The sequence below is a fragment of the Pseudoalteromonas xiamenensis genome (genome assembly GCF_030994125.1).
In the GTDB taxonomy this organism is placed as follows: Bacteria; Pseudomonadota; Gammaproteobacteria; order Enterobacterales; family Alteromonadaceae; genus Pseudoalteromonas; species Pseudoalteromonas xiamenensis_B.
The window spans coordinates 115,343-173,013 of sequence record NZ_CP099917.1 but is presented as its reverse complement, the minus strand read 5'-3'; the positions used below and the strand labels follow the sequence as shown (position 1 = coordinate 173,013).

Here is a 57,671-nt window from a genome sequence, read left to right as displayed (position 1 = left end):
AACCCGAAAGAACGTGTAAGCATCCAATCATATCGATTCGTGTTTGGGATGCTTGGTGGTTTAATTGTGGCGGGGTTAACATTACCACTCACAGAATGGCTAGGCAAAGGCGACTTAGCTAAAGGTTATCAGCTCGCCATGTTGGCTATGAGCACGCTCGGTTTTGTGCTTTTCATTTTGTGTTTTTTTGGTACGAAGGAGCGTGTGCCAAGTACAGAACAACACGGTTTCTCTAAAAAGTTGTTCGTTGCACTTCTTAAAAACGACCAATGGCGGGTATTATGCGGGGCAGCTCTGTCTCTGTTAACTGGCCAAGTTTTACGCTTAACGCTCGCGGTATATTACGTTAAGTACTTTCTCCAGCGCGAAGATCTCGTCAGTCTTTTTATTACGTTGGGCGTCCTTGGCAGTATGATTGGTTGTGCCGTCGCAGAACCGTTGTCACGTTATTTTTGCAAAGTGAAACTGTATATTGGTTTGCAATTCACGGCCGCTGTTATCTGTGCCCTGTCCTACTTTATCGGACCCCATGATGTCTATTTGGCATTTGCGGCATTTATTGTTTGGAAATTTTTAACCGATACAGCGACGCCCCTACTTTGGGCAAAAATGGCGGATACTATTGATTATGGCGAAGTAAAGTCAGGGATCCGAACAACCGGTCTTGTTTATTCCAGCATCATCTTCTTTATCAAACTCGGTATTGCGCTAGGTGGCGCTCTCGCAGGTTGGTTTCTCGCCTACTTTAATTATCAAAATGGCGTACCGCAAACTGAAGAGACGTTACATGGTATAGTCGTAACCTTTACGCTCGTATCGTCGCTTGGTTCTTTTGGCGTGGCATTAATTATGCTCAAGTATCGATTAAATAATGAAAAATTGGATGAAATACACCAGCACTTAACTTTAAATAAAGATACGCACGCGCTACCATAGAGTCGAATTTGTTAGGAGCGGTTATTCGATGGCAACGATTTACGATGTTTCAGTTTTGGCAGGCGTTTCACTCGCGACGGTATCAAGAGTCATCAATAAAAATGGCAACGTGAGCGAAAAGACGACGAAAAAGGTCATGGAAGCAATGGATAGCCTCGGTTATCGCCCTAACGCGATAGCTCAATCTCTCGCCTCAAACCGCTCTAACAGCATTGGTATCCTAATCCCTGAACTGTGCGGTCCGTTTTTTGGAAACTTAATGGCGGGCGCAGAAAAGCGTCTCCGTGATGCGAACAAACACGTCATCATTACGGCAGGCCACAGTAATGAAGAAAGTGAAAAAGCGGGTATTGAGTTTCTACTTAGCCGCAACTGCGATGCGCTTATTTTACACCTCGATGCCTTGTCTGATGACTACCTTGAAGCATTGTGCGAAAAAGGGATCCCGCTGGTCATTATTAACCGCTACATAAAACCACTTCACGATCGCTGTATCTACTTAGACAATAAAACTGGTGGCTATTTAGCAACGAAAGAATTGCTTGATTTAGGTCATCGTAAAATAGCCTACATTGCAGGGCCAAATTGGAAAGAAGACGCAAAAGCGCGTTTTGAAGGGCATATACAAGCGCTTCGCGAAACAGGTATAAAACTTGAAGATGAATTGGTTTACATGGGAGACTTTAAACAAGAAAGTGGTACAGAAGGACTCAAAACGCTATTGAATGGTAATCACCAGTTTACAGCGCTAGTATGTGCAAACGATGAAATGGCGTCTGGTGCAATGGCCTATGCGCGTGAGCAAGGCATGCAATTGCCCGAAGAACTTTCTATCATTGGTTTCGACAACATTGTGTACTCAAGCTACTTGTTCCCTGCGCTCACGACGATTAATTACCCCGTTGAAGAAATGGCAAAGATGGCTGCTGCGCTCATTTTGAAAGAGGTTTATCAAGTGAAAGGATTAAAAATCAGCAACGAATTCTATCCATCACTGGTTAGAAGACATTCCGTTTTGCCTGATAAGGGATAATCGAATGGAAACCCGTCGCTCAAGACACATATTGGCAAGCTTGAGTTGATTTCGTTCCATCGGAGCAAGTGATATTCAAGCTTCTGGGTCAATGCGTTCCACGCAACCGCAATTAACGCTGAACGTATCAAGGTCGACTGACACATCGTGATATGGATAGCTTCCGCATGTCTTACCGAAATGAAGTATCCTCTCAAGATCTACTCAACTATTTGTTTGGACATTATCGTCTGCTGCAACTTGAGCAAGTACGTTGCAACACGTGTATATTGAACTCGCCTTCGTATGATTTGTTTTGGTTACATCGATGAATGTTTGCAGCGTATAACGTCTCAGCTCTATTCACCTTTTTATATTAAAAGGCCGAATAATTAACCTTATCCGGCCACAAGTCAAAAATTTACCCATGTCTTTGGTAACAATATCGATGAGTTACTTCATGACGCATCCACAGACAGAGCCAGCACTGCTATTGCTATTCGTCCACTGCCCATTCCATTTGAGAAAACTTGCTGTGCTTGGACACACACCTAGGTTTTCATCGGTTCCCTGACAAACGCCCTGCGCCATGCTGTTATCCACAATGACTTTTTGCGCCGAAACATCCGCCGCCTTTCCTTGACCGACAACAATATCTAAAAATATATGACTCAAAGACTGGCTTGTAATGTTGTTATTGATACGGTTTTCAGTTCCGATGAAATTGTGGCAACCAAAGCAATTACTCGCAAAATTACTATTTAGATTTACGTGCTGATAGGTTGTTTCTGCTACCGTGTTTGCCAATCTTAGTGAGCCACGTTCATTTGGCACCCCTTTTCCACCCGTATTTTTCCCAATATCACTCACCCACAGCGCCCCTACTTGAAAATAGTTTTTTAGCACCGCATAAGTTGAGGGCGATTTTAGGGCATCAATTTGTGTATCTAAATCGCTATTTTGATCCAAAATAGCGGTAAGATTATCGGTTGCGAATAAATCGCCAGCACCTGTTCCATAAGGGTAAACACGACAGATATTTGTCGGAGTTCCCGTCGCTGCGGTTTGCTCTTCCGACGGATTATTAAAATTGCATACATTACCAGCCGTTGCCGAGTTACTCAGACCACTAGCACAACTGTGGCTGGCAAACGTCCAGCTTTCTTTGGCAGTAACTGCAGTTGGCGCACAATCGGGGGCATTAACTTTGTGTTCAAACGTTGCCCAAACAAATTCAGGGTGGTTTTCGGTTGCAACAGCAATATGCATCCCGACAAGGCCTAGTGTTTGCTTTTTACCAGCGATTTTTTGTTGCTGAACGACGAATTGATTACTTTTTGCTTCATCGTTGGACAACACTTTCCATGCAGTTTTAATTTCAGTCGTGCCTGCTAAAAAGTTGGTTTGGTTCTGTTTTGCAAGCTCAACTGCACTGCCTGTTTGATCACAAAGGGATTTATTAAACCGAACTTCATAGTAAATCACATTGCCATCTTGGGCGTATATCGTAGCCCCATCGCCAGCTTGAGCGGTAGAGAAAGCGGTTCTTTTCGCTTTTTGGAGTCGATTACGTATCGTCGATCCCGTGATTTTGTTGTCACAAGAGTTTAGTGGTTTTCCTTCACTGTCAAATTCGAGTACCGCATATTGTTTCGGGTCAAGAAAGTTCAAGTCTTTACCATTGCTTTTGCTCATCAGATATACATAAGCTTGAGTAGAAAACTGGTAGAAATCACAAAACGTTGATGAATTACCATCACTTTTTTCACTTCCGTTGGCATACTTGGATTTACCAACCAATCTTGGCTAACCGGACAGCTAACCGCAGCCATCACCTTTGAACTTAGACTTGCAAGGGCAAATCCAATTATTACTAACTTTGTAAAACGCTTCATTGTAACCATCCCTTTAACATTACGTTAATTAAATTGCACCGCTAACTATAGTTAGGGCTTTGGTAGGTATCAATTACAGGATGTTACATTTCTCACAGTCTTGGACCGATAGCTGGTCTGCTCGATTCAGCTTTAATAGTTTATAAATGAGTTGCAGAGGTACCTTAAAACCCAGAACCGCGATCAACATCGTAGAGCATGTGATGAAAAGACCGGATGAGCAAACTCGAACAGGCCTATTTACTGCACGTTACTATATTGGTATTTGAACCATCAAACGCGAGCCCATCTAATGCATTTCTCAAAACCTCGTGGTTGGCAAAAACATCTGTTGATAGAATCATCCATAAAAAACAGGGTTACAAAGCCTGAAGTAAATGCTTGTAAGACGATAAGGTAATGCCTTGAAAAAAGCATTCCAAAAAAAGACCACCAAGATTACATCTTTCAGTTTAATGGCGATTGATTTTCTGATTATTTGTCCGCGAATGAATAATGGCAAAGTAGGACCACTCCGTTGACATACTCCCTTATCCAACAAGCAGGCAACACGAGCTATCTCGTGAAACCAGCCGAAAATGATCAATTTCTTGCGTAGGTATTGTTCAATAAGGACGATAAATTACATTCTAGTTTTTTGCTTTTGAGCGAAAGCGTATTGTTGTTACTCTTCTTACTCGTTGTCACGTTGCCTGTGTTAAAAATCAATTGACTGTTCGTCGCATACGTTCCATTCAAACACGTTAACGCCACTTTGCTGTTGTCTGTCTGAGCACGTTTTAATGAATAACGAGTTACACTTATATTGTGCTCATTCCTAACATCTAAGCTTATCTGATTTAATTCGTCGTGCTTAGTCCCCTTATCATCGCTTAACGAGATAAGCAGCATACTCATTTGTGCGCCACACATCGTATTTGCTGGGCGTAGTTCAATTTTCTCAACTAATCGACTTAACTCACTTTCATTACAAGTATTGGCGATTACTGGACCACTCAACGCGATTGCAGAGCACAACATTATTTTAGTGAATGTACGGTTTATTCTCACACCTAACTCCTTGGAACTGATAAAGACAAGCCCTATGGTACAGAAACGACGTTGCTTTGCTTGACATTAGTGACACGAAGCAAAATGATTTCTAGCTTGTAGTACCACAAGTTTATGCTTTCTGGCGACAAACATCTTCGGTTTATCGCAGATAAAAAGCCTCATATAGTGCTTTTTTAGACATAAAAAAAGCCGCGGCACAAGGCACAACGGCTTTAACAACCAGAATCGTTTCTTATAAAGCTTTTTCTAGCTCTGGTAGTACCTCAAACAAGTCTGCGACTAAACCATAATCAGCAACTTGGAAAATTGGCGCGTCTGGGTCTTTGTTGATTGCAACAATGACTTTGGAGTCTTTCATACCGGCAAGGTGCTGGATAGCGCCACTAATACCAACGGCGATGTAAAGATTCGGTGCTACGATTTTACCCGTTTGACCCACTTGCATGTCGTTTGGTACAAATCCAGCGTCTACAGCAGCACGCGATGCACCAATAGCGGCACCCAGTTTGTCTGCAATCCCTTCCAGAAGGGCGAAGTTTTCACCATTTTGCATCCCGCGACCACCAGAAATCACAACGGGTGCTGCAGTTAGCTCAGGGCGTTCTGATTCAGTTTGTTCGATACTCACAAACTGCGTCATCGTATTATCCACGACAGTACCAACTGCAGAAATCACAGCAGGTGCTTGTGCGCCTTGTAAATCAAATGCACTAGCACGTACGGTGAGTAACTTAACGGACTCATTGCTTTGCACTGTCGCAATCGCATTACCAGCATAAATAGGACGCTTGAAGGTGTTTTCGTCAACAACGGCGATGATTTCCGAAATTTGCGATTTATCAAGCAGTGCAGCAACACGCGGAAGCATATTTTTGCCCGTAGTTGATGCGCTTGCCAAAATATGTGTATAGCCTTCCGCAATACTGAGCACTAACTCTGAAATATTTTCGGCCAGTTGAGCTTCATAAACAGCGTTGTCTGCCACTAAAACGTTTGTTACGCCGGCAATACTCGCTGCGGCTTCAACAATGCTCCCCACATTGTGACCTGCAACCAACACGCTAATATCTGAACCAATTTTACTCGCTGCATTGATTACTTTTGACGTTTCCGCTTTAAGCGCGCCGTTATCATGATCTGCAATAACTAAAATCTTCATGAGATCACCTTCGCTTCATTTTTTAATTTTTCAACCAGTTCAGAAACACTCTCAACCACAATGCCGCCTTGGCGTTTTGCTGGTTCTTCAACTCGTACAAGCGTCACGCGAGGACTTAGGTCAACACCCAATGTATCAGCAGTAATGACGTCCAACGGCTTGCGTTTCGCCTTCATGATATTTGGCAAAGACGCGTAGCGAGGCTCATTTAAGCGTAAATCTGTCGTAACGATCGCAGGCAAGTTCACGGCAACCGTTTGCAGTCCACCATCCACTTCACGAGTGACGACCGCTTTACCACCTTCAACAACAACCTTAGAAGCGAACGTCGCTTGACCTCGTTTGGTCAAAGCTGCCAACATTTGTCCAGTTTGATTATTATCGGCATCGATGGTTTGCTTGCCTAAGATGACCAATTCAGGTGATTCTTGCTCGACTAATTTCGCTAGTAATTTTGCAACATGTAGCGATTCAAGTTTTTGGTCTGTCTCTATTTGAATAGCGCGGTCTGCACCCAAAGCAAGAGCCGTTCTTAGCTGCTCTTGACAGGCTTTATCACCGATAGACACGACCACTACTTCCGTTGCGGTTCCTGCTTCTTTTAAACGTACGGCTTCTTCAACAGCGATTTCACAAAAAGGGTTAATCGCCATTTTTACGTTGCTTAAGTCGACATCACTGTTGTCTGATTTAACGCGCGCCTTGACGTTGTAGTCAATCACTCTTTTGATTGGTACAAGGACTTTCATAGCTGCTCCATTTTCTGGTTATTCTGTTAGATGACAATTACGTTACGTATGCGTCAACCTACTTTATTGATGTTTTCAATCTACTTCCTGTTGACGTAAACGTCAACCTAAAATAACCTTAGCTTAACTTAAATCAAGTAAACTTAGATTTACTAAGATACAATTATGTTACATTTGCACTCAATGCAGATGAAAACAAGAGAATCTGTATCTCCGTCACAGAATTATACGAGGTAGCAATGGTCGAACGTGAAACCATGGAATTTGATGTCGTAATTGTCGGCGCGGGCCCTGCGGGTCTTTCGTGTGCCATTCGACTCGCCCAGCAAGCGCAAGAAAAACAACAAGAACTCATGATTTGCGTCGTCGAAAAAGGTTCTGAGGTCGGTGCTCACATTCTATCAGGCGCGGTGTTTGAAACAACCGCATTAAATGAGCTCATACCAGATTGGCAAACCAAAGGGGCACCAATCACAACCAAAGTCTCTCACGATGAGATCTACCTATTTAAAAACGAAACTAGTGCCAAATTGTTACCAAACTTCGTTGTTCCAAAAACATTTATGAACGAAGGCAACTACATCGTTTCGATGGGGAATGTCTGTCGGTGGCTTGCTGAACAAGCAGAATCGCTCGGCATTGAAATTTTTCCAGGATTCAGCGCACATAGCTTAATCGTCGAAAATAACGAAGTTAAAGGTATCGTGACCGGTGACATGGGCGTAGATAAAGACGGCCAACCAAAAGACAGTTACATGCCAGGAATGGAACTTCGCGCAAAATACACGGTATTTGCAGAGGGCTGCCGCGGTCATTTAGGTAAACAACTGATCAAGACATTTGGATTAGACAAAGATGCCACACCTCAGCACTATGGCATCGGTTTTAAAGAAATATGGCAAATAAGTCCTGAAAAACACCAAGAAGGTTTAGTCGTGCATGGTGCGGGGTGGCCGTTGAGTGAAGGTGCGAGTGGAGGCTCTTTCCTCTACCATGCTGAAAACAATCAAGTCGTAATCGGTCTCATCATTGATTTAAACTATGACAATCCTTATTTAAGCCCATTTGATGAGTTCCAGCGCATGAAACATCACCCTGTTTTTGCAAAGGTGCTTGAGGGCGGCGAACGCGTGTCTTATGGTGCGAGAGCAATCGCTAAAGGCGGTTTTCACTCGCTGCCAAAAATGCACTTCCCTGGTGGTCTCCTTATCGGCTGTGACGCTGGCACACTAAACTTCTCGAAAATTAAGGGCAACCATACAGCGATGAAATCGGGCATGATAGCGGCGGACGCTATCATTGAAGCGCTAAGTTCAGATGCGCCTGCAAGCGACTTGGTTACTTACGCTGAAAAATTCAAATCAAGTTGGGTTTACGATGAGTTGTACAAGTCACGTAACTTCGGTCCAGCACTACACAAATTCGGAAAAATTTTGGGCGGTGCGTACAATATGATCGACCAAAACATCTTTTCTGGAAGCTTGCCATTTACTATCAAGGATGAAGTCCCTGATCATGCGCAAATGAAGCTAAAGTCTGAATGCACACCGATTGATTACCCTAAACCGGATGGCAAACTCAGCTTTGACAAGTTGTCATCTGTATTTCTTTCAAATACTAACCACGAAGAATCGCAACCATGTCACTTACAGTTGGCTGATTCGTCTATACCAATTAGTGTAAACCTAGCGAAATACGCTGAACCTGCCCAGCGATACTGCCCTGCTGGAGTTTATGAAGTCGCGAAAAGTGAAGATGGTCAGGATACGTTTGTGATTAATGCGCAAAATTGTATTCACTGTAAAACGTGTGATATCAAAGACCCAAGTCAGAACATCACCTGGATTACTCCAGAGGGTGCTGGTGGTCCTAATTATCCGAATATGTAATGTGTTCAACGAATTAATGCGTTCAAATATGCAATTCATACGCGCTATTTAACAACGTAATTCGATAAAAGTATCCAAACCCAAATTGCAAGGGGCCCATCCGGCCCCTTTTTAATTTCAATCGCGCTGATTCATCAAAGTGACCGACTGCATTAAGAGGTATTCTCTTGCCATTTAATCTATTTAGCACTCACTCCATTCAGCCACTAATAAATATCAACGCATTGAGAATTAACAAAAATTAGTCAAAATCCTGCGGTCATGATACAAATTGTGTCTATACTAGTACTAATTAGCCGTGCAGGAGGCTTTTATGCCGCAACATCAACTCACTTTCCGATTTCTAGCAGAACCTACGGACGTCAATTTTGGCGGCAAAGTCCACGGTGGTGTGGTAATGAAATGGATAGATCAAGCAGGATACGCCTGCGCTGCAGGTTGGAGCGGAAGCTATTGCGTTACCGTGTCCGTGGCGGGAGTACGATTTCATCGTCCTATTCTTGTCGGTCAGATTGTAGAAGTCAGCGCACAAATCGCGCATACCGGAAAAACCAGTATGCAAATCTTCATACGCGTCCGTTGTGGCGATCCCAAAAAGCAACAACTCGTTGAGACAAATCATTGTGTTATCAGTTTTATTGCAATGGATCAGGCTGGTTATCCCGTTGAAGTACCTAAGTTTGTCCCAAAGACAGAAGAAGAAAAACGTTTAGAATTGTACGCTATCAAAATGAAAGACATCGCGATTGAAACAGAAACACTTCTGCAAAATACCGTTGTCCCCAATTCTGAGGAAGAGTAGCACAATGAATAGCCCACGTTTTAAGCTAGGCTGTTCACATTTGTAATAGCAATACAACGTTAAAAATTTGCAACTTTTTAAAATTCCCTTAACGTTAATATTTCAGGCGTGTTTAGGAGAAGTTCGGTGAAGTTTAAACACAAGATTGTATTACTGTCCTCTATCGTACTTGTGATAGCGCTCGGTACACTTTCGATCAAACAATATTTTCTGCTTGAAGATAACCTAAAAAGACAAGTTGATCACAGTGTCGATGAAATCATCCAAGGCATTAGCAACACGGTCACCGCTCAAATGCAAGGCAGTTTGGATTTGGCGGAACTGACGACCGGTCTCGTTGCGAATACGAATTCGTTGGAAGAAGCCTTCCCTATTTTGTCACAGCCAAAGCTGACGTCGACTTTCCTGCTTATTGGATACGGCCAAGAGAGCACAGGGAAATACGTAGCCAGTGATCCGTCTTGGGATCCAGGACCAACATGGGATCCTCGAAAGCGCCCTTGGTACACCGATGCAAAAAACGCAAACAAATCGATTGTAACGGCACCTTACGCTGATGCCGTCACGAAAGAGATTTTGGTGTCTATAGGCGTTCCTGTTAAAAAGTCAGGCTCTTTTGGTGGCGCAATTTTCTTTGACGTAAGTTTGGCCAAATTGAGCGAAATGATTAATGCATTCCGCCTGTTTAACGCAGGCTATGCGTTTATGGTAAGCAACAACGGCAGCATTATTTCTCACCCCGACGCCAAACTAAACGGCAAAGACATGAAGTCATTTTTGCCTGCGGTATCAACACAAAACGGCGCTCAAACAATTCAAATTGATGGAAAAGACAAAATATTGGTGTTCCAGTCTGTGAAAGGCATGGATTGGAAAATCGGTGTATTGCTCGACAAAGACATTGTCTTTTCAGCCGTTGCCGAAATGCGTAACGATTCGATTATTCTTACGCTCATCGCATTGGCTGCGAGTATCGGTATTTTGCTTTTCTTTGTGAATTCCTTACTTCGCCCGCTCGAAGAAATAAACTTTGCCATGGCAAACATCGCCAAAGGTAATGCCGATCTTACGGTCCGTTTAACAGCACCTGACGAGCCTGAATTCAAAGCAATGGCCGAGAACTTCAATGCATTTACCGAGCGTTTGCAAAACTTAATCGGTGAAATTCAGCGCCTTGGTCGTGATATTTTAAAAGACGCAAAACAGACATCCCGTGAAGCGCGAAAATCACGTGAAGCGATAGACAAACAGCTCCAGGCACTTGATACGCTGACCAATGCGACGGAGCATCTCTCCGAAACGGAGAAACAGGTCGCAGCCACGGCACAAGACGCAGCAAAGGCAATTCAAGAAACAGACGCCACTGCGGTTAGTGGGCAACGCGTCGTCGCAGAGACCACCAGCACGGTAGCGCACTTATCAACGCAAATTGCTGAGGCGGTTAACGTCGTGACAGAATTGGAAGTCTCCTCAAGTGGAATAGAACAAATCTTGTCTGTAATTAATGGTATTGCGGAACAAACCAACTTACTTGCGCTCAACGCTGCTATTGAAGCCGCTCGGGCAGGTGAATCTGGGCGAGGTTTCGCGGTTGTTGCCGACGAAGTTAGAACGCTTGCGCAGCGTACTCAGGAAGCCACCACTGAAATCAAAGCTATGATAGATCAGCTACAAGCTGGAGCCGTGAGTGCCGTTCAGGTGATGAAATTAAGTCAACAAGTTGTAGAGAAAACCGTGGGCAAGGCAGATGAAACCAAAGGCGTACTTGAACAGATGCGCGCTGCTATCGCAAATATTGTTCATTTAAACGTTGAAATTGCGAATATGCTTAACCAACAGGGCCACATTGTTGAAAACGTCAATGCGAATGCCGCCGATATTCGTGGTATATCAGAGACAGTCTATCGTGACTCACAAACAGTCGATAGTACGATGCATTCACAAGTTGACAAAATTGCCCATCAAGAAGACATGCTTGAGCAATTCAAAGTATAGTCTACTGCAGAAGGTGAAGGGTCAGCAGCGTCTTATGACGAAACGAACTGGCTTTTCACCTCTTTCAAACGTTTTTTAAATTTGCGCCAATTACTATTTGTTGGTACTTTTCCTGTCGCCCACGTAACTTTGCCACGACTATGTTTTTTAACGAATTTGACCGAGAAAAACTTGAGCAGCAACAACGCTGTATAGAAGACCTTGAAGCCCTCACCTTACTGCAAATTGTGGTTTTAGTTGTTGAACCGATAAAGCAGACCCAGCTAGTTAAGTTAATTGAGTATTTTATTGAGGCTGGCTTCACGAGCTGCTCAACTGCAGAACCGTTAATCCAAAAAAAATCAACGTTGATTGAATACGCGTGTATCCGTGTGACTGAAAATGGCATTGAAGCGCAAGCTCACGCGGCGAATCTGGCTGTAAATCAGTTAAGCGACGTACAATTGCGAAGACTTAAACTCGTCATAGAGGATGCTGAACAGGATTACGTGATAAGCAAAAGCGACAAACGACAGGCTTATTTCGCACTTTTACTCGAAGATACGACCCAATACGGCGCTTATTTTCCAACGTCAAAAGATCCCCAGCTCATCCCTTCAGCGTACCTTTGTACATTACATGCTCGGTATTTTGCCCCTTTTTCTGTCGACACATTTTTAACACTCCCCAACTATTTGCAATATCAAGCATTTGCTGCTGCTTTTAAGGTTCGCGTTCAAAATGGGTTATCGATACACCCAACCTGTAAACAACTCGGTCTTGCACTCCAAAAAAATGCCAATAATACCCCGCTACGCTTGTTACACGCTGAATTAAGTTTGTACCAAGCACAAATCGAACAGTTCAAATGCGTGCAAGATACGTTGGGAAAGACTTCATGGTCACATCAGCTCCAAGGCATGTATCGTTTCATCATTGGCGATTTTGAAAGTGCATTTTTGCAATTTGAACAAGCTCTTACGGCAAAGCAAAAGTACAGTCGGAAGAAATATTCATTTTTTGATGAAATCCCTGCGCTTTGTTACTTGCTAACCCTTATCGCGCTTAAAGATAAGCCCGAGTACGACAGTTTGTCTCTACTCTTTGCATTTGTGGAAAGTCTTCGCCAAAACCGTACTCAATGCTCCAATTTTTTATACACTGGACTTCTCCTTGAAGCCATAGCTAAATACATACAAAATGACGCCGTTTTTGACGCCACGAAAATCGACATTCAACATTTAAGCAAGCAAGACCCTTTTTACAGTTTGCTGTTGAAATGGGCTGCACAACTTGGTGTCGCTTGGACTGATTCAACAGCAAATCTTAATTTTGTTACGTTAAAGCAACTCGCGGCACAATTTGATTCTCTGGGGTTTCCTTTATTAGCCAATTGGTGTCAAACGCACGTAAAAAACCCCTCAACGGTAACACCACTCAATCTCGTGGCAGTAAAACCCAGCTGGGAACAAGCGCTAGACAAATTAGTCGCGCTCAATACCAATCCAGTTGAATTCACTCCAGTATCCCAGGCTGATAAACGCGTCCTGTGGAAACTCCATAAAACACGCTACGCTGTACGTATTACAGCACATGAACAGATTCAGCAGGAGAGCAGTTGGATAACGGGCAACGAAATTCCCCTCTCGAAGCTAAAAGACGCACCGCATGCCTTTCGTTATTTGTCACCTCGAGATAAACAAGTATGCGCTAAGATACAGCGTGTAGCGGCATCTCGTTACACAGAGCCGTACCTCCTTGAAGGTTTAAAAGCGCTCAAACAACTCGTTGGGGCACAAAACGTGCTGCTTGTAGAGCATCAACAAGAGTATTTCTCGTTAGTCGAGAAAGCCCCCGTCCTTGTCGTTAACGAACAAGCGGAAACAATTACCCTTCAAGTACATCCTCTTCCAGAATTCAATTTCGCAGGTGAAGCTTATAGCGTGTTGTGCGACCAAACCATCGAATTGGTTATTTTTGAACCGCAACATATAGCGATTGTAGACATTGTCAGTGAACAAGGTTTGTCTATTCCACGGATTCATAAAAACAAAATACTAGACACAATTAAAGCCATATCGCCTCTACTCAGTATTGAGTCGAATTTACCTGACATTCAATCGACTGAAACGGCAGTCAAAGCCCGTAATGACTTGGTAATAAACATAAAACCATATCGACATGGGTTAAGTTTTCAATGTGTTGTAATGCCTTTTGGTGAAAATGGACCGAGCTATGTTCCGGGGATTGGTTCAGAATTTATTACGGCCAAAATACACAACGAACGGCTATCCACAACCCGTGACCTGCTCTTTGAGCAAACGCTCCTTGATACCTTGGATTCGATTTGCCCCGCATTTCAAACCATGGCAGCAAACACCCTTAATCTACCGGAATTATCAGACGCCTTGTCCGTACTTGAGGTTTTGGAAACGGAAATTAGAGAAACGAATGACCACACCATTCGATTGCAGTGGCAAAAAGGGAAATCCCTTAGCGTCTCTACACCATTGCAAACGCATCAGCTGCAACTTGGTCTGTACCAGAAAAATGAGTGGTTTGACCTAACGGGCGAGCTGCAAATTGATGAAAAAACAGTTATCGCAATAAAGCCTTTACTCGGTTTAGTGAATACGCACCAAGGACGATTTATTCCGCTTGAAAACGGTGAAATATTAAATTTGTCACAAGCACTCCGCGATAAATTGGATGAACTAAATCTGCTCACCGACGAAGGGCATTTTTCAGAATTTGCAGCAAGACTCGTCTATGACTCCACCACCGGTCTTCGAATGCAAACAGTACCGGGTTGGGATGCGCTCAAAAGCAAGTTGCATGAATCGAACGAATTAGAATTGGCAATTGCGCACAATTTACAAGCATCGTTACGTCCATATCAAGTGGAAGGCGTATTCTGGGCGCTCAGATTGGCCCATTGGGGTGCAGGAGCCTGTCTTGCGGATGACATGGGACTTGGCAAAACACTACAAGCGATTGCCGTTTTGCTCGCTCGAGCAAGCGAAGGACCAAGTTTAATCATCGCACCAACATCCGTATGTTATAACTGGCAGCACGAGTTAGTCCGATTTGCCCCTTCTTTGAACGTAATAATTTTAAGCCAGACAAGCACTGGCGAAGATAGAACGTCACTTTTAGCAAATCTTCAACCATTTGATTGTGTTGTCGTCAGCTACAGCCTACTTCAACGTTTGGCAGATGAATTAAAACGCATTCGCTGGTCAACCACTGTAGCGGATGAAGCTCAGTTCCTTAAAAATCCGCTTTCGAGTCGTTCGAAAGCGGCTTACACGCTTAAATCTGGCTTTAAAATGGCGTTAACTGGCACACCAATTGAAAATAATCTTACGGAGCTTTGGAGCATTTTCCGCTTTGTTAATCCGGGTTTGCTAGGCAATCTCAAACGTTTCAGCGCTCGCTTTACGATACCAATTGAACGTAAGGAGGACGATCCCGTCGCGGCCAAAAAGGCCAATGCAGGACTAAAAGCCCTCCTAAGTCCATTTTTATTGAGAAGAACAAAAGAGGAAGTCTTAAAAGATTTACCAGATAAAACAGAAATTGACTTGCCTGTTGTCCTGTCTAGCGAAGAGATGGCGTTTTATGAATCATTGCGCCAAAATGCAGTAGACGAGCTAACAAAAACCGCGTTAGTGCAAAATCCTGGCGAGCAAAGATTGCGTATGCTCGCCGAACTCGTCAAACTTCGTCAGGCGTGCTGTGACGCTCGTTTACTTATCGAACAAAGCACCTTACCAAACAGTAAGATGACCACGCTCTTGTCTCTTATGCAATCGCTTCGTGAAAACAACCACAAGGTACTTATCTTCAGCCAGTTTGTGGGCTTTTTAACGTTAATTAGAAAGGCTTTTGATGAGCACAACATCCCTTATCAATATCTGGATGGCGGCACACCGACAGAAGCGAGACAAAACCGTATCGCTGCGTTTCAGCAAGGTGAAGGGGATGCATTTTTGATAAGCCTCAAAGCGGGTGGTTTCGGGCTGAATCTTACGCAAGCCGATTATGTTATTCATATGGATCCGTGGTGGAACCCAGCAGTGCAAGATCAAGCTACCGACCGAGTGCACCGGATAGGTCAAACCAAGCCGGTCACCGTATATAGATTGTTTGCCCAACATACCGTTGAAGAACGTATTCTAGAATTACATGAAAAGAAACGAGCACTTGCAACACATTTGTTGGCTGACACCGACATGGTGCAACCCACAGACGTGAATGAAGTGCTTACCATGCTAAAAGAAGTGTTCTAACTGAACAAATCTATTGGCCGATATATTGTCAACCGTTTCCTTCACTTAGTCATGGCACTTGTCATGACTAAGCTACTGATTGTTGCGCCTGTTTTCACCCATTACTTTACGGTACAGCTTAGCTCGTTGTCTATCTCGCAACTGTTGTTTAATTAGTGCCCACAGCGGATGAACATTGGGCTGGACAGCCCGTAGCTTGCTCAGTTGATTCAATTGATATTTGACCCGAGCCATGTTGGCAAGTGAAGCCATAACTTTATTCTTCCAAGTAATATTTGGGAGATTCGGTGTAACCATGTCACCTTGCTGCCATTTGTTTGGCAAGTTAGGTTCAAGGGCCAAAGCCGTCGCGAGACCAACCAAGTCAATGTTGCTCTCGAGTACGTGATCCGCAACCGGCTTTCGTTTTATACCACCCGTTACCATCAGTGGCATATTTGCAACGAGCCTGATTTGTTTCGCAAACTCAAGGAAATATGCTTCTCGCGCAAGGCTTTGTCCATCTCGGGACTGTCCTTGCATGACTGGAGCTTCGTAGCTACCACCTGACAATTCGACTAAATCGACATTTAGGTCATTTAACCATTTTACGACTTGCTTCGCGTCTTCGGTTGTAAATCCCCCTCGTTGAAAATCCGCTGAGTTTAGCTTTACCGCAACCGCAAAACTAGGCCCTACTTTCGCTCTCACTTGCTTTACAACTTCAATTAATAGTCGCGCTCGATTAGCAAGATCACCACCCCATTTATCTTGTCGCTGATTCGTTTTAGGAGATAGAAACTGGCTAAGTAGATAACCATGCGCAGCATGAATCTCTACTCCGTCGAAACCCGCTTGCTGTGCCAATTTGGCCGTTTGAACAAATCGCGAAAGCACATCTTGTATGTCAGCTTCTGTCATTTCATAAGGGACACCAAAATGCTTTGACAGCTTTCCTAAATCCATCTCGATAGCAGAGGGAGCAAATGTTTTTTGCCCAAGGCTTGCTGGCATTTGTCGACCAGGGTGGTTAATCTGCAACCAGAACTGTGCGCCGTTGGACTTCCCGATTTTTGCCCAAATCTTAAATTTTTCTAGTTGCTTTTCGCTGTCTAGTACTACACCAGCAGGGCCCGTCATCGCCCTTTTATCAATCATGACATTGCCTGAAATGATTAATCCACTGCCCCCTTCAGCCCAAGCCCCATATAGATTAAACAATTCATTCGAAGGCAGATTATTTTCATCAGCTAAGTTTTCTTCCATTGCAGCTTTTGCAATACGATTTTTAATTAAAGTACCATTTGGTAACGTAAAAGGTGTAAACAGCATCATAGCGTTCTCCAAACATTCATTAACGCTACAATAAGCTTAATGATAACTTTAAGGTCAACCTATTTTTACAATAGGCGTTAACTGTAAAGTGAGGGACATTGGTCCAGAAAATGAAGCTTCATGTCTACTAGGTTTTTGTATCGTCTCAATCACCTTGTGGGCTAATTTTTCGTGGTTTCATATTACACATTGTGCTTCAAATACAGATTAAATCGGACCCCACCAAGGATTTGTAATAAATAATGAAGAAAACTCAGAGTTAATTTAGGCTCTAAAAAAACGTCGATTCGACAACTTTGTTGCGGCTCTCGAAACTGAAACACTGATAAAAAGTAAAAGTGAGGTGTCACCACCTCACCTTCATTGTCGATTAGTCTGCCATACTCACTTGGCATTGATATGTATTGTCACCAACTGAGAAGCTACCTTGACCATTCCATTCGTTATCCACTGCAAAACTTGCGGTAAATGGCGCAAGGTAACTGCCAATAGCTGGTGGAGGAAAAGAAACAACGGCCTGTCCCGTTACGGCAGCTACTTTTGTAACACCATTTAAGCCTGTTGCATGCATATGACCCGATGCGCTTGATGTAAATGTTGGAGAGTGTTGTGTACCCTCTTGAATCGCACCATTTGCGCGACCGTTTAATGAACCAGTCACAGGATCTACTGCTAACTGAAGTACCATAGACCCACTACCTACTAGACCTGTTTTATATTCCAGTTTGACGAGATATAGGCTTTCTGTAGACATTTTAATCATCCTTTAAACTTTGCTGAAATCAGGGAAGTGAGTTAATCGGATTTTAGTCAAAGCGATTTTTCTCACTTTTTTCTGTTATTCGCCACAATCGTGATTATCTATGCGGCGAACAAAGCAAAGATTAGGTGACAAAATTACATTCACCCATTACAGCCTATTACATCGGGTTTACTGTATTCGAAGGTTCAAAAACGATAAGAAATAAAGTCACTATTACCAAGATCTTAGCTGAAGTTCACGCCTTCCAAAATAGCGAACAAAGTTCATTGCTATACGCTCAACCTACAGGTTTTTCTGAAGGAATGAGTATGTTTTGAGCTGTGTAATAGAATCGCTGACATCTTGAGGAGGAATTTAAAGTTCTTTACTGCTCACTGACATGGACGATGTATAACCTCATCAAACATCAACCTGTCGAAATTCTCAAGTAAAAACCCCTGATTGATTAGTTGAGTCATAGTTAACAAGTAATCATACTACGCGAATGTTCGTAAACGTATCACTGAGTTATTGCGGATAAAGGATGTTGATGGTTTTATCGTGATGGACTCGCGACCAAGTTCTGATAGTGTCAGTGCGACAGACAAGGTTGATGTTATTTTTGGATTCGTATGCCGTTTATTTATAAATTGTGTTTAACAATTTAAACGCGTTTATCGGCTAGTGAGCACCTTGACGGGAACCACCAAAGGTGGCGATGAAACTCACCACCTTTGTCAGCATGACTAACGAATGACTGTACCAAATATTTTGTCGCCAGCATCCCCTAAGCCAGGCACGATATAGCCTTTTTCATTAAGATGGCTATCAAGTGCCGCTGTGTAAATATCAACATCAGGGTGCGCTTTCAATGTGGCTTCAACTCCTTCTGGCGCTGCAACCAACACGATTGCTTTAATGTGCGTACAACCTGCTTTTTTCAGCATATCTATTGTCGCTATCATCGACCCTCCTGTCGCGAGCATCGGGTCAACCACTAAGCTAAGGCGCGCTTCTATATTGCCAACCAATTTTTCAAAATACGGGATCGGTTCGAGCGTTTCTTCATTCCTTTCAAGCCCTACAACGCTTACTTTTGCCGCAGGAATAAGGCTCAATACACCATCTAACATGCCAAGGCCTGCTCGAAGAATCGGCACAACGGTAATTTTCTTACCTTTAATGTGGTTAACATCGATTTGAGTGCCTTCCCAGCCTGTTATTTGCATAGTTTCAAGAGGAAGGTCCTTGGTTGCCTCATAAGTCAGCAAAGTGCCAACTTCTGCTACAATTTCGCGAAAACTCTTTGTACTTATCCCCTGCTCGCGAAGAAGCGCGACTTTATGCTGCACAAGCGGATGAGAAACGATCTGAAGTGCCATGATAGATCCTTGTTGTCATTCAATTTTCGATATTGTAGCGTGTAAAAATGAAAAAAGCCCTTTACGGGCTTTCTAATTCAAAATTAATTACGACACGTAAAAGTCTCGTCCTTATTTGCGACCGCGCTGTGCTTCTTTTTGCGCTATCTTTTGTTCACGACGCTCTTGAAGTGCTTGTTGCGCATCATGACCTATGTGTCCTTCACCTCGTTTTTCAGCAAGTTTGATTTGCTTTTGACGTTCAGCGAAACGAGCGCGTTGCTCTTCCGTCACTTCCTCATGACAATGGTGACAAGAGATTCCTTCTTCGTACTCAGGACGTAATTTATCTTCTTCTGTGATTGGCAAACGACAACCGTGACATTGGTCGTAAGACCCTTTCTCTAAATCATGATTAACTGCCACACGGTTATCGAAAACAAAGCATTCGCCTTCCCACATGGTTTCTTCTTTCGGTACTTCTTCGAGGTATTTCAGAATACCGCCTTCTAAGTGGTAAACCTCATCGAAACCCTGCTCTTTCATGTAGGCAGTAGACTTTTCACAGCGGATCCCACCTGTACAGAACATCGCAACTTTTTTATGTTTGCTTGGGTCTAAATTTTCTTTTGCCCACTGTGGAAATTCACGGAAGGTTTTTGTTTTTGGATCAATCGCGTTTTTAAACGTACCGATCTCGATTTCATAGTCGTTGCGTGTATCAACAAGGACGACTTCAGGATCCGAAATCAGGGCATTCCAATCTTGTGGTTTTACGTATGTTCCAACTACGTTTAACGGATCAATACCTTCAACGCCAAGCGTCACAATTTCTTTTTTCAACTTCACTTTTGTACGGTAAAACGGGCATTCGTCATCAAATGATTCTTTGAAGACGATGTTATCAAGACCCGGTTGGCTATTTAACCAAGCCAATAATGTGTCAATACCTTCACGTTTTCCGGCAACTGTACCGTTTATACCTTCAGAGGCAAGGAGTAATGTTCCACGCACTTCATTTTGTTCCATCACAGTTTGAAGTGGTTCACGGATTTCTTTGAAATTTGGCAGTGACACAAATTTGTACATTGCGCACACAACAAAAGGAGCAGACATAGTATTTCCTATAATTAAGCTTACTTGCCTGTGTTTAAGCACGACACAGACACAAATACCGAATCGCAAATCCGGCGCCAAGCGCGCATTATACTTGGCTTTTCAATTATTACAAAAATACATTAATCCGCTTTGGGCATTTAGCTTGATTTGCTATAATGATGTGTTTTTAGAATTTTGATTTCTTGGAGTATTCCTTTGCTTTTTACCGAATTAGGCATTGATAGCCGTCTTGCCAAGCAGCTTTCTCATCAAGGTATTGTCGAGCCAACTGAAATTCAGTCGCTTGCGATCCCAACTGCACTTGCAGGACATGACCTTTTTGCGCAGTCAAAAACTGGTTCGGGTAAAACACTCGCTTTTCTACTTCCTGCAGTTCAGCGAGTGATCAAACAAAGAGCTCTGAGTAAGCGCGACCCACGTGTACTTATCGTAACGCCGACTCGCGAGCTTGCGAACCAAGTATATACTCAGTGTCGATTGCTTATCGCCAGTCACACGCTTAGTGTGGTGAAAATTCTTGGTGGTGAAAACTTCAATGATCAAGTCAAGGCGTTAAACAAAGACCCACATTTTGTAATTGGCACGCCTGGGCGCATCGCGGATCACATCGGTCAGCGCTCTATGCAGTTACAAGGCCTAGAGATGCTCGTTTTTGATGAAGCAGACCGAATGCTGGATTTAGGTTTTAAAGAGCAACTGGACGTAATCAACGATGCCGCAAATCACCGTTTGCGCCAAACGTTACTTTTCTCTGCAACGCTAGACCACGCAGAAGTAAATGCAACATCACGCAATTTGTTGAAATCACCGAAAACAATCATGCTTAGTGATGCTCATGAAAAGCATGAAGACATTACACAAAAACTGTATTTAGCCGACCATTTAGATCACAAACACGATTTACTTTTTCACTTTATGAATTCGGAAAAAGTCGGTCAATGTATTATTTTTACGGCGACACGTGCTGATACCGCGCGACTTAGCGACATGCTCATTGAAAAAGGATTAAAAGCGACGGCGCTTGCAGGCGATATGCCTCAGAATAAACGTCTAGAAATTATGGACGCTTTTAGTCGTGGACTTTACAAGGTCCTTGTCACAACCGACGTCGCTTCACGCGGATTAGATTTATTGTCGGTCACTCACGTAATCAATTTCGATTTACCGAAACACGCAGAGGAATACGTGCATCGCATTGGACGTACAGGTCGAGCGGGGTTTAAAGGTACCGCTATTTCTCTTGTTGGTCCAAAAGATTGGAAGAGCTATCTTGCGATTCAATCTTACCTAAAAGACGGGCTTACGTTTGATTCCGTTGAAGGGTTAGAAGGCAAATTTAAAGGGTTTAGGGAGCAAAAACCAAAAGCGCCTAGCAAACCAAAAGTAGCTAAAACGACAGCAAAACCAAGTGGTAAAGCAGCGAGTAAAACGCGTAAACCAAAAACGCCTAGAAAACCGATTGCAGCACCTTTTGATGTCGATGGTGCAGCACCACTTCGCCGCAAACCTAAGCCAAACATAGAGGAATAAGTCCATGTTGGGACAAATTGAGTTATTAACAATAGAAGAAATCAATGCTGAAGGTGCTTACCTCAACGGCGGGCAATTAGGCGATGTTTTTTTACCAAAAGCAGAATTAGCGGAACACCTTGAAGCAGGGGATCCGGTGCAAGTGTTTATCTATCTAGATAACGCAGGCCACCCTACTGCAACGACTAAAAAGCCTATTGCTAAAGTAGGTGAATTTGCACTGCTTCGCGTAAAAGAGATTACTACAGTTGGTGCGTTCATGGACAATGGCATTGCAAAAGATATTCTGGCACCGTACAACGAACAAAAGCCTAAGATGCAAGATGGCCACAGTTATCTTGTGAGAATATACCTCGACAATGCGTCACAGCGTATTTGTGCATCAAGTAATTTGAAAAAATTTGTCGATAAAACACCACCTAATTATCAAAAATCTCAGCAAGTAGAGCTTATCGTTGCAGGGAAAACAGACATTGGCTATAAGGTGATTGTCAATGAAAGTCACTTTGGTGTGGTGTTCTTTAGCGATGTGTTTCAGCGCATGTATGTTGGTCAACGTCTTCCAGGTTTTATTAAAAACGTCCGTGAAGACGGTAAGCTAGATATTACGCTTGAAAAACCAGGCATGGCAAAAATCGATGATTTAGGTGAAAAGATTTTACAAGCTTTAAAGGCGAATGGCGGGAAACTTCCACTAGGTGATAAAAGTGACCCTGAACTCATTAAAAAGCAGTTCCAAACGAGTAAAGCAAACTTCAAAAAGGCGATTGGAGGTTTGTTTAAACAAGGCCTTATCGATTTACAAGCCACCTCAATATCTTTGAAATAAAGAAAAACGCCGCGAAATCGCGGCGTTTTTCTTTCTGTTATCTTAGCAATTACGCCATCTATGTCTTACTTTTTTGCGTACAGCGCACCAATAACGCGTATCCCAATTAACCACCAAAGCAAGCTCATTAAAGTATGATGAAGTAACAGAGTATCACTAAATAGACTCAAGTTTTCTCTCCCTCATCACCGAAGTGAATCCCGAACAAGTTATAAGGGATATCGATATTAGCAGCCATCAATAAGCCGATTATTATGAGTCCGAACAGGGTTTACTCAAGTCCAAGTCGCACTGCCCCTATAAACCTTGCATGGGTTGAATTCTCGATTGTCTTACGTACTTTTGAGTTGAGAAAGAGGTAATTAAACACTAAACGACAGACCATCAACGTTAACACAATCATTGCGAGCAATGCATGGTCCGAAACTGATTCATGTCGGTGTAATACTTGATCTTTAAGTCGATAATCCGTTCCTAGGATTTGAGCATTCATATTCAATACCTTAACAATCACTAAAAATGCACCAGCCCAATGTAGCAATCTATCTACAAGCTAACTCTTGTTCATTCCAATTCCCTTGATACAAATAAAATATTCTTTCCAGTTTGTTCGAATTAATTTTAGTTCAGTTACTTCTGAATATTCGAGAATAGAAATGTAGATTAATATGAAGGTAAACGCGCTGAAAGGCACTAATTTGAGTGTAATTTCGAGGAATTTAATTTGACGGCGGTATAAGTTCGCACTATCTAGTGCGAACTTAACTAATTGATTAAATTAACGATTCATTAATTGACTTAAGTGTTGCAACAGGATCTGATGCTTGAGTAATTGGGCGACCAATTACTAAGTAATCGCTACCTGCTTCAACAGCCAATTTGGGCGTCATTATGCGTTTTTGGTCTCCAGCATCTGCACCCGCAGGACGAATTCCCGGTGTAACCAATTTGAAATCGGCACCCAATTCCGCTTTTAATGAAGCCGCTTCTTGGGCAGAACAAACCACACCATCTAGACCCGCTTCTTTCGTCAATTTTGCTAAATACATCACTTGCTCAGCGGGTGACTTTTCAACACCTAGTCGCTTAAGCTGGGCTTCGTCCATACTAGTAAGTACTGTCACAGCAATAAGAAGTGGCGCTTTTTCTCCATAACTTTCTAATGCAGCTTTCGCTTTTTGCATCATTTCTAAGCCACCTGATGCATGGACGTTAACCATCCACACTCCCAGTTCAGCAGCGGCCGTTACTGCTTTAGCAACCGTATTTGGAATATCGTGGAATTTCAAATCAAGGAAGACATCAAACCCCATCGAAACAAGTTGTTTTACAAACTCTGGGCCAAAGTAGGTGAACATTTCTTTTCCTACTTTTAAGCGACAAGTGTCAGGAGATAGTTGCTTAACAAAATCCAGTGCTGCTTCTTGGTTGTCATAATCAAGGGCAATCACTACTTTTTTATTTAGATCTGATGACATGGTATACCTAATAAATAAACGTTTATCTCGACGCTAATAACCGTCAAGGCCTTTCGATGGAAGTATGGTTTCCCAATGTTTACAAGACGGGCATAACCAATAAAGCGTGTGACTACTAAAGCCACAGTGTTGGCATTGATACTCATGCTTCGTCGCAATGTAGGACTTGACCAGCTTATCAATTTGGGCCAACACTTCGGTCATATTGCCTTGCTTTTCACCGAGTAATTGTAACAGAAAACTGAATCCGCGTATTGATGGTTCCCGCTTTAGACTCGCCGTCAAAAAAAGGATCGCCTTTTCGACTTCGCCGTTTTTTACCAACACTTCACAGTATTTAATGCGAATTAAAACACCACCTTGACACAACAGCTCTTCGATCAGTTCATCAAACTGTTCTTCAAGGTTGAGTGACTTGTAGCTGCTCTCAAGGTCCTCAATGAATAAGGGAACCGTTACCGGCTTAAATGTGGCTAACTCACGCCAGTAATAAATCGATTTGACGAAGTCTTTTTGAATAAAAGCTTGTTTACCTAATTCGTAGAGCGGTCTCATCGCTTTATATTTCAGTCGAAATGCGCGCTCAATGAGTTCCATGTTTTCTGATTCAATGCCCGCTTCGCAATAATAGTTTGCAATTGTTGCGAGCTGTTGTGGGCGAGTCACTAAATTGCGATGTGCTTCGAACATATTGATGCCTTTTTGCCATTCTCGCATTTGAGAATACAACGAGAGCATAGGATCAATTGCTTCTTTGTGTTCGGATTTGATCAGAATTACAAGGTGTTCTTCCGCGCTGTCTAACATGCCAGCCATTATATAATCGAGCGCAAGCTCTAGACGGTTTACAGCTAAATCAGCATGTTCCAAGGCCGGTTGCTTCAACAGCAATTCGTGAATTTTAATCGCGCGGTCCAATTCCCCACGCTTACGGAACAGTGATGCAAGCGTAAGGTAATGCTCTACCGTATCCGCTGAGACTTCTAATAATTTAATGAGATGTTCAAGACCTTGATCTTCTTCTCTATCAAGTAAGTATTTAAGGCCTTTACTGTATTCTGATGTAATGATGCGATTTTGTTCATGAGCTTGATTTTTAGCGCTATTTTTACCCATTATGTAACCATAGGCGGCTGCTACAGGGAGCAGTAAAAACAACAGCTCAAGCATATTAGTTTTCTACATCACTAAAAGCGGAATTTTGTTTTTTATACCGATAATGCTGCCACTTTAATTTAGTAAAAAACACGCTAAACACAGCCAAACCAATGGCTATTCCTAATATAAAGCAAATGCTCATTACTGCAGCTAAAGGAAGTGTACTGCTTGCTACAATGAAGTTTAATTTAACTAGGTGTGGGTTTTGAGTCCCAAGTATAAACGCTAGTATGATTAAACTAATTGCCACTCCCTTAATAATAATCCTTAGCAATGGTTACCTCGAACTTAACCACTGATGCTTTCGTTTACACGATCACGAAGCTCTTTACCTGGTTTGAAATGTGGTACATGTTTACCATCTAATTCAACAGTATCGCCGGTTTTTGGGTTACGACCTGTTCTAGGTGCACGGTAGTGTAGAGAAAAACTACCAAAACCACGAATCTCTATACGCTCTGAAGCAGACAATGACCCTGCCATTAGCTCAAGAATCTCTTTTACTGCATTTTCCACGTCCTTCATAGGTACATGGGCATGCTGTTGTGCTAATTGTTCTATCAGTTCTGACTTTGTCATATATCATTTCCTTAAAACACAAAAAAGGAAGGGCTAAAGTGCCCTTCCATTTAGACTTGAAAAATTAGTCTTTTTGAGCGTTTTTGAAAGCTGCTGCCATAGCGTTTTCGAACTCTGGCTCGTCTTTCTTAAGCTTCTCAAGAACTTCTTTCTCTTCAGCTTCGAACATAGCTTTAACTGATAGGCTGATAGCACGGTTCTTACGGTCTACGCCCATGAATTTAGCTTCGATTTCGTCGCCAGCAGAAACAACAGTTGTTGCGTCTTCAACACGCTCTTGAGCGATGTCAGCTACACGGATGTAACCTTCAACACCTTCGCCAAGCTCAATCGTTGCGCCTTTAGCGTCAACTTCAGTCACTTTACCTTTAACAATAGCACCTTTTTTGTTTGCGTCTAGGTAGTTATTGAAAGGATCAGCTTCGATTTGCTTAACACCAAGAGAGATACGCTCACGCTCTGGATCTACTTGTAGAACGATAGCTGTGATTTCGTCGCCTTTCTTGAATTCACGTACTGCTTCTTCACCTGGAGTGTTCCAAGAGATGTCAGATAGGTGAACAAGACCGTCAATACCGCCGTCAAGACCGATGAAGATACCGAAGTCAGTGATTGACTTGATCTTACCAGTTACTTGGTCGCCTTTGTTGAATTGACGAGCAAACTCTTGCCATGGGTTAGGCTTACATTGTTTAAGACCTAGAGAAATACGACGACGTTCTTCGTCGATTTCAAGAACCATCACTTCTACAGTGTCACCAAGTGAAACAACTTTAGATGGGTGGATGTTCTTGTTAGTCCAATCCATTTCTGAAACGTGAACTAGACCTTCAACGCCTTCTTCGATTTCAACGAAACAGCCGTAATCAGTTAGGTTAGTTACGCGACCAGTAAGTTTAGCACCTTCTGGGTAACGGCCAGCGATAGCTGCCCATGGATCTTCGCCAAGTTGCTTAAGACCTAGAGAAACGCGAGTTTTGTCTTTGTCAAATTTAAGAACTTTAACTAGGATTTCGTCACCAACATTTACGATTTCACTTGGGTGCTTAACGCGTTTCCAAGCCATGTCAGTGATGTGTAGAAGGCCGTCAACACCGCCTAAATCTACGAACGCACCGTAGTCAGTAAGGTTCTTAACGATACCTTTAACTTCTTGACCTTCAACAAGGTTTTGAAGAAGTTCATCACGCTCTTGTGAGTTTTCAGACTCGATAACAGCACGACGAGAAACAACTACGTTGTTACGCTTTTGGTCAAGCTTGATTACTTTGAACTCAAGCTCTTTACCTTCTAGGTGAGCAGTGTCGCGAACTGGACGAACGTCTACTAGTGAACCAGGTAGGAACGCACGGATCGTGTCCACTTCAACAGTGAATCCGCCTTTAACTTTACCGTTGATAACACCGATAACAGTTTCTTGCTCTTCACATGCTTTCTCAAGACGAATCCAAGCTTCGTGACGCTTCGCTTTCTCACGAGAAAGGATTGTCTCACCGAAACCGTCTTCGATTGCGTCTAGTGCAACATCAACTTCGTCGCCAACAGCAACTTCAATCTCACCAGCAGCATTTTTGAATTGCTCAACAGGGATTGCACTTTCAGACTTAAGGCCAGCGTCAACTAGAACAACGTTGTTCTCGATTGAAATAACTACACCTTTTACGATTGAGCCTTGTTCTGCATCAAAACCCTTTAGGCTCTCTTCAAATAACTGCGCAAAATTTTCTGACATACTAAATACGTCTCTATAAAGTTAATTTACCAATTAGCAACCATGCTGCATGGGGTTATGAATAAAGCGTCAGCATCCTGCTAACACACAATAAAATTCTATTTTAAACTTCCCTTAGGAAGTTTGCCTGACATTACGGCATCAGACAAAATCGATAAGACTCGGTCAAATACCTGTTCTGCATTAAGCTCAGTTGTATCAATCGTTATCGCATCATCCGCAGGCACGAGCGGTGCAACTTTACGATTCATATCGCGATCATCACGAGCTTTTATATCTTCAAGCAGACCACTAAGTGTAACATCTAAGCCTTTATCGTTCAACTCATTGAAGCGTCTTCTCGCTCTTTCTTCAGCGCTCGCCGTAAGATAGAGTTTTATTTCTGCGTCTGGGAAAACAACCGTTCCCATGTCTCTACCGTCGGCGATAAGGCCAACTTCAGAACGAAACGCTCTTTGACGCCGTAAAAGCGCCTCTCGGACACGTGGCAAAGCCGCAACTTTTGAAGCCGCAGCGCCCACTTCTTCATTGCGAATGGTATTGCTGACGTCTTCGCCTTCTAATACTATTTTGGTTCTTTTTGTTGTAGCATCAATCAAAAACTGTACGTCTAAGTTTGCTGCTAAAGGCACAAGATCCGCTTCATTATCTAGGGCGATGTTATGATGGATCGCTGCAAGTGCTAACACTCGATAGATTGCACCACTATCCAAAACATCCCAATTCAACTTTTCAGCTAACAAGCGACAAACAGTTCCTTTGCCAGATCCACTTGGGCCATCTACGGTGATCACGGGCATAGTTGCCTGCATTCAAACCTCCAAAAATGCTCACCTAATTTTCTGGGGCGATATTATACGTGAGTTTCTATATAAAAGCTGCTTGATGATGTAACTTTTTGTTAGAAAATCGCTTTTAGTCACTAATAACCTAGGTACATTCCTTTAACATCAAGCCTTTTGATAGCGATGATAATTTCTAGATCTGAATTATTTTCTTACATTGAAAGTGATCTTCTAGATTATCTTTTGTCGCTTTTTCATACCAATATTAAAACTGCTCAAGCGATAACTATAGCCGCCATCTGCTTTTTTATTTATAGACCTCACGTCTTATTTCTGATGGGTGGAAGGAATTAAAAAGGCCGGTAAACCGGCCTTTTTAATCGAATCAACGTCTCAAGCGTATTGAACAAATAGATTAGAGAATGAACTATTCACTAATGCTTGCAAGCACTTCAAAATACGTTGGGAACGTTTTCGCAGTACATTTAGGATCGTTAATAATAATCTCTTTGCCACCAACAGCGACCATGGAAAAACACATTGCGATGCGATGATCATTATAGGTATCTATGTCGACAACATTAAAGGATTCTGGCGGTTCAATTTCAATAAAGTCATGACCTTCAACGACATTTGCTCCCACTTTACGAAGCTCAGTCGCCATCGCATTTAGCCTGTCGGTTTCCTTCACGCGCCAGTTATAAATATTACGAATCGCCGTTGACCCTTTCGCAAAAAGTGCAACTGTCGCAAGAGTCATCGCTGCGTCAGGAATAGCGTTGGCATCGATGTCTACGCCCTTTAGTTCACCTTTGCGGACAACTATACGATCATCATACCACTCAATTTGAGCACCAACCTGCTCCATTACATGTGCAAATCCAATGTCGCCCTGCACGCTTTTAGAGCCAACGCCACGAATCTCAATTTCACCGCCAGCAATTGCCGCAGCCGCGACAAAATAAGATGCAGAAGATGCATCACCTTCAACTAAAATTTCACCAGGTGACAGATATTGCTGATTACCTTTGACGCGGAAAACTTGATAGTTGTCATTGTCCACGTCTACGCCGAATTGGCGCATTACGCCTAAAGTGATATCGATATAAGGCTTAGAAACCAACTCACCTTTAATATGGATTTCGCTATCACCTGCAAACAATGGTGCCGCCATTAACAGTGCGGTTAAAAATTGGCTAGAAATAGAGCCATCAATCTCAACCTTGCCGCCCGTGAGACGTTTACCGGCAATTTTGAGCGGTGGATAATCTTTTGTTTTCAGATACGTTATATCGGCGCCTAGGTCACTGAGTGCATCCACTAAGTGCCCAATTGGACGTTCTTCCATTCGTGGCTCACCGACTAATGTAAAGTCACCTTGTGTTGTAGCAAGCACTGCCGTCAAAGGGCGGTAAGCTGTTCCAGCGTTACCCAAAAATAGTTCGTTAGAAGGCGTATTAAGTATACCGCCTTGCCCATTTACTAGTGCTTCCGTTTTTTCTTCGTTTAACGTTACTGATACGCCCATTTGTTCCAGAGCGCCAAGCATATGACGAATATCATCACTGTCGAGCAGGTTGGTAACTTTAGTTTGGCCTTTACACAACGCTGCAAGCAATAAAATACGGTTCGATAAGCTTTTTGAACCGGGTAGCGTGACAATCCCATTTACTTTGGAAATCGGTTTTAGTCGCAATTGCTCCATCAACTGTTCTCCTTGGCAAATTGTTCCATGAAGGAAACTAGCGCTCGAACACCTTCAACAGGCATCGCGTTGTAGATACTTGCTCGCATGCCACCAACAATACGATGTCCTTCTAGCGCTACCAGTCCCGCTTGCTCTGCTTGAGATAAAAAGGCTTCATTTAACGCATCGTCCTTTAGCCAAAATGGAACATTCATTAACGAACGACAGTGAACTGCTACCTTGTTGCTATAAAAATCAGATTGATCAATGTAGTCATACAGGATCTGCGCTTTTTCTCGATTTCGCGCTTCCATCTCTTTGACGCCACCAATAGATTCTAAATGTTTGAATACCTCTGCAGCCAAATACCAGGCGAACGTCGGGGGCGTGTTGTACATACTGCCTTGCTGAGCTTCCAATGCATAGTCAAGGATCGATGGTTTTACTAATCCCTTTCGTGCCAATAACGTTTTCTTGATGATTACAATACAAAGACCCGATGGGCCGATGTTTTTCTGGGCGCCAGCGTAAATCAAATCAAAGTCATTTACGTTGATTTCACGAGATAAAATGTTCGATGACATATCGGCCACAATCGGCGCGGTTGGATGTGACGGGACATCAAATATCTCGATGCCATCGATTGTTTCATTTGGGCAATAATGAATAAATGACGCTGCTTCAGGTAATGTCCATGCTGAAACTGGCGTAATGCTAAATTTACCGTCGACATCGTTACGAATATCAATTCCTTGGGCTTCTAGGTATTTTGCCCCTTCGGTAGTGGCGCCTTTAGACCAAATACCATTTTCAATGTAAACGCCAGGCAAGCCATCTTCGCTCAAGTTTAAAGGTACTGCTGCAAATTGGCCTCGACCGCCACCATGCATAAACAACACTTCGTATTCGTCGGAGATGTTCATCAATCTGCGTAGGCTCGCTTCACATTCTTTCACCATCGCTAAGAATGGTTTAGAACGGTGACTGACTTCCATCACTGAAACACCAAGTCCTTGCCAATCAAGAAACTCCTGCTGTGCCTTTTTCATTACTTCTGGCGGTAACATCGCAGGGCCTGCGCAAAAATTATAAACCGTCATTATTTTCCTCATTCCTAATAGTGACTTTGTGGATGGTTAGAAAAGTAGATTAACTTCTCATTCCTGATTCAATACACTAACTCATCGTGCGTCACTCATTTTTTGATAAACAAATGACGCAGAGTGACCAGTGTACAAAACGAAAAAAGCGGCCGAAGCCGCTTTTAAAACTGGTTATTCCGGTGCCTGTTCTTCATTCACCGTCTCAGGTGCATCGTCAACACCATCAACCTGTTCAACACCTTCCTCAAACGGAAGGTCTTCAACCTCAATCTCATCGATACGTTGTAAACCAACTACTTGTTCGCCGTCAATAGTACGGATCAAAATAACACCTTGTGTATTTCGTCCTACAACCGAAACTTCGTTAACTCGAGTACGTACCAACGTGCCTCGATTAGAGATAAGCATGATTTCATCATTATCTAGAACCTGAACAGCGCCAACAACTTTGCCGTTACGTTCAGACACTTTGATTGACACAACGCCTTGCGTTGCACGACCTTTAATTGGGTATTCTTCAAGTGGCGTACGTTTACCGTAACCATTCTCGGTTACCGTCAAGATTGGACCGTCGTTTTTCGGCACAATCAGTGAGACCACTTTTTGATCATCCGCTAGTCGAATGCCACGCACACCCGTTGCAGTACGACCCATTGGCCTTACGCCTTTGAAGATAATTTCAGGGTTGCCATTTTCATCAAAAATCGGATTGCCGTCTTCATCTGTCGCTTGTGATTCTTCAGCTTCTTTAAAGCGAACCACTTTACCAGCATCCGAGAACAACATAATTTCTGAACTACCATCAGTGATATCAACACCAATGAGGCTATCGCCCTCTTTCAAGTTAATCGCAATGATACCGCTTGAACGTTGACGAGAATATTCAATTAGCGACGTCTTCTTAACCGTACCATCTGCTGTCGCCATGATTACGTATTTGTTTTCTTCATATTCACGAACAGGAAGAATAGCGGTAATACGTTCATCAGCTTCAAGTGGCAATAAGTTAACAATTGGCTTACCACGCGCGGTACGAGAAGCGAGTGGTAGTTGATATACTTTCAACCAATACAAGCGACCTGAGGTTGAGAAACAAAGAATGGTATCGTGCGTGTTCGCAACTAGCAGACGTTCGATAAAGTCTTCGTCTTTCATTCGTGTTGCCGCTTTACCTTTACCACCACGACGTTGTGACTCATAGTCAGAAAGCGGTTGGTACTTCACATAGCCTTCGTGAGACAGCGTCACAACAACGTCTTCTTCAGTGATTAGATCTTCTAGGCTGATATCGTGTGCAGCCGCGCTAATTTCAGTGCGACGGCCATCACCGTATGTTTCTTTGATTTCAACAAGCTCGTCACGGATTACTTCCATCAAACGCTCTGGTGAACTTAAGATGTAAAGCAATTCAGCGATCAGATCTAGCAACTCTTGATATTCTGCAAGAATTTTCTCGTGCTCAAGACCCGTAAGCTTATGTAGACGTAAATCTAAGATAGCTTGTGCTTGTTGTTCAGAAAGGTAGTACACACCATCACGGATACCAAGCTCTGGCGCTAACCAATCTGGACGCGCAGCATTTTCTTCACCCGCCTTTTCAAGCATAGGGCGAACAGTACCCAAGTCCCAAGGACGTGAAATAAGTCCGATTTTTGCTTCGCTTGGACTTGGAGACTTACGAATAAGTTCGATGATTGGGTCGATGTTTGCAAGTGCAATCGCCAAACCTTCAAGTGTATGGGCACGATCTCTCGCTTTACGTAAATCATACACTGTACGGCGTGTTACTACTTCGCGTCGGTGAATGATGAACGCTTCCAACATTTCTTTGATGTTGAACAGTTTTGGTTGATTGTTAGCAAGCGCAACCATGTTGATACCAAACACAGTTTGCATTTGTGTTTGTGCATACAGGTTATTAAGTAGAACTTCACCTACTTCGCCGCGCTTAACTTCAATAACAATACGCATACCGTCTTTGTCAGACTCATCACGTAGCGCACTGATGCCTTCAATCTTCTTATCTTTAACTAACTCAGCAATCTTTTCTATTAGACGCGCTTTGTTAACTTGGTATGGGATCTCGTGAACAATGATCGTTTCACGGCCCGTTTTTTCATCTACCTCAATCTCTGCACGGGCACGAATGTAGATTTTGCCACGACCGGTTTTATACGCATCGATGATGCCTTTCTTACCGTTGATAATTGCAGATGTTGGGAAGTCAGGCCCAGGGATGTAGTCGATGATTTCTTCAATCGTCATATCCGGATTTTGAATAAGAGCCAAACAACCATTGATGACTTCCGTCAAGTTGTGTGGAGGTATATTTGTTGCCATACCAACCGCAATACCAGAAGAACCGTTGACCAATAAGTTAGGCACTCTGGTTGGCAAAACATCTGGGATTTGCTCTGTACCGTCGTAGTTAGGCACATAATCAACCGTTTCTTTTTCAAGATCGGCGAGTAGCTCGTGTGACAATTTCGACATACGGACTTCCGTATAACGCATTGCCGCAGCAGAGTCACCATCAACTGAACCGAAGTTACCTTGACCATCAACGAGCATATACCGCAACGAGAATGGCTGTGCCATACGTACGATTGTATCGTATACCGCACTATCACCATGAGGGTGATATTTACCGATTACATCACCTACAACACGTGCAGATTTTTTGTATGGTTTGTTCCAATCATTTTTAAGCTCATGCATCGCGAACAATACGCGACGGTGCACTGGCTTAAGACCATCACGAACATCAGGAAGTGCACGACCAACAATTACGCTCATTGCGTAATCTAGGTACGAGTTCTTGAGTTCGTCTTCAATATTGACTGGCAGGATTTCATTGGCGAGATCAGACATTTGACTCTACTTTCCTTCAGTGTCACTCACTTTTGTGTCAAACTTGCGACTCGTGAGCATGTTATTATTAAAATATGCAAAGGCCATCGTATCATAAATTTAAAGAATTTACAGGCCACAAAGTATGGGTTTTATAAAATACCCCCTTTAAAATGCGCTCAGATTAATCAGGAAGCTTTTTATGACCGAACATCAGAATGTGGATAGTGCTGAAATTGCGAAGTTTGAGGCGATTGCAGAACGTTGGTGGGACCGCGAGGGCGAATTTAAACCATTGCATGACATTAATCCGCTTCGTTTAGATTTTATTCAAAACAAGAGTAATGGCCTTTTCGGTAAAAAAGTACTCGATGTTGGTTGCGGTGGCGGCATTCTTACTGAAAGTATGGCCAAAGTTGGAGCGGACGCAACAGGTATTGACATGGGTCAAGAACCATTAAATGTAGCAAAGTTACACGCGCTTGAGGCTGGTGTTAACGTGACTTATCTGAAAACACCTGTAGAAGTTTTTGCTGACGAAAACCCTGCTCGTTTTGACGTAGTAACCTGCATGGAGATGTTAGAACACGTTCCTGATCCCGCTTCTGTCATCCTTGCCGTTGCTAAGCTCGTGAAACCCGGTGGACAAGTTTTCTTCTCTACTTTAAACAAAACAATAAAAGCCTATTTACTTGCTATTGTTGGCGCCGAAAAAATCATGAAGATTGTTCCTGATGGAACACACGACCATGATAAGTTTATTCGTCCAGCAACGTTGATTGATTGGGCAGAACAAGCTGACCTGAAAGTCAGAGCAAGCACGGGTATCGAATACTCTCCACTTTCTAAACAGTTCAAACTGAGCAAAGACGTGAGCGTTAACTATATTCTTCACTTTGAGAAACTTGCCTAATGCCGACTGCAAAACCTAGTGCAGTACTTTTTGATCTGGACGGTACATTACTTGATACCGCGCCAGATCTATTAAAAGCACTCAATGATATTCTAGAACAAGAAGGTTTAGACCCTATAAACGAGGTAGCATTTAGACCAACCGTCTCTGACGGTTCTAAGGCCATGTTAGAACTTGGTTTTGGTGATGAACTCAAATCACGGGATTTTGAATCACTTAAAACACGATTCTTATCGCTTTATGAAACGCTCGGTTGTACCCACTCCGTGTTGTTTGACGGAATTGATTTGCTTATTTCGGGATTGATTGCCAACAAAATCAACGTTGCAATTGTTACAAACAAACCTACTTTCCTGACCGTACCCATTGTTAAAAGCATAACAACTCTTTCAAGAATACCGGTCGTGATCTGCGGTGATACGTTAGCACGCGCTAAACCGCACCCAGATCAATTATTGCATGCATGTGATCAATTAAACGTAAACCCGTCCAACTGTTGGTATATTGGGGACGCAGAAAGAGATGTACAAGCCGCTAAAGCTGCAGGAATGAAATCCATCGTGGCGATGTGGGGATACGTTCCTAGTACAAAGGTTGCACAAACTTGGAACGCGGATCAATATGCTACTAACCCATCTGATATTTTTCACAATATATAGTGACATTAAACCCACTTAATACTATATATTGTGTTGTGAACGATTTTTGCTCGATGTGCTGGCGAATTAAAAATCACTTAATTTACAGAGTAAAAAAAAGCGAAAAAAAGATTTTCGCGAGTTGATTTTTAATTTTTTTACTTTGAACTAAAGTTCAAAGGTTAGTGAGCACTAACGAAAATGGATTATCCCAATGTTATCCACAATCGTGGCCGGATCTGTCCCTTGCAAAAAAAGATCAACCACTCTATCTTGTGATCCTCGGTTTGTGGAGCACCATATATAGTGGTGAAATGCTAAACAAATTTTAGCCCCGTGCGCAAATCATAAAAACACAGTCATTCCTAAGGGATACAGGCACAACTATGAACCAACAGCTATCAGTCACTAAAAGAAACGGCCGCAAAGAGCCGTTGGATCTTGATAAGATCCATCGCGTTATAGAATGGGCAGCAGAGGGATTAGACAATGTCTCTGTTTCACAAGTAGAGCTTAAATCGCACATCCAGTTTTATGATGGCATTCGTACAGAAGACATCCATGAAACAATTATCAAAGCCGCTGCTGACTTAATCTCGAAAGAAACTCCTGATTATCAGTACCTTGCTGCGCGCCTTGCTGTTTTCCACTTACGCAAGAAAGCCTATGGTCAATTCGAACCACCGCGTCTGTACGATCACATCGTTACGATGGTGGAAGATAACCGTTATGATCGCCATTTATTGGTAGACTACACGAAAGAAGAGATTGAACAGCTTGAAGGTTTTCTTGATCATAGTCGCGATCTTAATTTCAGCTACGCCGCGGTAAAACAACTAGAAGGTAAATACCTAGTTCAAAACCGAGTGACTGGCCAAATCTATGAAAGCGCTCAATTCCTTTATATGCTTGTGTCTGCGAGCTTGTTCTCAGGCTACGATAAAACGTCGCGCTTAGACTATATCCGCCGTTTTTATGATGCGGTATCGACATTCAAAATTTCGTTACCTACGCCTATTATGGCTGGGGTTCGTACACCAACGCGTCAATTTAGCTCGTGTGTTCTTATTGAATGTGACGATAGCCTTGATTCAATCAACGCAACATCTTCTGCAATAGTGAAATACGTTTCACAACGCGCTGGGATTGGTATTAACGCTGGTCGCATTCGTGCTCTTGGTAGCCCAATTCGCAATGGCGAGGCTTACCACACTGGCTGTATTCCATTTTACAAACACTTCCAAACCGCGGTTAAGAGCTGTTCTCAAGGCGGTGTTCGTGGTGGTGCAGCTACCCTATTCTATCCATTATGGCACTTGGAAGTTGAAAACTTACTGGTATTGAAAAACAACCGTGGTGTTGAAGAAAACCGTGTACGTCATTTGGATTATGGTGTTCAGTTTAACAAACTAATGTACTCTCGCTTGATTAAAGACGAGTACATTACTCTGTTCAGCCCATCTGACGTACCTGGACTCTACGACTCATTCTTCCAAGACCAAGCTAAGTTTGAAGAATTGTACGTTAAGTATGAACAAGACGAGTCGATCCGTAAAAAGCGCATTAAAGCAATTGAGCTCTTCTCAATGTTTGCTCAAGAGCGTGCTAATACAGGCCGTATCTACTTGCAGAACGTTGACCACTGTAATACTCACAGTCCGTTTGACCCGGTGATTGCGCCTATTCGTCAATCTAACTTGTGTTTAGAAATCGCGTTACCAACTAAACCGTTGAACAATGTAAATGACCCTGAAGGTGAAATTGCATTGTGTACGCTATCAGCGTTCAACTTGGGTGCGATTCAATCTCTTGATGAGTTAGAAGAACTAGCTGAGCTTGCAGTTCGTGCACTTGATAACTTGCTTGATTATCAAGACTACCCTGTACCTGCAGCCTTCAACGCGACAATGGGCCGCCGCACGCTTGGTATCGGTGTTATCAACTTCGCTTATTACCTTGCAAAGAACGGTGTGAAGTATTCTGACGGTAGTGCAAACGGTTTGACGCATAAAACATTTGAAGCGATTCAATATTATCTAATGAAGGCTTCAAATGAACTTGCGAAAGAAAAAGGCGCATGTCCTAAGTTTAACGAAACAACGTATTCAAAAGGCATCATGCCAATCGATACGTACAAGAAAGACTTAGATTCTGTGTGTTCAGAGCCACTGCATTTAGACTGGGATTCACTGCGTGAAAACATCGTTAAGTACGGTATGCGTAACTCAACGCTGTCTGCGCTAATGCCTTCTGAAACATCTTCTCAGATTTCGAACGCAACTAATGGTATTGAACCGCCACGTGGTCACATTAGTGTTAAAGCAAGTAAAGACGGCATCTTGAAGCAAGTTGTACCTGAGTATGATCGTCTAAAAGACAGCTATGAACTTCTTTGGGATATTCCATCTAACGATGGTTACCTACAACTTGTTGGTATTATGCAAAAATTTATCGACCAAACGATTTCTGCAAACACCAATTATGATCCAAACAAGTTTGATGGTGGTAAGGTACCAATGAAGTTGTTGTTGAAAGATCTTTTAACAGCATACAAACTAGGTGTGAAAACATTGTATTACCACAATACGCGTGACGGCGCATCGGATTCTCAAGAGGAATTGAAACCTCAAGTGGAAGACGATGGCTGTGAAGGCGGAGCGTGTAAAATCTAATAATAATTATAGCGGGTCAAAGGCCCGCTTTTTCTGGTATTGAGTGGTTTTTTATGTCTTATTCAACTTTTAGCAGAACGCATAATGATCAGTTAAAAGAACCTATGTTTTTCGGTCAGTCGGTTAACGTTTCTCGTTATGACCAGCAAAAGTTTCCTATTTTTGAAAAGCTTATAGAGAAGCAGTTATCGTTTTTCTGGCGACCAGAAGAAGTGGACGTTAGTAAAGACCGTATCGATTTCCAAGCTCTTCCTGAGCATGAGAAGCACATTTTCTTAAGTAACCTTAAGTATCAAACTCTGCTAGATAGTGTTCAAGGTCGCTCACCGAATGTCGCGTTTCTTCCTATCGTTTCGCTTCCAGAATTGGAAACATGGATTGAAACATGGGCTTTCAGTGAAACCATTCATAGCCGTTCGTACACGCACATTATTCGTAACGTGACTCAAAATCCTGAGATTGTCTTTGATGACATCGTGACGAATGAACGTATTTCAAAACGCGCAAATGCGGTGACAAAACACTACGATGAGCTTATAGAGAAAGTGGCTATCTACAACCAGTATGGTGAAGGTAAACACACTATCAATGGCGAAACAGTTCATATCAATTTGTTTGAATTGAAGAAACTGCTTTATCTATGTGTCATGTCTGTCAACATTCTCGAAGCAATTCGTTTCTATGTTAGTTTCGCGTGTTCGTTTGCGTTTGCAGAACGTGAATTGATGGAAGGTAATGCAAAAATCATTAAGCTAATCGCTCGCGATGAGGCGTTACATTTGTCTGGTACACAGCACATGCTTAATATCATGCAAGAAGGTAAAGACGATCCTGAAATGGCTATCGTAGCTGCCCAATGTAAAGAACAAGCAATTGCAATGTTCGTTGAAGCCGCGCAGCAAGAGAAAGAATGGGCGGAGTACCTTTTCAAAGATGGCTCAATGATTGGTTTGAACAAAGATATTTTGTGTCAATACGTTGAATACATTACCAATGTACGCATGGCCGCGGTCGGCTTGCCAACGCAATTTGCAAATAAGAGCAACCCAATTCCATGGATTAACGCTTGGCTCGTCTCTGATAACGTTCAGGTTGCGCCACAAGAAGCTGAAATTAGTTCATACCTTGTTGGTCAAATTGACGCAGAAGTAGATGCTTCAGACTTTGGTGATTTCGACCTGTAATGGTTGAAAAACCCATTCCTGTTGTCACATTGACTAATCATAATGAGCCGCTGCAACATGCGGCTCATTCGCCTTCCCTGCTTGTGACATTAGAATCAGCGAAAATAGATGCTCCTTACCAATGTCGAGAGGGATTTTGCGGTGCGTGTAGAGTGAAACTGATAAAAGGACAGGTCATCTATAACGAAGAACCTCTGGCGTTTGTTCGAGAGGGAGAAGTACTGACCTGTTGCAGCCAACCGATTACAGATATTGAGATTGAGCTATTTTAGCTTGTAGATCTGAGATTCGAAGTAGTCGCTTTTATTGCTCACCGCAATCAAGCCATTATCGATAACCACATCCCAATGCAAACTTTGCGTAATACTTTCAGACAACCTTTCTATAAATTCAGCATCTAACAAAAATATACTTAGATTATGCACATGCTGTAATGATGCCAAGTCAATGTGTACCTCTTCTTTTACCTGTAACATGACGACCTTCTCGTAGACCTTGGCGTATTTTATCATTTCGCTCAATTCCAAATTGTCGCAAAACACCCCTACTAATACATCTCCAACCTCGTTTTCAAGCCAAACATCGGGCATGGGCTTAAACTCATCTTTTTTCCAGTGCGTGTGCGGTAAATAAGAAAGCGCGCAATACCCAACCAGTTTCAAGACAAAATGAGTGAGCGATTCACGCCGACCAACTGCGGTGGTGAAGGATTCTAGATGATTAACATGGTGGAATAGATCCGCAATGTTAATTCGCGCTTTGCAAACAAATGGGTTCATTACACTCTCCTACTCTAACTATAGATTCATTAAAGTAAGCTGCAATTGAAAAGTTATAGTATAACATCATTGAACTACCGATTTTGTGGTGTTATATTATCACACATCAATTAGAAGTTAGGTGGTAGATTAATGAAAACTCGTCAGTCCGTACTTGCATTTTCAATTGCAAGCGTATTCTTGTCACAAGCTGCAGCAGCCGCGGTTGTAAAAGGTAAAGTAGTTGATACCAATCAACATCCTATCAGCAATGCTAAAATTCATTTGCATGGAAAAAGCAATGCTGTGTTTACCGATGCAAATGGTAACTTTTCAATTAATATCGATGTGGATAGCCAACTTCATATTAGTAAAGACAACTACCTAGATGCACGACAAGATGTAAAAAGTGAATCAGACTTTGTCAACGTGACTCTTAAACCTTCATCTGTTGAAAGCATCGTTGTTTTCGCATCAGCCCTGCATAAAAACAATATGGAAATGGCTTCGCCAGTTTCCGTGTTATCCGGTGATGAACTCAAAACAAAATCAAAACCAACTCTAGGCGAAACGTTAAAAGGCCAACCAGGTATTGATGCAAGTTACTTTGGTCCGGTCTCATCAAGCCCCATTATTCGTGGTTTAGATGGCCCTCGCGTAAAAATCACACAAAATGGTCTAGACAGTAGCGATGCATCTCGTGTGGGTCCGGACCACGCCAATACCAATGATTCACTATCTGCAACGCAAATCGAAGTGTTAAGAGGACCTGCGACACTGTTATATGGTTCGGGAGCAATTGGTGGTGTAGTGAACGTCGTCGACAATCGTATTCCAATGGACCAGATTGAAGAGTTTTCTGGTGCGTTTGACTCAAGCCATGACAGCGTTTCGAGTACGGATACACTGTCTCTTTTAGCGGAAGCTGGTGCAAATAACTTCAATTTCCACTTTGATGGTGTGAAACGCAAAGGTGAAGATTACAAAACCCCAAAATTTGACGTAATCGACGAACATGATGGAGATGTCGAAACGTTTGAATCAGTTGAAAATACCTTTATCGATAGCCAACAATTTAACTTCGGTACTAGCTATATTGCTGACCATTTAACGGTAGGTCTTTCTTATGGAAGGATCGATACAGACTACGGTATTCCAGCCCATTCTCATCACCATCATGATCATGATCATGAAGGAGAAAGTGAAGACGCTGCTGAACATGAAGAAGAAATGCCCGTATTTGCGCGAGTTGACCAAGAAAGATGGCAAGGTTTACTCAACTATGCGATGCATGATTCTTGGCTAGAGGCCATTCAAGTTCGTGCTGGTTACACGCAATACCAGCATAGCGAAATCGAAGATGGTGCGATTGGCACGACGTTTAAAAACAAGTCATCGGAACTTCGTGCAAACTTTGAACATCGTATTTTAGATTGGCACGGTACATTTGGCTACCACTTCTCAAACAGTGACTATGCAGCAATTGGCGAAGAAGCGTTCACGCCTGCAACTAAAACAACGAACCATGCGTTCTATTTACTAGAAGAGAAGCAATTTGGCTTACTGACACTTGAGCTTGGTGCACGAGTTGAGAAGTACAAACTAGAAAGTGATGTCAGCACTACACATCACGATCACGACCATGCAGATGAAGCAATTGAAGAACCAGAAGCCGATACAATAGCTTATACGCTAGACAAAACGAACGTCAGCGCTTCAATTGGTGGCGTTTATCAGTATAAAGAAGGCCATAATGTTGCGATAAACCTCTCTCGTTCTGAGCGAGCACCACTAACAGCAGAATTGCTGTCAAATGGTGTACACGTTGCAACTGGAACGTACGAGTTAGGTTTGGGCTATCACTTAGAAGATGGCGAAACTCATTTCGAACCAGAAAACATTCAGAAAGAAATTGCCAACAATCTAGATGTAAGCTTCCGACGCTTTGAAGGTAACTTTGGTTATACTTTTAACGTATATTACAACGACATTGAAAACTATTATTACCAAACAGCGACTGATTATATTTATTCGGCCGATCATGGACTTGAGTTAAATGATCACGACCATGAAGATGCAATGCGCGTGTTCAAATTTGAGAGTAGCGATGCGAAACTTTATGGTGCGGAGCTGGATGCTCATTACCGTTTTGACTCAAGCAATCGCGTGAAACTATTTGCGGATTCTCTAGTTGCCAAATTAAAAACCGATGAATATTTGCCTCGTATTCCAAGTAATAAGATCGGGCTAAACTACGAATACGTAAACAACGGCTTGTCGTTTAATGTCACAGGCACACATTACATGACTCAAAATAATATCGCGAGCTACGAAACGAACACAGCAAGCTACACCCTCTTTGACACGAGTATCCAGTATGATTTCAACGCGTTGAACAGCGATTTTGTTGCCTACTTCAACGTCGATAATATTACTGACGAGCTTGGTTTTGTGCACTCTTCGTTCATTAAGGACAAAGCACCATTGCCAGGTCGTAACTTTAAAGTGGGTTTACGTGGTTATTTTTAAAGGAAACGACATCGAGTCGCTTTTCCATCTTGTCTAAATATAGAGCCACCTCAATGTTTGAGGTGGCTTTTTTACCAAATAGACCAGTGTTTGCGGCGAGCTCAAACTCATACAACGAAAAAAGGCCACTAAAGTGGCCTTTGAATCGAAATAAAGTTGCGTCCTTGCTAACTTTTAAGCAGGAATTAATTCTTTAAGTTAAGTACTTGCAGTATCCCCTAACTTTTCTTTCGCTAATTCAAAAAGTAACGTAGTGACTAACATCGATATTTGTTTTTGTGAAAGCGAGCTATCTTTAGCCAGCAGTTCTAACAGTTTATTCTTCTCGCGCGTAATGGCTGACTCAAAATGCCTTGCACCTAATTCACCCGAAGCCATTTGAGCAAGTGTGGCTTGCAAACTTGCTCGGTTGTTCCAAAGCGCTTCACGCAACTTTATTCGAATGTGCTCTCCCTGACGGTTTGCAACACGGCTACATACGTTGGCAATTTGCCGTTCAAATTCGAGCGTCATGTTTTTCACTCTCTTTCGATGTTTCAATAAACGCTATATTTAGCGCCTCACGAGATGAGAGATACTCTTTGTATAAATGCGCGCGAAAACCAATTGGCTCTTCACTTGTAGGAACAACGCGTTGATTTTCTTTTTGTTGTTTTACCGTGTCCATATCCGGTGACTTTATGCAAAAATCGTTAAATATATAGTATACAAGCGTAAATCCAATTCACATTACACGGCATTACACTTGATGTTCAGTATCAGGAAGGTAAAATCTCCAACCTTACTTATTACTCAGCAGCAAAGCTCATGGAAACTTACCAATTATCCCCAATCGGCTATATTCGCTCCCCATATAAGCAAAAATTTGCAATACCACGCCAGCCTAGATTAGTCCCGGACGCAAAAGCTCGATTAGAATTTTGTCCAGAGTTTTCAAGAGAAGAATTTGTACGTGGTATTAACGAGTTTAGCCATCTCTGGGTTATTTTTCGTTTCCATGAAACGGTGGATAAGGGGTTTTCAGCCCTCGTCCGCCCTCCAAGGCTCGGTGGCAACGAGAAAAAAGGGGTTTTCGCAACACGTGCAACGTTTCGACCAAATGGGATAGGTATGAGCGCCGTTAAATTGGAGTCTGTAGAATATAAAAATGGTAGGCTCGCACTCATTCTGTCTGGCATAGACCTTTTAGATGGCACACCCGTACTCGATATTAAACCATACTTGCCTTACTCCGATTCACTAGAAACTGCCAGTGCTGGTTTTGCGGATACTAGGCCGCAAACGGACATGACTGTGGTCTTTTCATCAGAAGCAATTGAAGATCTCAAGAAAGTTCCACATAGTGAACAATTTCAACGTTTTATCGAACAAGTTTTACTTCAAGACCCTCGCCCTGCATACAAAGCCAATCGAGAACCGACGCAGCATTACGGCATGTCTCTTGATCAATACAACATCAAGTGGCGAGTCGAAGAAAATATAAACACCGTGTTAGAGGTTAAAAAAAGTGGTTAAATGTAAAGCAATTTGTACAATTAAACATCAATAACATACTATTTACATATAAACTCAATATATTTCAATGATATGTAATGTTTGTGAATTATTTGTAATTTTAGTGTTTATTTTTTTAATTTTTATTCTAGGCTAGAGAGCGTACCTAATAAGTACGCTCTCTCCGTTTTTCTGGATACGGAAAAACGTAATAATAATTATGGAGTTTACCTAGATGAAAATCTCTAAAATAGCATTGGCAACACTTGTCGGCTTAGCTGCAGTTTCAACTGCGCACGCCGCTGAAAAGAAGTATCTAAATAAAGAAAAAGTACTTAGTTCACTAAGTGCAACTGGCGTGTCTGTAATGGGCAACGGCAATGGCAAAGCTAAAAACATCATTGGCCTTTCTGCGTTTGATGACCTTGTCGAACTAAAATCATTTGGTCACAACGATGGCAAAATCACTAAACGTTACCAACAGTTCTTCATGGGCATACCAGTCATTGGTGACACAGTAAGTTTAACGTTTGGTGACAAAGGTAACTTAGCTCGCGCACACGGTGCGGCTATTTACAAAATTCACCAAGACCTTGCGTCTGTAACTCCTTCTATCAAAGCAAACAAAGCATTCAGCATTGCTAAAGGTGTTGCAAGCGTTCAAGCGAAAGGCGAAGTTAGCGAGTTAGCGGTTGAAAATCGTTCAGAGCGTCTAGCAATTTGGTTAGACAACGATTCAAAAGCGCGCTTAGTGTGGGAAATTACCTATGTCACGTACGGTGATGAGCCTTCACGCCCATATATCTTGGTTGATGCGATCAATGGTGAGGTACTACAGCAGTTTGACAATCTTCAACATGCAAACGCGACAGGCCCTGGTGGAAACCAAAAAACAGGCCAGTATAACTACGGTACTGATTACGGTTACTTAGATGTAATGCAATCGGGTAGCACGTGTAAAATGGAAACGGCTAACGTTAAAACAGTTAACCTTAACCATGGTACAAGCGGCACTACAGCACACAGCTTTACTTGTCCAGAAAACACAGTAAAACAAATCAACGGTGCGTACTCGCCACTAAACGATGCGCATTACTTCGGTAACGTTGTATACAACATGTATGACGCCTACGTTGGAGCTGCACCATTGTCATTCCAATTACAAATGCGCGTTCACTACAGCAACAACTATGAAAACGCGTTCTGGGATGGTAGTGCAATGCACTTCGGTGACGGCGCATCAACATTCTACCCTCTTGTAAGCCTTGATGTTTCTGCACACGAAGTAAGCCATGGTTTCACTGAGCAAAACTCAGGCCTCGTTTACAGCGGTAAATCAGGTGGTCTTAACGAAGCATTCTCAGATATGGCGGGTGAAGCTGCTGAGTTTTTCATGAAAGGCACGAATGATTGGCTAGTAGGTCAAGAAATCTTCAAGAGCAATGGTGCTCTACGTTATATGGACGACCCAACAAAAGACGGCCGTTCAATTGGTCATCAAAATGATTACTACAGCGGTATCGACGTTCACCACAGCTCTGGTGTGTTCAACAAGGCATTCTACCTACTTGCAAAAACGTCTGGTTGGGATACGAAAAAAGCATTCCAGGTTATGGCTCGCGCTAACCAACTCTATTGGACAGCAAGCACAAACTGGGACCTCGCTGGTAACGGTGTAATGGATGCAGCGTGTGATCTTGGCTACAGCACAACAGATGTACAAACTGCACTTGCAGCGGTAGGCGTTACATCAAGCAATAGCTCTGGTAGTTCATGTGGAACACCTCCTCCTCCAACTAACGACGAAGTTATCACTAATGGTGTTCCTCGCACAGGCATCAACGGTGCAGCTAAAGAACAATTGTTCTTTAAACTAGAAGTACCAGCTGGCGCATCGAACCTTAAGTTTGATACAACTGGCGGTTCTGGTGATGCTGACCTATACGTAAAATTTGGCGCTCGTCCGTCACTGGATACGTATGACTGTAACAGCACATCGTCTACAGCGACAGAATCTTGTTCAATCTCTAACGTACAAGCGGGTACCTATTACGTTATGGTTGAAGCTTGGAACCAAATTTCTGGCGTAACATTAACAGGTTCATACTCAGGTACAAGTACCGGCAATGACCCTATTGACCGTACTGAAACAAACGTAAGTGTTGCTCGCAACGGTTGGACTCGCTTTACTCAAGATTTGGCTGCAGGGTATAACAACCTAACAGTTGAAATCTCAGGTGGTACAGGCGACGCAGATCTTTACGTAAACTTCGGTTCACAATCAACAACGTCATCTTACCTTTGCCGCCCATTCAAAAATGGCAATTCAGAGACTTGTACTTTCTCTAACCCACAAGCAGGTACTTGGTACATCGACCTACGCGGCTACTCTAGCGCATCAGGTGTGAATCTGAGCATCAAAGCAAATTAATTAAATTGCAGAAACAAAGGGAGCCGTCGGCTCCCTTTTCACTTCTAGGGAAAAGAGATCATGAAAAAATTACCTATTGTAATTGCTTGTGCTGTTGCGTTCGGTGCGACGGCTAGCGAACCCGAATTTTGGGTAACGACTGACGCAAATGCAGGCAAACAGTTCCAACTTCAACAAAATATTCAAGGCAAATCATCAACACTCGTTGAGGCGAGCAACGGCATTGGTTTTATGAAAGTAAACCCAAATGGCGCTCACTCACTTAGTGAATTTATGCACACGAATTACCACCGTTGTGGAGGGTTTGTACGCCATGATTCGCTTGATGAAGCTGAGGCGTACCTAGCTCAATTGCAAAATGCGGCTTCAAATCAATTGATGGCAACCTATACGATTGATAATGCAGCTAAAGTAAATGCGATGATTGCAACTATCGATACGTCGTCTTTGGACAATACGGTCAATTCTTTAGCGGCATTTCACAACCGTTATTACACACAACAAACCGGTATTGATGCGGCAAATTGGGTGAAATCAAAGTGGCAACAAATCGCATCTAGCCGCAGCGATATTTCCGTAAGTGAATTTTCACACAGCTGGGGACAATCTTCTGTGATTGTGACCATTCAAGGCGCTGAGAAGTCAGATGAAATTGTTATCATTGGTGGTCACTTAGACTCGATAAACCAATCGAGTCCTTCCACTGGTCGAGCACCAGGTGCAGATGATAATGCTTCGGGTATTTCAGTTATCACAGAGGCGCTACAAGCCATTGTAGACACCAATTTTAAACCTCAACGTACAATTCAGATCATTGGATATGCGGCGGAAGAAGTCGGCCTTCGCGGCTCAAAAGCGATTGCCGATAGCTACAAAGCTGCTGGCAAAAACGTTGTCGGTGTCACTCAGTTTGACATGACTGGTGCTCATGGTACATCAACGCAAGACATCGTGATGATGACTGATTACACTAACTCCGCTCAAAACCAGTTTATTCAACAATTAATAGAAACGTATCTACCAGACGTGACTTATGGCTATGACCAATGCGGATATGGCTGTTCAGATCACGCATCATGGTATCAGCAAGGCTACCCTGCATCGATGCCGTTTGAGTCACGTATGAATGACATAAATCGCAGCATTCACACAACTGGTGATACAGGCTTTGACTCAACGCACGCAGAAAAATTTGCCAGATTGGCTGTTGCATTCCTTGGTGAATTAGCTAAAAACGCTGGCGACGTAATTCCAGAGCCAAACAATAAGTTAGAAAATGGTGTTGCTAAGACGGGCATTTCAGGCTCTGCAAAAGAGCAGCTGTTCTATACGATGGACGTGCCTGCAGGCTCAAGCAATTTGAAGTTCACGACATCTGGAGGCACGGGTGACGCTGACCTCTACGTAAAATTCGGTGCAAAGCCTACTCTACAAGATTTTGATTGTAAGAGTACGACCTCGACGAGCAATGAAACATGTTCATTAAGCCCTGTACAAACAGGTACTTATCACGTAATGGTTGAAGCGTGGAACGAAGTACAAGGTGTAAGCTTGATGGGTCAATATTCAAGCACATCGCCTACGGAACCAACGCCAATTAATGACGTTGAAAACGGTATTGCGGTTGCCCGTAACGCTTGGGTAAAACGTCAAGTCAATCTGGGTTCTGGCTACAGTAATTTGAATGTTACTATTAGTGGCGGTTCTGGCGATGCAGACCTTTATGTAAAATTCGGATCAGATGTTACAACTTCTAACTACGATTGTCGTCCATTTAAAAACGGCAACGAAGAAACATGTAGCTTCACCAATCCAGGTGCAGGCACTTGGTATATCGGACTACAAGGTTATCAAACTGCCACGAATGTTACTTTGACGATCACCGCAAACTAACTCCCTTTCAAAGGCCAAGTTGTGCACAGAAACAACGATTTGGCCTTTTTCTCAAATCACGCAGAAAAAACCCATCAATATCGTTAACAAGTGCTTTTGTACTGTGCGTCTCGCTGCTAAACTACGGCTCTATTTAAAGCTGCAATTCGAATAAAAAAACGGAAAGAAAATGCGTACTAGTCAATATATTTTAGCGACGTTGAAAGAAACGCCTTCAGACGCTGAGGTAATTAGCCATCAGTTGATGTTGCGCGCTGGGATGATCCGCAAACTTGCATCAGGTCTTTATACCTGGTTGCCAAGTGGATTAAAGGTTCTTCGTAAAGTGGAAGCCATTGTTCGCGACGAAATGAACAAAGCTGGTGCGATTGAAGTACTGATGCCCGTTATGCAACCCGCTGATCTTTGGCAAGAATCTGGCCGTTGGGAACAATTTGGTCCAGAACTATTACGTATTAAAGACCGCCACGATAGACCGTTTGCTTTGGGTCCAACGCATGAAGAAGTCATTACGGATTTGGTACGACGTGAAATTAGCAGTTACAAGCAACTTCCACTTAACTTATATCAAGTACAAACTAAAGTACGTGATGAAGTTCGTCCGCGATTTGGTGTAATGCGCTCTCGTGAATTCTTAATGAAAGATGCCTATTCATTCCACCTTAGTGACGAATGTTTAGCACAAACGTATCAGCGTATGCACACAGCTTACTGCAATATTTTCGACCGTTTAGGCCTAGATTATCGCCCGGTTATCGCAGACACTGGCTCTATTGGTGGTAGCGTATCTCACGAATTCCATGTACTTGCGGAGTCAGGCGAAGATGCAATCGCGTTTAGTGATGCAAGCGACTATGCGGCAAACATTGAAAAAGCAGAAGCATTAGCACCAAATGTTGAGCGTCCCGCACCTTCTCAAGCACTAGAGACTTTTGCGACACCAAATGCAAAAACAATTGCAGATTTGGCAGAACAACACGATGTGCCTGCAACGACCAGTGTTAAAACACTCATCGTTTATGGTAAAGCTGACGACGCGGGGAATCGTGGTTTGGTCGCTCTCGTACTTCGTGGCGATCATGAGTTAAATGAGCTCAAAGCTGACAAACACCCTCTTGTCTTTGCTCCACTTGAAATGGCAAAAGAAGAAGACATCGTTGCAGCGATTGGTGCTCGCCCAGGTTCAATCGGTCCTGTTGGTCTGACTATTCCTGTGCTGGTTGATCGTTCAGCTGCAGTGCTCGCTGACTTTGTTGCTGGTGCAAATAAAGATGGTGAACATTATCGCGGCATCAACTGGGAGAGAGACGTAACCGGACACGAAGTTGTCGACTTACGTAATGTTGTTGAAGGTGATCCAAGTCCATGTGGTCAAGGTTTTCTTCAGATTAAACGTGGTATTGAAGTTGGCCATATTTTCCAATTAGGTTCTAAGTACTCAGAAGCGATGAAAGCTGCTGTACTAGGTGAAAATGGTAAAAACCAAACCATGACAATGGGCTGCTATGGCGTTGGTGTATCGCGCATTGTAGCTGCAGCAATTGAGCAAAATAATGATAAGTTCGGTATTATTTGGCCAACTGCGATTGCGCCATTTGAGCTTGCGATTGTGCCAATGAACATGCATAAATCTCACCGTATTCCAGGTGTTGCTGAAGAACTCTACGCCGCGCTTCAAGCCAATGGCGTTGATGTATTATTTGATGACCGTAAAGAACGTCCTGGTGTTATGTTTAATGACATGGAACTCATTGGCGTACCTTACACATTAGTCATCGGTGAACGTAACTTAGACAATAACGAAGTTGAGCTTAAGAACCGTCGTACAGGTGAAGCTACGTTGCTTTCTATTGAAGAAGCAGTCGCAACAATTACTAAAGCGATTAAAGGCTAAGTAGAACCTTTTCTCACAATCTAGTAAAAAGGCAGCACTCGCTGCCTTTTGTCATTTTATCTTCAGCAATTTGTATCTTTTCTGTCATGTAATCTCAGTAAGGTTGTCACTATTACACTGGAGACACTGGCAATGTCCGACAAAAAACGCTACTACCCTACTATCTGGCTCTCTGACATTCATCTTGGCTATAAAGATTGTAAAGCTGACTTTTTGCTCGACTTTTTAAATAGCACACACTGCGATACGTTGTATTTGGTTGGCGACATTGTCGATTTATGGTCTTTAAAACGCCAATTTTATTGGCATAAAAGTCATTACGCTGTGCTTGAGGCCATCCAACAAAAGGTGCTTCAAGGCACTCGTGTCGTCTATATTCCTGGCAACCACGATGAAACGTTTAGAAAATACGTTGGCCAGTTTTTAATGGGTGTGGAAGTATTACGCTCTTGTGTACACACAACTCAGCAAGGAAAGCGCTACTTACTTGTACATGGTGACGACTTCGATTCAGTCACGCGATATAACCGATTGGTCAGTTGGCTTGGAGATCAAGGCTATGACTTCTTGTTGTTTTTAAATCGTTGGAGTAATCGACTTCGCAGACCATTCGGTGGTCGATATTGGTCACTTGCCTCTTGGATAAAAAACCGTGTCCACAAAGCGAAATCCGCTATCGAGGCCTTTGAACATGCAGCAGCGCGCGAAGCAAAACGACAAGGGATGGATGGGATCGTATGCGGTCATATTCACCAACCCAATATGCGAATGATTGACGGCGTGATGTATTGCAACGATGGAGACTGGATTGAGAACTGCACAGCATTGGTTGAACACACTGGTGGACAACTTGCCTTATTGCATTGGTCAGACGTTAAAAAAGTACTACAAATTCGCAAGTCCAAGGCTAAAGAATCAGAAAAATCAAATACCTATCAAGCTGCATAAGCTTGTTTAGGCTTTAAGTTTTGTTGCCTTTACGTTGAATATTCTAAGGGACTTACTATAGTTATTGATAATCATCCTTATTGAGCGCGTGTCGGTGTTAAAAATAGTCTTAGCCGTTTCAGCCTTATTTTTATCTCCGATCACGTATTCGTCGGTAGAGTATGCTCCTACTCAAAAAGTACTTGATGAGGCGCAAGATTATTTAACGGTCGATCCTTCGTATACTTTGAAACTGTTGGGTCAAGTACCTAACATAGAATCCCTTCCGCCGGCACTTTTTGTACGTTTGCATATCATCGCACTGCGCGCGTATGTACCCACCAATCAGCTAGACAATATGCTCAATTCTCTCGATGCGCTCTTTAATCATTCTGATGAACCTTATTTCATTGAGAATGTGACTTCCGTGCTTAGTGGTTTAGGTATATGGTTAAGGCGTAACAAATATTTAGAAGATTCACAAATAAGTTTGGAGTGTGCATATGAACTCGCGCACACCGACAAACAACGCTTCACACTGACAAACAGCTTAGCGTTGGTCTCCCGCCAGCTAAATGAATATGAAAAAGCACAAGATCTTTATGGCCGCTTATTGAGTTTGGCTGAGCAGAACGCACAAACAAACTTGTTTGCAATGATCCATAATAATTTAGGGGCCATCGACCTCGATTTAGGTCGTATCAAAAATGCTGAGCAACACTTTCGAATTTCGTTAGAGAAATATCAATCAGTCGACAAGCGCTCAGGTATCATTTCCGCTGGAATAAATCTGCTGTTTACCTTTATTCTTCAAGAGCAAATCATCAACTTTGAACGTCTATACGAGCCTACGTCGAATCTCACCACCGCCTTTCCCAATGATTCAAAAAAGGCGTTACTTTTTTGGTTAAAAACACGGTTTGATCAGTTAGAAGGTAAGTTCATCACACCCAGTATTGAACATCGGTTAAAAGTAGCTTACTCGCAACTCGAAGACGATAAAATCCGAAAACTAGTGTACGAAAATTTAGCGTCAAAACTCGGTATCGACGTTGAAAAACCACCAGCACGTACACCTCAATCGTTTAATTCTCCTTGGTTTAAAGAAGTACAAGATTGTAAATGGAAAACCCTCATTGCGAAGTATCAATCTCCGCCTGCTGGTTGAGTACTCACAATATCCCCTGTCAATACGTTGAACTCAGCTTGAAGTGGCTGCACTGCAGATTTCTCTTACGTACCGTTACATTTTAATTAATGCGGTTCAGGTTAATACTCTTTACATCACATTCTTTTTGCGTAATCTATCTAACTTACTCATAATAATAAGGAAAATGACTATGAAGGGACTTTTGCTAAGTGCTCTCCTAATTAGTTCAACGCTAAATCTTGCCTTTGCGCAATCCCCCGACCAATCTGAATCAAAATACACAAAAGTCTTAGTTGAGCATATTCAACCGAGCGATCCCGGTGTTGCAGTCATTGTAAGTAAGAATGGCAACGTGCTATATAAAGGTGCACAGGGCAAAGCAAATCTTGAACATAATATTCCCCTTACTAGCGACTCTATCTTTCGGATCGGGTCACTAACCAAACAGTTCACTGCCGCTGCAATTATGATATTGCAAGAACAAAAAAAACTATCCGTTACCGACGATATTCATAATTACGTACCTAACTTTCCAACTGAGGGGTCTATCGTCACGATTGAAAACTTGCTTACACACACATCGGGTATCGCCAATTATACCGATGATGAAGAGATCATGACCAAAGAGGTCCAAGTCCCAACGACTCTGGATGAAATGCTTGTTCGCTTTGCAAAACATCCTATGAATTTTAAACCTGGCGAGCACATGGCCTATTCAAATACGGGCTATATTATTTTAGGAAAGATCATTGAGGTTGCGAGTGGTCAAAACTACCCAGAGTTTATAGACCAACACATTTTTAAGAAACTTGGAATGCAATCGAGTTTTTATGGAAGTCCAAATATTATCGTAAACCGAGCGAACGGTTACGATTCTTCAGAAAGCGGTATAGTTAACGCAATGTACATTGATATGATGTGGCCACATGCCGCTGGCGCGCTATTGTCGACCGTGTCAGATCTCAATACATTTTATTCAGCATTGCACAATGGCCAGCTAGTCTCGGACAAAAGCTATCAAAAAATGGTGGCGCCGTTCAAGTTGAACGATGGCACATTATCGCCGTATGGTTATGGTTTATCTAATCTTTCATTTAGTAAGTACCATGCGATAGGACACAGTGGCGGTATACCTGGCTTCCAAACGTTTGCTTTTTATATTCCTTCCGAAGATCTCTACGTCGCTGCACTGAGCAACTTGAGCGACCGAGATGCCAGTTACATCGCTAAATTGATGGCTGCTAAAGCGCTTGACTTAAAAATGCCTAACTTTACACGTGTTGCCGTAGACGAAAAGACGATTAAATCTTTTGAAGGCAGTTACAAAGAAAATGAACATACCATTAGAAAACTAACCATTTCCGACGGAAAGGTGATTTACCAACGCAACGAGGGGCCAAAATACGAATTGGTGCCGTTTGCTGAAAATAGTTTTTACTTCGAAAACAACTTAACGTACCTCGTGATTGAGAAAGATAAATCCGGTCAACAAGTGATGAATTTTTATCACGATTTAGCCGAAGTCCCGAAACAAGCGACCAAGCTTTAAGCGACCCAAATAGACTAGGTTGCTCCTTTTCGTCGTGTGTAAAAGTACATGCCAAAAGGAGCAATCTAATGAGTGTACTCTCCTAAATGGGATAACAACTCTATCTCCGTTTTTTAAAATAGGTAACAACGAAGATGATAACGCCTGCAAAAATGCTCCCTTTCGTTTTAACGATGGTCGTTTCCGCCACGCTTAGCGCGAAAGAAAATACAGACAAAAAACTCGAAGAACTTAACCTTGAAAAAGCACTCTATTGTATGGAAATATTGGAAAACAGGCCGGATCTAGAAACCTCTATTCGTCTCGGTATGTTGAAAAATGAATGTTTTGCTGAAAATTACATTCAACACGCCCCGCATATACCAGATGGCCGTGATGCCGTTTTATCGGTGTTCGAGCAGCGATACAAAAAATATCCAAAACTGTCTATGTCCGTAAAACGCTCAGCCGCTGAAGGTGATCTCGTTTGGCTGCATTTACATGTCAAACACACACCTGATGCCTTAGGTGCAGCACTGATTCATATCTTCAGGATGGAAGAAGGCAAAATAGCAGAACATTGGGGCGTAGGACAACCGGTTCCAAAAGAAACGAAAAACAACAATACAATGTTTTAATATTTTGGGACATGATGGTAAAACTACCTTTTATCACAAGGCGATATTCGCCTTGTCTTTATACCTAAATAAACTTACACATCCCTAGTCCTAGAAGGCTGCCCTCCCGCATTTGATAGCCATATTGAGCGTAAAACGCTTCTTTTCCTTTTGCAGCAAGTAAACCAATAGTTGCACCTTTTTTGGTGTGCGCCAAAAGCCATTGTTCGATTTCATTCATCATTAAATGACCAATGCCTAAGCCTTGATATGCTGGATGGACAATAATATCTTGAAGATAGAAGTACATTAAACCATCACCGATAACGCGGCCACAAGCAACAAGATCTTGGTGGTTATATACACTCACCCAAAATAAACTCAATCGAATGCTTTGTTCAATCTCAATTAGGGATTCTAAATTACTCCACCCAACACTCTCGCGGATCTGTTTGAAATCAATTGCACTTGGTGCTTCGTGTGAGATCATGAACGCAAAGTTGCCACTATTCTTCTTATCTGCATGGGACATTTAGAACGCCTTTTATTTTAATTGCAATTTTTCCCAGTTCAAACACGGGGATGTTGCGAGTATTCGAGTGAACGATCTTTCTATAAACCACCGTACGCACGAATATTCTGAAACTAAACCAATTCGTAGAACGACTTTACCTGTATAGCTTGTGCTTTACCGCAAATTGTTTGTCAGGTTTCTGGTTCTTCTACTGCTTTTATTAGCATTACTTGAACATCATTTGTTTGAGAACGGTTCATAATGACACCAAATTGGTAAGATTCATCAATCACGGTCCAATGTTCATTTAGAAGGTGTTGCCACACCCTGCACAACAAATCGTTTTACAAGAGTTTATTCAAACTATAAACGAGCGAAGTGCACGATTAGAACGACTCGACAACGAACTCTCTCACCATGTTTATCAGTGGCGATATTACCCTGTAGTGAAAGCAATACAAGCAATGTGTGGTGCTCGTTTGTTAGTTGCCACTGGCGTTGTCGCTGAGCTCGGAGATTTATCCCGCTTCGACCATCCCCGTAAATTAATGAGTTATCTTGGTCTTGTACCCAGTGAACACTCGAGTGGTGGAAAACGTCATATCGGTGCGATAACAAAATGCGGCAATGGTAGAGCTAGACGTCTCCTTATTGAAGGTGCGCACACATACAGGTATGCCGCTAATATCTCCACTGATATGCAAAAACGACAAGAAGGCTTACCAAAGGCCATTATTGAGATTGCCTGGAAAGCACAGCTTAGGCTCTACAAGCGCTATAGGAAAATGATAGCCAAAGGCAAACATTACAACCTTGTTGTCACTGCAATTGCACGAGAAATGATTGCATACATATGGGCAATTGCAAAAGAAGTGGTGCTCACGCCTGTGAATACAAAACTGAGATTGGTAAGAGTACCCGCATGATAAACGAATTAGAGTTAATGCATGGGATCAAGCATCGGGTGTGGCACAACCACCGACGGCGTTAGGATGGCAATGCAGCTAACGCTACATTGAACCACGAACATAGACTGAAGACAGGTGCTACGACGAAATAAGTAAGGTCTGCTCTGTTACTAGAAATAGTAATAACCAACGAATATCAGCAAGATAACCGACGACATTACTTGCTTCATCCTATGTATTAACTCTCTCTAATTAGAGTTAAGAGATTATGGCTTAAAAGATAGGCAAGGATCAGTGTGTTTAACTTGACAGTGGGAGTCATACCAACACCTAAATCAGGGGCGCCATAGGCGTCACCTGGATTTTCTTGTTAGTTTCATTTTTGACAATGTTTGGATTTTCTAAACCCAGAGAATCGTAGTGGTGTTGAACTAACGGAGCAATTACACTATCAATATATTCATCGAACGCACTTGAAGGTAATTTCTCTAACCTCTTATTTATTCTTGCAATTCTCTGTTCAACATCCTTTTTAGTTTTTTTGCCTGATAGTTTTGATAATTCTAGCAGCCCACTTTCAAGATCACTGAGAGCTTCAGTAAACATGAAAGCTTTCATATTTGATAGAAGTGCTTCTTCGCTAGAGCTGATTTGGTCAGAGGCAATCGTATCAATATACGAAAGAAGATTTATTAGCATGTCATTTTTGTTTAAGTCAAAAGCGAGCATTGGATAGATCTTTGCTAATTCCTTTACAGATGATTTATATGCTTCTAAAGAATGACCATCTAAGGATTCTCTATTGCCCATCATCATTGGAATTGATTTAACCATGCCTTGCATTATTATATCCTTCTCATTCTCGCCTATGTTTTCTGCAGGAAATCGTACTTTGATCTCTTCCACTAATTGCTTTGAAAATGAATCCGAATTACTGAATTTTAGCATTGCTACTAGAGACCAGACTTCTAGTAATTGGAACAATGACTCGTTGACCTTTTCCTTGATTTCTCTTTTCGTTCTAAGTAAAAATCCAGCAGAGCTTATCAAACCACCAAGTATCGCTCCTACTATTACTGATATTATTTTTATATCCATATTTTAAGAATGCTCGCTTATGCAGAGAAGAACCTAGACATAATGACTCCCACACGGTGCTAGTCTCCGCATTTTCGTGGGTTAGCTTAAAGCCAGAGCCATAATTAGTTTGTCAAATAACTAAACAGCAGAGGCTAGCATGAATAAACATAACATACTTTTCATTGGCTTAGATACTCATAAAGAGTTCATTGAAGTTGCCTACATTGAAGATAATCGCGGTGCACAACCCATTCATTTCGGGCGAATTTCATCCGCTAAAGTCGCTATTAAAAAGCTTATCAGGCAACTTGAATCAAAATCCCCTCACGCAACGCTACATTTCGTTTATGAAGCTGGCCCCTCTGGTTACTGGATTTACCGCTTAATTCATCCTATGTATTAACTCTCTCTAATTAGAGTTAAGAGATTATGGCTTAAAAGTTAGGCAAGGATCAGTGTGTTTAACTTGACAGTGGGAGTCATACCAACGCCCGCATAAGCGGGACAAAATGC

General features: G+C 42.5%; 47 protein-coding genes and 2 pseudogenes (1 of these 49 cut by a window edge). 25 read left to right on the top strand and 24 right to left on the bottom strand.

What is annotated here, in order from left to right; translation table 11 throughout:
* A protein-coding gene (locus tag NI389_RS00745) for a glycoside-pentoside-hexuronide (GPH):cation symporter (RefSeq protein ID WP_308361140.1) crosses the window boundary here: on the top strand, nucleotides 1-936 show its 3' portion. The gene continues 405 nt to the left of window position 1, outside the view; the window shows 936 of its 1,341 coding nt (coding positions 406-1,341); the start codon falls outside the window, past its left edge; the stop codon is at nucleotides 934-936.
* A 28-nt stretch (nucleotides 937-964) separates the two neighbouring features.
* Nucleotides 965-1,969, top strand: coding sequence for a LacI family DNA-binding transcriptional regulator (locus NI389_RS00740; RefSeq protein ID WP_308361139.1), 1,005 nt, complete (start codon nucleotides 965-967; stop codon nucleotides 1,967-1,969).
* A 432-nt stretch (nucleotides 1,970-2,401) separates the two neighbouring features.
* On the opposite strand, the gene NI389_RS00735 is transcribed toward NI389_RS00740, so the two are convergent.
* From NI389_RS00735 to NI389_RS00715, 5 genes are all read right to left on the bottom strand, one after another.
* Nucleotides 2,402-3,643, bottom strand: coding sequence for a mannan-binding lectin (locus NI389_RS00735; RefSeq protein ID WP_308361138.1), 1,242 nt, complete (start codon nucleotides 3,641-3,643; stop codon nucleotides 2,402-2,404).
* Nucleotides 3,643-3,843, bottom strand: coding sequence for a hypothetical protein (locus tag NI389_RS00730; protein ID WP_308361137.1), 201 nt, complete (start codon nucleotides 3,841-3,843; stop codon nucleotides 3,643-3,645). The genes NI389_RS00735 and NI389_RS00730 overlap by 1 nt, the downstream gene beginning before the upstream one ends.
* Nucleotides 3,844-4,425: 582 nt before the next feature.
* On the bottom strand, nucleotides 4,426-4,893 hold the full coding sequence (locus NI389_RS00725) for a hypothetical protein (protein WP_308361136.1): 468 nt from the start codon (nucleotides 4,891-4,893) through the stop codon (nucleotides 4,426-4,428).
* Nucleotides 4,894-5,128: 235 nt separating this feature from the next.
* Complete coding sequence (locus tag NI389_RS00720; protein WP_308361135.1) at nucleotides 5,129-6,055, bottom strand: electron transfer flavoprotein subunit alpha/FixB family protein; 927 nt, start codon at nucleotides 6,053-6,055, stop codon at nucleotides 5,129-5,131.
* Nucleotides 6,052-6,804: an electron transfer flavoprotein subunit beta/FixA family protein gene (locus tag NI389_RS00715; protein ID WP_308361134.1), complete on the bottom strand. Its 753-nt coding sequence runs from the start codon at nucleotides 6,802-6,804 to the stop codon at nucleotides 6,052-6,054. Before NI389_RS00715 ends, NI389_RS00720 begins: the two co-directional genes overlap by 4 nt.
* Before the next feature lie 239 nt (nucleotides 6,805-7,043).
* On the opposite strand from NI389_RS00715, the gene NI389_RS00710 reads away from it, so the two are divergent.
* The 4 genes from NI389_RS00710 (at nucleotide 7,044) to NI389_RS00695 (ending at nucleotide 15,761) form a co-directional block, all read left to right on the top strand.
* The gene (locus tag NI389_RS00710) at nucleotides 7,044-8,693 is read left to right on the top strand and encodes an electron transfer flavoprotein-ubiquinone oxidoreductase (protein WP_308361133.1); all 1,650 of its coding nucleotides are present in this window, start codon (nucleotides 7,044-7,046) and stop codon (nucleotides 8,691-8,693) included.
* 313 nt (nucleotides 8,694-9,006) lie between these two features.
* Nucleotides 9,007-9,495 (top strand): acyl-CoA thioesterase, encoded by a 489-nt coding sequence (locus tag NI389_RS00705; RefSeq protein ID WP_308361132.1) that lies wholly within the window; start codon nucleotides 9,007-9,009, stop codon nucleotides 9,493-9,495.
* Nucleotides 9,496-9,621: 126 nt separating this feature from the next.
* Complete coding sequence (locus tag NI389_RS00700; protein WP_308361131.1) at nucleotides 9,622-11,490, top strand: methyl-accepting chemotaxis protein; 1,869 nt, start codon at nucleotides 9,622-9,624, stop codon at nucleotides 11,488-11,490.
* Nucleotides 11,491-11,630: 140 nt separating this feature from the next.
* Nucleotides 11,631-15,761, top strand: coding sequence for a DEAD/DEAH box helicase (locus NI389_RS00695; protein WP_308361130.1), 4,131 nt, complete (start codon nucleotides 11,631-11,633; stop codon nucleotides 15,759-15,761).
* A gap of 72 nt (nucleotides 15,762-15,833) precedes the next feature.
* Here NI389_RS00695 and NI389_RS00690 read toward each other — a convergent pair whose 3' ends face one another.
* Nucleotides 15,834-17,075, bottom strand: a complete 1,242-nt coding sequence (locus tag NI389_RS00690) for an NADH:flavin oxidoreductase/NADH oxidase family protein (protein WP_308361129.1) — start codon at nucleotides 17,073-17,075, stop codon at nucleotides 15,834-15,836.
* A gap of 370 nt (nucleotides 17,076-17,445) precedes the next feature.
* Nucleotides 17,446-17,829 carry a DUF1842 domain-containing protein gene (locus NI389_RS00685; RefSeq protein WP_308361128.1) on the bottom strand — a complete coding sequence of 128 codons (384 nt, stop codon included), beginning with the start codon at nucleotides 17,827-17,829 and terminating at the stop codon, nucleotides 17,446-17,448.
* Between the two features lie 134 nt (nucleotides 17,830-17,963).
* Between NI389_RS00685 and NI389_RS00680 the strand changes: the two genes are divergently transcribed.
* Complete coding sequence (locus NI389_RS00680) at nucleotides 17,964-18,155, top strand: hypothetical protein (protein ID WP_308361127.1); 192 nt, start codon at nucleotides 17,964-17,966, stop codon at nucleotides 18,153-18,155.
* A 408-nt stretch (nucleotides 18,156-18,563) separates the two neighbouring features.
* Here the strand turns inward: NI389_RS00680 and upp are convergent, their stop codons facing one another.
* Together upp and trhO are read right to left on the bottom strand one after the other, a co-directional pair.
* The gene (gene upp / locus NI389_RS00675) at nucleotides 18,564-19,199 is read right to left on the bottom strand and encodes a uracil phosphoribosyltransferase (RefSeq protein WP_308361126.1); all 636 of its coding nucleotides are present in this window, start codon (nucleotides 19,197-19,199) and stop codon (nucleotides 18,564-18,566) included.
* A gap of 111 nt (nucleotides 19,200-19,310) precedes the next feature.
* On the bottom strand, nucleotides 19,311-20,294 hold the full coding sequence (gene trhO / locus NI389_RS00670; RefSeq protein ID WP_308361125.1) for an oxygen-dependent tRNA uridine(34) hydroxylase TrhO: 984 nt from the start codon (nucleotides 20,292-20,294) through the stop codon (nucleotides 19,311-19,313).
* 198 nt (nucleotides 20,295-20,492) lie between these two features.
* On the opposite strand from trhO, the gene NI389_RS00665 reads away from it, so the two are divergent.
* Entirely contained in the window at nucleotides 20,493-21,827 is a 1,335-nt protein-coding gene (locus NI389_RS00665) for a DEAD/DEAH box helicase (RefSeq protein WP_308361124.1), read from the top strand.
* A gap of 4 nt (nucleotides 21,828-21,831) precedes the next feature.
* A complete protein-coding gene (locus NI389_RS00660; protein WP_308361123.1) occupies nucleotides 21,832-22,656 on the top strand; it encodes a CvfB family protein in 825 nt (274 codons plus the stop codon).
* A gap of 271 nt (nucleotides 22,657-22,927) precedes the next feature.
* Here the strand turns inward: NI389_RS00660 and NI389_RS00655 are convergent, their stop codons facing one another.
* From NI389_RS00655 to gyrA, 10 genes are all read right to left on the bottom strand, one after another.
* Complete coding sequence (locus NI389_RS00655) at nucleotides 22,928-23,149, bottom strand: hypothetical protein (protein WP_308361122.1); 222 nt, start codon at nucleotides 23,147-23,149, stop codon at nucleotides 22,928-22,930.
* A gap of 280 nt (nucleotides 23,150-23,429) precedes the next feature.
* On the bottom strand, nucleotides 23,430-24,134 hold the full coding sequence (gene pyrF / locus NI389_RS00650; RefSeq protein WP_308361121.1) for an orotidine-5'-phosphate decarboxylase: 705 nt from the start codon (nucleotides 24,132-24,134) through the stop codon (nucleotides 23,430-23,432).
* A gap of 33 nt (nucleotides 24,135-24,167) precedes the next feature.
* Nucleotides 24,168-25,304, bottom strand: a complete 1,137-nt coding sequence (locus tag NI389_RS00645) for a lipopolysaccharide assembly protein LapB (RefSeq protein ID WP_208843188.1) — start codon at nucleotides 25,302-25,304, stop codon at nucleotides 24,168-24,170.
* 1 nt (nucleotide 25,305) lies between these two features.
* Nucleotides 25,306-25,566 (bottom strand): lipopolysaccharide assembly protein LapA domain-containing protein, encoded by a 261-nt coding sequence (locus NI389_RS00640; RefSeq protein WP_372588608.1) that lies wholly within the window; start codon nucleotides 25,564-25,566, stop codon nucleotides 25,306-25,308.
* A 14-nt stretch (nucleotides 25,567-25,580) separates the two neighbouring features.
* Entirely contained in the window at nucleotides 25,581-25,871 is a 291-nt protein-coding gene (gene ihfB / locus NI389_RS00635) for an integration host factor subunit beta (protein ID WP_208843186.1), read from the bottom strand.
* Between the two features lie 64 nt (nucleotides 25,872-25,935).
* On the bottom strand, nucleotides 25,936-27,603 hold the full coding sequence (gene rpsA / locus NI389_RS00630; protein WP_208843185.1) for a 30S ribosomal protein S1: 1,668 nt from the start codon (nucleotides 27,601-27,603) through the stop codon (nucleotides 25,936-25,938).
* Between the two features lie 98 nt (nucleotides 27,604-27,701).
* The gene (gene cmk, locus NI389_RS00625) at nucleotides 27,702-28,415 is read right to left on the bottom strand and encodes a (d)CMP kinase (RefSeq protein ID WP_208843184.1); all 714 of its coding nucleotides are present in this window, start codon (nucleotides 28,413-28,415) and stop codon (nucleotides 27,702-27,704) included.
* Between the two features lie 400 nt (nucleotides 28,416-28,815).
* Nucleotides 28,816-30,093 carry a 3-phosphoshikimate 1-carboxyvinyltransferase gene (gene aroA, locus NI389_RS00620; RefSeq protein WP_308361119.1) on the bottom strand — a complete coding sequence of 426 codons (1,278 nt, stop codon included), beginning with the start codon at nucleotides 30,091-30,093 and terminating at the stop codon, nucleotides 28,816-28,818.
* On the bottom strand, nucleotides 30,093-31,175 hold the full coding sequence (gene serC, locus NI389_RS00615; protein ID WP_308361118.1) for a 3-phosphoserine/phosphohydroxythreonine transaminase: 1,083 nt from the start codon (nucleotides 31,173-31,175) through the stop codon (nucleotides 30,093-30,095). The genes aroA and serC overlap by 1 nt, the downstream gene beginning before the upstream one ends.
* 174 nt (nucleotides 31,176-31,349) lie before the next feature.
* The gene (gene gyrA / locus NI389_RS00610; RefSeq protein ID WP_308361117.1) at nucleotides 31,350-34,049 is read right to left on the bottom strand and encodes a DNA topoisomerase (ATP-hydrolyzing) subunit A; all 2,700 of its coding nucleotides are present in this window, start codon (nucleotides 34,047-34,049) and stop codon (nucleotides 31,350-31,352) included.
* 181 nt (nucleotides 34,050-34,230) lie between these two features.
* On the opposite strand from gyrA, the gene ubiG reads away from it, so the two are divergent.
* The 5 genes from ubiG to yfaE all read left to right on the top strand — a co-directional run bounded on the left by ubiG (nucleotide 34,231) and on the right by yfaE (nucleotide 39,707).
* Nucleotides 34,231-34,941 carry a bifunctional 2-polyprenyl-6-hydroxyphenol methylase/3-demethylubiquinol 3-O-methyltransferase UbiG gene (gene ubiG, locus NI389_RS00605; RefSeq protein WP_308361116.1) on the top strand — a complete coding sequence of 237 codons (711 nt, stop codon included), beginning with the start codon at nucleotides 34,231-34,233 and terminating at the stop codon, nucleotides 34,939-34,941.
* Nucleotides 34,941-35,600, top strand: coding sequence for an HAD family hydrolase (locus NI389_RS00600; RefSeq protein ID WP_308361115.1), 660 nt, complete (start codon nucleotides 34,941-34,943; stop codon nucleotides 35,598-35,600). The genes ubiG and NI389_RS00600 overlap by 1 nt, the downstream gene beginning before the upstream one ends.
* Nucleotides 35,601-35,965: 365 nt before the next feature.
* The gene (nrdA, locus tag NI389_RS00595; protein ID WP_308361114.1) at nucleotides 35,966-38,251 is read left to right on the top strand and encodes a class 1a ribonucleoside-diphosphate reductase subunit alpha; all 2,286 of its coding nucleotides are present in this window, start codon (nucleotides 35,966-35,968) and stop codon (nucleotides 38,249-38,251) included.
* Between the two features lie 53 nt (nucleotides 38,252-38,304).
* Nucleotides 38,305-39,435, top strand: a complete 1,131-nt coding sequence (nrdB, locus tag NI389_RS00590) for a class Ia ribonucleoside-diphosphate reductase subunit beta (protein WP_308361113.1) — start codon at nucleotides 38,305-38,307, stop codon at nucleotides 39,433-39,435.
* Entirely contained in the window at nucleotides 39,435-39,707 is a 273-nt protein-coding gene (gene yfaE / locus NI389_RS00585; RefSeq protein ID WP_308361112.1) for a class I ribonucleotide reductase maintenance protein YfaE, read from the top strand. Before nrdB ends, yfaE begins: the two co-directional genes overlap by 1 nt.
* Here the strand turns inward: yfaE and NI389_RS00580 are convergent.
* Nucleotides 39,699-40,214 (bottom strand): YaeQ family protein, encoded by a 516-nt coding sequence (locus NI389_RS00580; protein WP_308361111.1) that lies wholly within the window; start codon nucleotides 40,212-40,214, stop codon nucleotides 39,699-39,701. The two genes, yfaE and NI389_RS00580, sit on opposite strands and share 9 nt — an antisense overlap.
* Before the next feature lie 132 nt (nucleotides 40,215-40,346).
* On the opposite strand from NI389_RS00580, the gene NI389_RS00575 reads away from it, so the two are divergent.
* Nucleotides 40,347-42,722 (top strand): TonB-dependent receptor, encoded by a 2,376-nt coding sequence (locus NI389_RS00575; protein WP_308361110.1) that lies wholly within the window; start codon nucleotides 40,347-40,349, stop codon nucleotides 42,720-42,722.
* Between the two features lie 198 nt (nucleotides 42,723-42,920).
* Here the strand turns inward: NI389_RS00575 and NI389_RS00570 are convergent, their stop codons facing one another.
* Both NI389_RS00570 and NI389_RS00565 read right to left on the bottom strand, forming a co-directional pair.
* Nucleotides 42,921-43,235, bottom strand: coding sequence for a hypothetical protein (locus NI389_RS00570; protein WP_308361109.1), 315 nt, complete (start codon nucleotides 43,233-43,235; stop codon nucleotides 42,921-42,923).
* Nucleotides 43,219-43,389 carry a hypothetical protein gene (locus NI389_RS00565; RefSeq protein ID WP_308361108.1) on the bottom strand — a complete coding sequence of 57 codons (171 nt, stop codon included), beginning with the start codon at nucleotides 43,387-43,389 and terminating at the stop codon, nucleotides 43,219-43,221. Before NI389_RS00565 ends, NI389_RS00570 begins: the two co-directional genes overlap by 17 nt.
* Before the next feature lie 140 nt (nucleotides 43,390-43,529).
* On the opposite strand from NI389_RS00565, the gene tsaA reads away from it, so the two are divergent.
* The 8 genes from tsaA to NI389_RS00525 all read left to right on the top strand — a co-directional run bounded on the left by tsaA (nucleotide 43,530) and on the right by NI389_RS00525 (nucleotide 54,677).
* Nucleotides 43,530-44,237, top strand: coding sequence for a tRNA (N6-threonylcarbamoyladenosine(37)-N6)-methyltransferase TrmO (gene tsaA / locus NI389_RS00560; protein ID WP_308361107.1), 708 nt, complete (start codon nucleotides 43,530-43,532; stop codon nucleotides 44,235-44,237).
* Nucleotides 44,238-44,451: 214 nt separating this feature from the next.
* Nucleotides 44,452-46,647: a M4 family metallopeptidase gene (locus NI389_RS00555; protein WP_308361106.1), complete on the top strand. Its 2,196-nt coding sequence runs from the start codon at nucleotides 44,452-44,454 to the stop codon at nucleotides 46,645-46,647.
* A 60-nt stretch (nucleotides 46,648-46,707) separates the two neighbouring features.
* On the top strand, nucleotides 46,708-48,540 hold the full coding sequence (locus tag NI389_RS00550) for a M28 family metallopeptidase (protein WP_308361105.1): 1,833 nt from the start codon (nucleotides 46,708-46,710) through the stop codon (nucleotides 48,538-48,540).
* A gap of 169 nt (nucleotides 48,541-48,709) precedes the next feature.
* A complete protein-coding gene (locus tag NI389_RS00545) occupies nucleotides 48,710-50,434 on the top strand; it encodes a proline--tRNA ligase (RefSeq protein ID WP_308361104.1) in 1,725 nt (574 codons plus the stop codon).
* A gap of 132 nt (nucleotides 50,435-50,566) precedes the next feature.
* Complete coding sequence (locus NI389_RS00540) at nucleotides 50,567-51,382, top strand: UDP-2,3-diacylglucosamine diphosphatase (protein ID WP_308361103.1); 816 nt, start codon at nucleotides 50,567-50,569, stop codon at nucleotides 51,380-51,382.
* Between the two features lie 94 nt (nucleotides 51,383-51,476).
* Nucleotides 51,477-52,529: a tetratricopeptide repeat protein gene (locus tag NI389_RS00535; RefSeq protein WP_308361102.1), complete on the top strand. Its 1,053-nt coding sequence runs from the start codon at nucleotides 51,477-51,479 to the stop codon at nucleotides 52,527-52,529.
* 172 nt (nucleotides 52,530-52,701) lie between these two features.
* Nucleotides 52,702-54,060 carry a serine hydrolase domain-containing protein gene (locus NI389_RS00530; protein ID WP_308361101.1) on the top strand — a complete coding sequence of 453 codons (1,359 nt, stop codon included), beginning with the start codon at nucleotides 52,702-52,704 and terminating at the stop codon, nucleotides 54,058-54,060.
* A gap of 134 nt (nucleotides 54,061-54,194) precedes the next feature.
* A complete protein-coding gene (locus NI389_RS00525) occupies nucleotides 54,195-54,677 on the top strand; it encodes a nuclear transport factor 2 family protein (protein WP_308361100.1) in 483 nt (160 codons plus the stop codon).
* 64 nt (nucleotides 54,678-54,741) lie between these two features.
* On the opposite strand, the gene NI389_RS00520 is transcribed toward NI389_RS00525, so the two are convergent.
* Nucleotides 54,742-55,188, bottom strand: coding sequence for a GNAT family N-acetyltransferase (locus NI389_RS00520; protein WP_308361099.1), 447 nt, complete (start codon nucleotides 55,186-55,188; stop codon nucleotides 54,742-54,744).
* A 296-nt stretch (nucleotides 55,189-55,484) separates the two neighbouring features.
* Between NI389_RS00520 and NI389_RS00515 the strand changes: the two are divergent.
* Nucleotides 55,485-56,096: pseudogene (locus NI389_RS00515) on the top strand (transposase); the annotation flags it as partial.
* 312 nt (nucleotides 56,097-56,408) lie between these two features.
* Here the strand turns inward: NI389_RS00515 and NI389_RS00510 are convergent.
* A complete protein-coding gene (locus NI389_RS00510) occupies nucleotides 56,409-57,176 on the bottom strand; it encodes a hypothetical protein (protein WP_308361098.1) in 768 nt (255 codons plus the stop codon).
* 139 nt (nucleotides 57,177-57,315) lie between these two features.
* On the opposite strand from NI389_RS00510, the pseudogene NI389_RS00505 reads away from it, so the two are divergent.
* Nucleotides 57,316-57,546: pseudogene (locus NI389_RS00505) on the top strand (IS110 family transposase); the annotation flags it as partial.
* Nucleotides 57,547-57,671: the final 125 nt, after the last annotated feature.

Bases quoted from the DNA above. Each gene is read 5' to 3' on its own strand.
- NI389_RS00735 (WP_308361138.1), bottom strand. From the start codon at position 3,643: ATGAGCAAAAGCAATGGTAAAGACTTGAACTTTCTTGACCCGAAACAA.
- NI389_RS00525 (WP_308361100.1), top strand. From the start codon at position 54,195: ATGATAACGCCTGCAAAAATGCTCCCTTTCGTTTTAACGATGGTCGTT.
- cmk (WP_208843184.1), bottom strand. From the start codon at position 28,415: ATGCAGGCAACTATGCCCGTGATCACCGTAGATGGCCCAAGTGGATCT.
- NI389_RS00545 (WP_308361104.1), top strand. From the start codon at position 48,710: ATGCGTACTAGTCAATATATTTTAGCGACGTTGAAAGAAACGCCTTCA.
- NI389_RS00730 (WP_308361137.1), bottom strand. From the start codon at position 3,843: ATGAAGCGTTTTACAAAGTTAGTAATAATTGGATTTGCCCTTGCAAGT.
- gyrA (WP_308361117.1), bottom strand. From the start codon at position 34,049: ATGTCTGATCTCGCCAATGAAATCCTGCCAGTCAATATTGAAGACGAA.
- NI389_RS00655 (WP_308361122.1), bottom strand. From the start codon at position 23,149: ATGAATGCTCAAATCCTAGGAACGGATTATCGACTTAAAGATCAAGTA.
- NI389_RS00555 (WP_308361106.1), top strand. From the start codon at position 44,452: ATGAAAATCTCTAAAATAGCATTGGCAACACTTGTCGGCTTAGCTGCA.
- tsaA (WP_308361107.1), top strand. From the start codon at position 43,530: ATGGAAACTTACCAATTATCCCCAATCGGCTATATTCGCTCCCCATAT.
- NI389_RS00705 (WP_308361132.1), top strand. From the start codon at position 9,007: ATGCCGCAACATCAACTCACTTTCCGATTTCTAGCAGAACCTACGGAC.
- NI389_RS00570 (WP_308361109.1), bottom strand. From the start codon at position 43,235: ATGACGCTCGAATTTGAACGGCAAATTGCCAACGTATGTAGCCGTGTT.
- NI389_RS00520 (WP_308361099.1), bottom strand. From the start codon at position 55,188: ATGTCCCATGCAGATAAGAAGAATAGTGGCAACTTTGCGTTCATGATC.
- rpsA (WP_208843185.1), bottom strand. From the start codon at position 27,603: ATGTCAGAAAATTTTGCGCAGTTATTTGAAGAGAGCCTAAAGGGTTTT.
- NI389_RS00645 (WP_208843188.1), bottom strand. From the start codon at position 25,304: ATGCTTGAGCTGTTGTTTTTACTGCTCCCTGTAGCAGCCGCCTATGGT.
- yfaE (WP_308361112.1), top strand. From the start codon at position 39,435: ATGGTTGAAAAACCCATTCCTGTTGTCACATTGACTAATCATAATGAG.
- NI389_RS00710 (WP_308361133.1), top strand. From the start codon at position 7,044: ATGGTCGAACGTGAAACCATGGAATTTGATGTCGTAATTGTCGGCGCG.
- aroA (WP_308361119.1), bottom strand. From the start codon at position 30,093: ATGGAGCAATTGCGACTAAAACCGATTTCCAAAGTAAATGGGATTGTC.
- pyrF (WP_308361121.1), bottom strand. From the start codon at position 24,134: ATGTCATCAGATCTAAATAAAAAAGTAGTGATTGCCCTTGATTATGAC.
- NI389_RS00580 (WP_308361111.1), bottom strand. From the start codon at position 40,214: ATGAACCCATTTGTTTGCAAAGCGCGAATTAACATTGCGGATCTATTC.
- serC (WP_308361118.1), bottom strand. From the start codon at position 31,175: ATGACGGTTTATAATTTTTGCGCAGGCCCTGCGATGTTACCGCCAGAA.
- NI389_RS00715 (WP_308361134.1), bottom strand. From the start codon at position 6,804: ATGAAAGTCCTTGTACCAATCAAAAGAGTGATTGACTACAACGTCAAG.
- NI389_RS00550 (WP_308361105.1), top strand. From the start codon at position 46,708: ATGAAAAAATTACCTATTGTAATTGCTTGTGCTGTTGCGTTCGGTGCG.
- NI389_RS00530 (WP_308361101.1), top strand. From the start codon at position 52,702: ATGAAGGGACTTTTGCTAAGTGCTCTCCTAATTAGTTCAACGCTAAAT.
- NI389_RS00695 (WP_308361130.1), top strand. From the start codon at position 11,631: ATGTTTTTTAACGAATTTGACCGAGAAAAACTTGAGCAGCAACAACGC.
- ihfB (WP_208843186.1), bottom strand. From the start codon at position 25,871: ATGACAAAGTCAGAACTGATAGAACAATTAGCACAACAGCATGCCCAT.
- NI389_RS00540 (WP_308361103.1), top strand. From the start codon at position 50,567: ATGTCCGACAAAAAACGCTACTACCCTACTATCTGGCTCTCTGACATT.
- NI389_RS00600 (WP_308361115.1), top strand. From the start codon at position 34,941: ATGCCGACTGCAAAACCTAGTGCAGTACTTTTTGATCTGGACGGTACA.
- nrdB (WP_308361113.1), top strand. From the start codon at position 38,305: ATGTCTTATTCAACTTTTAGCAGAACGCATAATGATCAGTTAAAAGAA.
- NI389_RS00685 (WP_308361128.1), bottom strand. From the start codon at position 17,829: ATGTCTACAGAAAGCCTATATCTCGTCAAACTGGAATATAAAACAGGT.
- NI389_RS00575 (WP_308361110.1), top strand. From the start codon at position 40,347: ATGAAAACTCGTCAGTCCGTACTTGCATTTTCAATTGCAAGCGTATTC.
- NI389_RS00690 (WP_308361129.1), bottom strand. From the start codon at position 17,075: ATGATGCTGTTTACACCTTTTACGTTACCAAATGGTACTTTAATTAAA.
- NI389_RS00660 (WP_308361123.1), top strand. From the start codon at position 21,832: ATGTTGGGACAAATTGAGTTATTAACAATAGAAGAAATCAATGCTGAA.
- NI389_RS00565 (WP_308361108.1), bottom strand. From the start codon at position 43,389: ATGGACACGGTAAAACAACAAAAAGAAAATCAACGCGTTGTTCCTACA.
- NI389_RS00720 (WP_308361135.1), bottom strand. From the start codon at position 6,055: ATGAAGATTTTAGTTATTGCAGATCATGATAACGGCGCGCTTAAAGCG.
- nrdA (WP_308361114.1), top strand. From the start codon at position 35,966: ATGAACCAACAGCTATCAGTCACTAAAAGAAACGGCCGCAAAGAGCCG.
- trhO (WP_308361125.1), bottom strand. From the start codon at position 20,294: ATGTCTGCTCCTTTTGTTGTGTGCGCAATGTACAAATTTGTGTCACTG.
- NI389_RS00510 (WP_308361098.1), bottom strand. From the start codon at position 57,176: ATGGATATAAAAATAATATCAGTAATAGTAGGAGCGATACTTGGTGGT.
- ubiG (WP_308361116.1), top strand. From the start codon at position 34,231: ATGACCGAACATCAGAATGTGGATAGTGCTGAAATTGCGAAGTTTGAG.
- NI389_RS00740 (WP_308361139.1), top strand. From the start codon at position 965: ATGGCAACGATTTACGATGTTTCAGTTTTGGCAGGCGTTTCACTCGCG.
- upp (WP_308361126.1), bottom strand. From the start codon at position 19,199: ATGGCACTTCAGATCGTTTCTCATCCGCTTGTGCAGCATAAAGTCGCG.